Origin of the sequence: Enterobacter cloacae complex sp. P38RS, from assembly GCF_014930775.1 — a bacterium.
Classification (GTDB): Bacteria; Pseudomonadota; Gammaproteobacteria; order Enterobacterales; family Enterobacteriaceae; genus Enterobacter; species Enterobacter bugandensis.
On record NZ_JADBRS010000013.1, the window covers coordinates 115,344 to 170,507 of the forward strand.

55 protein-coding genes (1 of these 55 cut by a window edge) are annotated in these 55,164 nt (G+C 56.1%); 33 read left to right on the plus strand and 22 right to left on the minus strand.

From position 1 onward, the window contains the following. The 4 genes from feoB to greB all read right to left on the minus strand — a co-directional run. A protein-coding gene (gene feoB / locus IM303_RS15540; protein ID WP_193360072.1) for a Fe(2+) transporter permease subunit FeoB crosses the window boundary here: on the minus strand, nucleotides 1-2,067 show its 5' portion. 252 nt of this gene lie to the left of the window's left edge; only the first 2,067 of its 2,319 coding nucleotides appear in the window; the start codon lies at nucleotides 2,065-2,067; its stop codon lies off the left edge, out of view. A gap of 30 nt (nucleotides 2,068-2,097) precedes the next feature. Next, a complete protein-coding gene (feoA, locus tag IM303_RS15545) occupies nucleotides 2,098-2,325 on the minus strand; it encodes a ferrous iron transporter A (RefSeq protein ID WP_193360073.1) in 228 nt (75 codons plus the stop codon). Between the two features lie 290 nt (nucleotides 2,326-2,615). Then, a complete protein-coding gene (locus IM303_RS15550; RefSeq protein WP_193360074.1) occupies nucleotides 2,616-4,946 on the minus strand; it encodes a Tex family protein in 2,331 nt (776 codons plus the stop codon). Between the two features lie 86 nt (nucleotides 4,947-5,032). Continuing rightward, nucleotides 5,033-5,506, minus strand: coding sequence for a transcription elongation factor GreB (gene greB, locus IM303_RS15555; RefSeq protein ID WP_014885539.1), 474 nt, complete (start codon nucleotides 5,504-5,506; stop codon nucleotides 5,033-5,035). A gap of 228 nt (nucleotides 5,507-5,734) precedes the next feature. Here greB and ompR point away from each other — a divergent pair, with 228 nt between their 5' ends. Continuing rightward, nucleotides 5,735-6,454 (plus strand): two-component system response regulator OmpR, encoded by a 720-nt coding sequence (gene ompR / locus IM303_RS15560; protein ID WP_001157751.1) that lies wholly within the window; start codon nucleotides 5,735-5,737, stop codon nucleotides 6,452-6,454. Beyond that, nucleotides 6,451-7,797 (plus strand): two-component system sensor histidine kinase EnvZ, encoded by a 1,347-nt coding sequence (gene envZ, locus IM303_RS15565; protein ID WP_028014672.1) that lies wholly within the window; start codon nucleotides 6,451-6,453, stop codon nucleotides 7,795-7,797. The genes ompR and envZ overlap by 4 nt, the downstream gene beginning before the upstream one ends. A gap of 90 nt (nucleotides 7,798-7,887) precedes the next feature. Here the strand turns inward: envZ and pckA are convergent, their stop codons facing one another. The 5 genes from pckA to IM303_RS15590 form a co-directional block, all read right to left on the minus strand. After that, on the minus strand, nucleotides 7,888-9,507 hold the full coding sequence (pckA, locus tag IM303_RS15570; RefSeq protein ID WP_045259359.1) for a phosphoenolpyruvate carboxykinase (ATP): 1,620 nt from the start codon (nucleotides 9,505-9,507) through the stop codon (nucleotides 7,888-7,890). Between the two features lie 356 nt (nucleotides 9,508-9,863). Next, entirely contained in the window at nucleotides 9,864-10,748 is an 885-nt protein-coding gene (gene hslO / locus IM303_RS15575; RefSeq protein WP_161495995.1) for an Hsp33 family molecular chaperone HslO, read from the minus strand. An 18-nt stretch (nucleotides 10,749-10,766) separates the two neighbouring features. Further along, entirely contained in the window at nucleotides 10,767-11,168 is a 402-nt protein-coding gene (gene hslR / locus IM303_RS15580) for a ribosome-associated heat shock protein Hsp15 (RefSeq protein ID WP_028014669.1), read from the minus strand. Continuing rightward, complete coding sequence (yrfG, locus tag IM303_RS15585) at nucleotides 11,165-11,848, minus strand: GMP/IMP nucleotidase (protein WP_028014668.1); 684 nt, start codon at nucleotides 11,846-11,848, stop codon at nucleotides 11,165-11,167. Before yrfG ends, hslR begins: the two co-directional genes overlap by 4 nt. Nucleotides 11,849-11,915: 67 nt before the next feature. Further along, complete coding sequence (locus IM303_RS15590; protein ID WP_028014667.1) at nucleotides 11,916-14,051, minus strand: intracellular growth attenuator family protein; 2,136 nt, start codon at nucleotides 14,049-14,051, stop codon at nucleotides 11,916-11,918. 322 nt (nucleotides 14,052-14,373) lie between these two features. On the opposite strand from IM303_RS15590, the gene nudE reads away from it, so the two are divergent. Then, on the plus strand, nucleotides 14,374-14,934 hold the full coding sequence (nudE, locus tag IM303_RS15595) for an ADP compounds hydrolase NudE (RefSeq protein ID WP_048998977.1): 561 nt from the start codon (nucleotides 14,374-14,376) through the stop codon (nucleotides 14,932-14,934). Between the two features lie 79 nt (nucleotides 14,935-15,013). Here the strand turns inward: nudE and mrcA are convergent, their stop codons facing one another. After that, on the minus strand, nucleotides 15,014-17,566 hold the full coding sequence (gene mrcA, locus IM303_RS15600; protein ID WP_028014665.1) for a peptidoglycan glycosyltransferase/peptidoglycan DD-transpeptidase MrcA: 2,553 nt from the start codon (nucleotides 17,564-17,566) through the stop codon (nucleotides 15,014-15,016). Between the two features lie 120 nt (nucleotides 17,567-17,686). Between mrcA and IM303_RS15605 the strand changes: the two genes are divergently transcribed. The 12 genes from IM303_RS15605 (at nucleotide 17,687) to trpS (ending at nucleotide 27,655) form a co-directional block, all read left to right on the plus strand. Then, nucleotides 17,687-18,463, plus strand: a complete 777-nt coding sequence (locus tag IM303_RS15605) for a hypothetical protein (protein ID WP_048998976.1) — start codon at nucleotides 17,687-17,689, stop codon at nucleotides 18,461-18,463. Continuing rightward, the gene (locus tag IM303_RS15610; protein WP_048998975.1) at nucleotides 18,460-18,954 is read left to right on the plus strand and encodes a PilN domain-containing protein; all 495 of its coding nucleotides are present in this window, start codon (nucleotides 18,460-18,462) and stop codon (nucleotides 18,952-18,954) included. The genes IM303_RS15605 and IM303_RS15610 overlap by 4 nt, the downstream gene beginning before the upstream one ends. A 3-nt stretch (nucleotides 18,955-18,957) precedes the next feature. Continuing rightward, nucleotides 18,958-19,413, plus strand: coding sequence for a hypothetical protein (locus tag IM303_RS15615; protein WP_048998974.1), 456 nt, complete (start codon nucleotides 18,958-18,960; stop codon nucleotides 19,411-19,413). After that, the gene (locus tag IM303_RS15620; RefSeq protein ID WP_048998973.1) at nucleotides 19,403-19,807 is read left to right on the plus strand and encodes a HofP DNA utilization family protein; all 405 of its coding nucleotides are present in this window, start codon (nucleotides 19,403-19,405) and stop codon (nucleotides 19,805-19,807) included. Before IM303_RS15615 ends, IM303_RS15620 begins: the two co-directional genes overlap by 11 nt. Then, entirely contained in the window at nucleotides 19,719-20,957 is a 1,239-nt protein-coding gene (gene hofQ / locus IM303_RS15625) for a DNA uptake porin HofQ (protein WP_048998972.1), read from the plus strand. Before IM303_RS15620 ends, hofQ begins: the two co-directional genes overlap by 89 nt. A gap of 286 nt (nucleotides 20,958-21,243) precedes the next feature. Next, on the plus strand, nucleotides 21,244-21,765 hold the full coding sequence (aroK, locus tag IM303_RS15630; protein WP_003861630.1) for a shikimate kinase AroK: 522 nt from the start codon (nucleotides 21,244-21,246) through the stop codon (nucleotides 21,763-21,765). 57 nt (nucleotides 21,766-21,822) lie between these two features. Further along, a complete protein-coding gene (aroB, locus tag IM303_RS15635; protein ID WP_048998971.1) occupies nucleotides 21,823-22,911 on the plus strand; it encodes a 3-dehydroquinate synthase in 1,089 nt (362 codons plus the stop codon). A 92-nt stretch (nucleotides 22,912-23,003) separates the two neighbouring features. After that, nucleotides 23,004-24,305: a cell division protein DamX gene (damX, locus tag IM303_RS15640; RefSeq protein ID WP_193360075.1), complete on the plus strand. Its 1,302-nt coding sequence runs from the start codon at nucleotides 23,004-23,006 to the stop codon at nucleotides 24,303-24,305. 67 nt (nucleotides 24,306-24,372) lie between these two features. Continuing rightward, nucleotides 24,373-25,185, plus strand: a complete 813-nt coding sequence (gene dam, locus IM303_RS15645) for an adenine-specific DNA-methyltransferase (protein ID WP_028014659.1) — start codon at nucleotides 24,373-24,375, stop codon at nucleotides 25,183-25,185. A gap of 41 nt (nucleotides 25,186-25,226) precedes the next feature. Then, on the plus strand, nucleotides 25,227-25,904 hold the full coding sequence (gene rpe / locus IM303_RS15650; protein ID WP_023333698.1) for a ribulose-phosphate 3-epimerase: 678 nt from the start codon (nucleotides 25,227-25,229) through the stop codon (nucleotides 25,902-25,904). Beyond that, nucleotides 25,897-26,658, plus strand: coding sequence for a phosphoglycolate phosphatase (gene gph, locus IM303_RS15655; RefSeq protein ID WP_100171216.1), 762 nt, complete (start codon nucleotides 25,897-25,899; stop codon nucleotides 26,656-26,658). Before rpe ends, gph begins: the two co-directional genes overlap by 8 nt. Then, the gene (gene trpS / locus IM303_RS15660; protein ID WP_028014657.1) at nucleotides 26,651-27,655 is read left to right on the plus strand and encodes a tryptophan--tRNA ligase; all 1,005 of its coding nucleotides are present in this window, start codon (nucleotides 26,651-26,653) and stop codon (nucleotides 27,653-27,655) included. The genes gph and trpS overlap by 8 nt, the downstream gene beginning before the upstream one ends. 72 nt (nucleotides 27,656-27,727) lie before the next feature. Here the strand turns inward: trpS and IM303_RS15665 are convergent, their stop codons facing one another. The 5 genes from IM303_RS15665 to tsgA form a co-directional block, all read right to left on the minus strand. Next, on the minus strand, nucleotides 27,728-27,898 hold the full coding sequence (locus IM303_RS15665) for a YhfL family protein (RefSeq protein WP_100171217.1): 171 nt from the start codon (nucleotides 27,896-27,898) through the stop codon (nucleotides 27,728-27,730). Nucleotides 27,899-28,042: 144 nt separating this feature from the next. Next, nucleotides 28,043-29,416, minus strand: coding sequence for a siroheme synthase CysG (cysG, locus tag IM303_RS15670; RefSeq protein WP_100171218.1), 1,374 nt, complete (start codon nucleotides 29,414-29,416; stop codon nucleotides 28,043-28,045). A gap of 135 nt (nucleotides 29,417-29,551) precedes the next feature. Further along, complete coding sequence (gene nirD / locus IM303_RS15675) at nucleotides 29,552-29,878, minus strand: nitrite reductase small subunit NirD (RefSeq protein ID WP_100171219.1); 327 nt, start codon at nucleotides 29,876-29,878, stop codon at nucleotides 29,552-29,554. Further along, complete coding sequence (gene nirB, locus IM303_RS15680; protein WP_041911927.1) at nucleotides 29,875-32,418, minus strand: nitrite reductase large subunit NirB; 2,544 nt, start codon at nucleotides 32,416-32,418, stop codon at nucleotides 29,875-29,877. Before nirB ends, nirD begins: the two co-directional genes overlap by 4 nt. A gap of 259 nt (nucleotides 32,419-32,677) precedes the next feature. Continuing rightward, nucleotides 32,678-33,862, minus strand: a complete 1,185-nt coding sequence (tsgA, locus tag IM303_RS15685) for an MFS transporter TsgA (protein WP_045259345.1) — start codon at nucleotides 33,860-33,862, stop codon at nucleotides 32,678-32,680. A gap of 278 nt (nucleotides 33,863-34,140) precedes the next feature. Between tsgA and ppiA the strand changes: the two genes are divergently transcribed. From ppiA to IM303_RS15705, 4 genes are all read left to right on the plus strand, one after another. Then, nucleotides 34,141-34,713 carry a peptidylprolyl isomerase A gene (gene ppiA, locus IM303_RS15690; RefSeq protein ID WP_032644556.1) on the plus strand — a complete coding sequence of 191 codons (573 nt, stop codon included), beginning with the start codon at nucleotides 34,141-34,143 and terminating at the stop codon, nucleotides 34,711-34,713. A 107-nt stretch (nucleotides 34,714-34,820) separates the two neighbouring features. Then, nucleotides 34,821-35,405: a putative adenosine monophosphate-protein transferase Fic gene (locus IM303_RS15695; RefSeq protein ID WP_028014650.1), complete on the plus strand. Its 585-nt coding sequence runs from the start codon at nucleotides 34,821-34,823 to the stop codon at nucleotides 35,403-35,405. A 30-nt stretch (nucleotides 35,406-35,435) separates the two neighbouring features. Continuing rightward, nucleotides 35,436-35,999, plus strand: coding sequence for an aminodeoxychorismate synthase component 2 (pabA, locus tag IM303_RS15700; RefSeq protein WP_048998968.1), 564 nt, complete (start codon nucleotides 35,436-35,438; stop codon nucleotides 35,997-35,999). Between the two features lie 86 nt (nucleotides 36,000-36,085). Further along, nucleotides 36,086-37,306: an aspartate aminotransferase family protein gene (locus IM303_RS15705; RefSeq protein ID WP_192831205.1), complete on the plus strand. Its 1,221-nt coding sequence runs from the start codon at nucleotides 36,086-36,088 to the stop codon at nucleotides 37,304-37,306. On the opposite strand, the gene IM303_RS15710 is transcribed toward IM303_RS15705, so the two are convergent. Next, complete coding sequence (locus IM303_RS15710) at nucleotides 37,303-39,390, minus strand: YccS/YhfK family putative transporter (RefSeq protein WP_045630318.1); 2,088 nt, start codon at nucleotides 39,388-39,390, stop codon at nucleotides 37,303-37,305. The two genes, IM303_RS15705 and IM303_RS15710, sit on opposite strands and share 4 nt — an antisense overlap. Nucleotides 39,391-39,447: 57 nt before the next feature. After that, nucleotides 39,448-40,080 carry a cAMP-activated global transcriptional regulator CRP gene (gene crp, locus IM303_RS15715; protein ID WP_000242758.1) on the minus strand — a complete coding sequence of 211 codons (633 nt, stop codon included), beginning with the start codon at nucleotides 40,078-40,080 and terminating at the stop codon, nucleotides 39,448-39,450. Nucleotides 40,081-40,391: 311 nt separating this feature from the next. On the opposite strand from crp, the gene IM303_RS15720 reads away from it, so the two are divergent. Further along, nucleotides 40,392-40,796 (plus strand): OsmC family protein, encoded by a 405-nt coding sequence (locus IM303_RS15720; protein ID WP_008503018.1) that lies wholly within the window; start codon nucleotides 40,392-40,394, stop codon nucleotides 40,794-40,796. Nucleotides 40,797-40,862: 66 nt separating this feature from the next. Here IM303_RS15720 and IM303_RS15725 read toward each other — a convergent pair whose 3' ends face one another. The 4 genes from IM303_RS15725 to IM303_RS15740 all read right to left on the minus strand — a co-directional run bounded on the left by IM303_RS15725 (nucleotide 40,863) and on the right by IM303_RS15740 (nucleotide 45,016). Continuing rightward, the gene (locus IM303_RS15725; protein WP_028014646.1) at nucleotides 40,863-41,732 is read right to left on the minus strand and encodes a phosphoribulokinase; all 870 of its coding nucleotides are present in this window, start codon (nucleotides 41,730-41,732) and stop codon (nucleotides 40,863-40,865) included. 30 nt (nucleotides 41,733-41,762) lie between these two features. Next, nucleotides 41,763-41,981 (minus strand): YheU family protein, encoded by a 219-nt coding sequence (locus IM303_RS15730; RefSeq protein WP_013099053.1) that lies wholly within the window; start codon nucleotides 41,979-41,981, stop codon nucleotides 41,763-41,765. Beyond that, the gene (locus tag IM303_RS15735; protein ID WP_048998964.1) at nucleotides 41,978-43,000 is read right to left on the minus strand and encodes a hydrolase; all 1,023 of its coding nucleotides are present in this window, start codon (nucleotides 42,998-43,000) and stop codon (nucleotides 41,978-41,980) included. Before IM303_RS15735 ends, IM303_RS15730 begins: the two co-directional genes overlap by 4 nt. Nucleotides 43,001-43,111: 111 nt before the next feature. Continuing rightward, complete coding sequence (locus tag IM303_RS15740; protein WP_048998963.1) at nucleotides 43,112-45,016, minus strand: ABC transporter ATP-binding protein; 1,905 nt, start codon at nucleotides 45,014-45,016, stop codon at nucleotides 43,112-43,114. Nucleotides 45,017-45,148: 132 nt separating this feature from the next. On the opposite strand from IM303_RS15740, the gene kefG reads away from it, so the two are divergent. From kefG to slyD, 4 genes are all read left to right on the plus strand, one after another. Further along, nucleotides 45,149-45,700, plus strand: a complete 552-nt coding sequence (kefG, locus tag IM303_RS15745) for a glutathione-regulated potassium-efflux system ancillary protein KefG (protein ID WP_048998961.1) — start codon at nucleotides 45,149-45,151, stop codon at nucleotides 45,698-45,700. Next, nucleotides 45,700-47,505 (plus strand): glutathione-regulated potassium-efflux system protein KefB, encoded by a 1,806-nt coding sequence (kefB, locus tag IM303_RS15750; RefSeq protein ID WP_048998960.1) that lies wholly within the window; start codon nucleotides 45,700-45,702, stop codon nucleotides 47,503-47,505. Before kefG ends, kefB begins: the two co-directional genes overlap by 1 nt. A 13-nt stretch (nucleotides 47,506-47,518) precedes the next feature. Next, nucleotides 47,519-47,719: a YheV family putative zinc ribbon protein gene (locus IM303_RS15755; protein ID WP_003861689.1), complete on the plus strand. Its 201-nt coding sequence runs from the start codon at nucleotides 47,519-47,521 to the stop codon at nucleotides 47,717-47,719. 94 nt (nucleotides 47,720-47,813) lie between these two features. After that, complete coding sequence (gene slyD / locus IM303_RS15760) at nucleotides 47,814-48,404, plus strand: peptidylprolyl isomerase (protein ID WP_003861691.1); 591 nt, start codon at nucleotides 47,814-47,816, stop codon at nucleotides 48,402-48,404. Nucleotides 48,405-48,455: 51 nt separating this feature from the next. Here the strand turns inward: slyD and IM303_RS15765 are convergent, their stop codons facing one another. Then, the gene (locus tag IM303_RS15765) at nucleotides 48,456-48,674 is read right to left on the minus strand and encodes a protein SlyX (RefSeq protein ID WP_028014642.1); all 219 of its coding nucleotides are present in this window, start codon (nucleotides 48,672-48,674) and stop codon (nucleotides 48,456-48,458) included. 238 nt (nucleotides 48,675-48,912) lie between these two features. On the opposite strand from IM303_RS15765, the gene fkpA reads away from it, so the two are divergent. The 9 genes from fkpA to IM303_RS15810 form a co-directional block, all read left to right on the plus strand. Then, complete coding sequence (fkpA, locus tag IM303_RS15770; protein WP_023331457.1) at nucleotides 48,913-49,734, plus strand: FKBP-type peptidyl-prolyl cis-trans isomerase; 822 nt, start codon at nucleotides 48,913-48,915, stop codon at nucleotides 49,732-49,734. Nucleotides 49,735-49,899: 165 nt separating this feature from the next. After that, nucleotides 49,900-50,622: a transcriptional regulator gene (locus IM303_RS15775; protein ID WP_014885489.1), complete on the plus strand. Its 723-nt coding sequence runs from the start codon at nucleotides 49,900-49,902 to the stop codon at nucleotides 50,620-50,622. Then, entirely contained in the window at nucleotides 50,622-51,008 is a 387-nt protein-coding gene (gene tusD, locus IM303_RS15780; protein ID WP_048998959.1) for a sulfurtransferase complex subunit TusD, read from the plus strand. Before IM303_RS15775 ends, tusD begins: the two co-directional genes overlap by 1 nt. Next, complete coding sequence (gene tusC, locus IM303_RS15785) at nucleotides 51,008-51,367, plus strand: sulfurtransferase complex subunit TusC (RefSeq protein ID WP_045630323.1); 360 nt, start codon at nucleotides 51,008-51,010, stop codon at nucleotides 51,365-51,367. The genes tusD and tusC overlap by 1 nt, the downstream gene beginning before the upstream one ends. Before the next feature lie 7 nt (nucleotides 51,368-51,374). Beyond that, nucleotides 51,375-51,662, plus strand: coding sequence for a sulfurtransferase complex subunit TusB (gene tusB, locus IM303_RS15790; RefSeq protein ID WP_041911943.1), 288 nt, complete (start codon nucleotides 51,375-51,377; stop codon nucleotides 51,660-51,662). A 124-nt stretch (nucleotides 51,663-51,786) separates the two neighbouring features. Beyond that, nucleotides 51,787-52,161 carry a 30S ribosomal protein S12 gene (rpsL, locus tag IM303_RS15795; RefSeq protein ID WP_000246815.1) on the plus strand — a complete coding sequence of 125 codons (375 nt, stop codon included), beginning with the start codon at nucleotides 51,787-51,789 and terminating at the stop codon, nucleotides 52,159-52,161. 96 nt (nucleotides 52,162-52,257) lie between these two features. Beyond that, the gene (gene rpsG / locus IM303_RS15800; RefSeq protein WP_003861706.1) at nucleotides 52,258-52,728 is read left to right on the plus strand and encodes a 30S ribosomal protein S7; all 471 of its coding nucleotides are present in this window, start codon (nucleotides 52,258-52,260) and stop codon (nucleotides 52,726-52,728) included. Nucleotides 52,729-52,824: 96 nt separating this feature from the next. Next, nucleotides 52,825-54,939, plus strand: coding sequence for an elongation factor G (gene fusA, locus IM303_RS15805; protein ID WP_028014637.1), 2,115 nt, complete (start codon nucleotides 52,825-52,827; stop codon nucleotides 54,937-54,939). A gap of 69 nt (nucleotides 54,940-55,008) precedes the next feature. Next, the coding region (locus IM303_RS15810; protein WP_227537769.1) for a GTP-binding protein at nucleotides 55,009-55,164 on the plus strand (156 nt) is incomplete at its 3' end.

Here is a 55,164-nt window from a genome sequence, read left to right on the forward strand (position 1 = left end):
GCTGGACTCACGGGCAATCGCCCCCATCACCGAGATGCACGGAATATAGAGCAGAACGAAGATCAGGTAGCTGTAGGCTGCGGACGCGCTGCCAAACTTCTCGCCCATCACGCCCATGGCACCGGTCGCCATTTCGCCGTCGCCTTTGCTGGCCTCAATCGGGTTAGCCAGCACGCTCAGGCTGAAGGTATCTTTCAGGCTCTGCCAGGTCTCCTCTACGGCACCCAGCAGTTCGTCACCGAGGTGAAACTCCGCCGGGTTAAATTCCTGCTCCTGAATGTTCTCTGCGGTGTAGAGCGTGTTCAGGGTCCCGACGACCACCTCTTTCGCCATCGCACCGGTGAACAGGCCCACGGTCGCCTGCCAGTTATCATCCTGTACGCCAATCGGTTTGAAGACTGGCGTGATGACGCGGCTGACGGAGGCGAGGGCAGAGTCGTTGATGTTATCTGCCGCCTGACCGGTGAGGGTGAAGCTGTTCAGCGCGCTCAGGAAAATACTGACAATAACAATCACCTTACCGGCGCGCAGCACAAAGCCTTTCAGGCGCTGCCAGGTCTGGATCGCCAGGCTTTTCAGATGCGGGACGTGATAGACCGGAAGCTCCATTACAAACGGTGACGCTTCACCGCGCATGATGGTGTGCTTGAGCATTAAGCCGGTCAGGATCGCCATCACGATGCCCAGCACGTACAGCGAGAAGACCGCCAGCGCGCCCTGCTGGCCAAAGAAGGCTGCCGCGAAGACGGCAAAGATTGCCAGACGCGCGCCGCAGGACATAAACGGCGCCATCATAATGGTCATCAGGCGTTCACGCGGTGCATCCAGGGTGCGCGCGCCCATTACCGACGGCACGTTACAGCCGAAGCCGACGATCAGCGGGACGAAGGACTTGCCCGGCAGGCCCAGCGCCTGCATCAGGCGGTCCATCACGAAGGCGGCGCGCGCCATGTAGCCGGAATCTTCGAGGAACGAGAGGAACAGATACATCATGCCGATCTGCGGTACCAGCGGCAGAACGGTGTTGATACCGCCGCCAATCCCCTGGGCAAGGAAGATGGTCAGCCATTCCGGGAAGTGCAGGGTGTAACCTACCCACTGAATACCGTGTACGAAGACCGCGACAGAACCGGCGTCAAAAATCGGCTGCAGCGCGCCACCGATGTTAATCGCGAGCAGGAACATCACGTACATCACCAGCAGGAAGATGGGTAAGCCGAGGAAGCGGTTGAGCACAATCTTATCCACCGCCGCCGTGAAGCGGCTGGGCTCTGCGGTAAGGGCGTTGCTGACCACGTCGCAAATTGACGCAATGGCCTGATAACGCGCATCGGCGATGTGCAGCGCCGGGTCGTCCAGCTCGTCGCTGAGACGGGCGAGGGCCACGTCCAGCTTATCCGCCGCGTGTCCGGCATAGGCGCGGCTGTAGATATCCCCTTCCAGCATCTGCAGGCCGAGCCACAGGCGCTGTTTTGCAGGCATGCTGCTGTCCATCTCCTGCGCCAGCCGTTCGGCTTCGCGCAGCAGCGGCTGGGCGTAGTGCACCAGCTCAACGTCGCGGTTTCCCGCGTGGCGGTCAATCGCCAGCTTCAGGGCGTCGATACCGCGAGCGCGGGTCGAGACCAGCGGAACCACCGGACAGCCCAGGCGCGCGGAGAGCGCATCGACGTCGATGCGCAGCTTTTGTTTTTCCGCAATGTCGAGCATGTTGAGCGCCACGATGCAGGGGATCCCCAGCTCCAGCAGCTGTAGCGTCAGGTAAAGGTTTCGCTCGAGGTTCGAAGCGTCGACCACGTTGATCAGCAGATCCGCGTCGCCGCCAAGAATGTAGTGGCAGGCAATTTGCTCATCGAGCGAAGTCTGGGATGAAATCGTGGTTAAGGAGTAGGTGCCGGGAAGGTCAACCAGGGTGACCTGATTGTCCGTTGTCGTGAACTGGCCTTCTTTACGTTCAACCGTTACGCCTGCCCAATTTCCCACGCGCTGGCGCGCGCCGGTTAACTGATTAAATAAGGTTGTCTTGCCGGAATTAGGATTGCCAATTAAGCCAATAGTTAATTTTTTCATTGTATTAGACCCACCGAAACCGCTGGCTTGTTAACGGGATAAAGATTCAACTTCAATTAATGCGAGGTCTTTTTTGCGCAGAACCAGATTTACGCGCCGGGTTTCGATATGAACAGGATCGCCCAACGGCGCCACACGCACGACCTGGAAGGATGAGCCGGGCAGCATGCCAAGTGACAGCAGCTTCTGTCGATAGGCCGGGCTAATTTCGCGGGTAAAACCGGTAATTTTCCATGCAGTGTCTGGAGTGAATTGCATAATGCCTGATTCCACGAGAGGTTAAATAATCTACACTGCGATGATAATGAGAATAGTTTTTATCAGCAATAATAAAAATGTGACGGGATGTTGTTAATCGTATTAATTTGCGGTCTGATTGACCTTGCTCAATATTTGCAGAATTACCCGGGAAGGAATAAAAAGCGTATTTGTTAATGGAGTGATAAATAGCGGTTTAAATATGGGTGTGCAATCGGTTTCATATATTTCGAGAGGATTTTATTCCCCTCTCCCTTTTGGGGAGAGGGTTAGGGTGAGGAGGGGTTACCTTAGCGTTTCTTACCCATCGCCGCCGCCAGCGCGTCCATCATCGCGCTGTTGCCCGCAGGCAGCGCGTCACGCCCGCGCGGTTTTGTGGCTTTCGTGGCCGGACGCTGCTGCTCGCGGCCTCCGCCGTTGCCGCCACGGCGCGCGCTGGTGTCGCCCGGCTGCTCATCCAGACGCATGGTCAGGGCGATACGCTTGCGCTGCAGATCCACCTCCAGCACTTTCACCTTCACGATGTCGCCCGCTTTGACCACGGTGTGCGGGTCTTCAACGAACTTGTCGGCAAGGGAAGAGATATGCACCAGACCGTCCTGGTGCACGCCGATATCCACAAACGCGCCGAAGTTGGTGACGTTGGTCACCGCGCCTTCCAGCACCATGCCCGGCAGGAGATCGTTCATGGTCTCGATGCCGTCAGCAAAGGTCGCCGTTTTGAACTCAGGACGCGGATCGCGGCCCGGTTTTTCCAGCTCTTTGATAATGTCGGTAACGGTTGGTACACCAAATTTGTCGTCGGTGAAATCAACGGCTTTCAGGTTACGCAGAGCGCTGCTGTCGCCCATGAGATCCTTCAGCGCCTGCTGGGTGGCGGCCAGGATGCGTTCCACAACTGGATACGCTTCCGGGTGAACGGTAGAGGCATCCAGCGGGTTATCGCCGTGGTTGATGCGCAGGAAGCCCGCGCACTGCTCAAACGCTTTCGGCCCAAGACGGCTCACTTTAAGCAGCTGCTGACGGTTCTGGAACTGGCCATTCTCATCGCGCCAGGCGACGATGTTCTGCGCCATCATGCGGGTTAACCCCGCCACGCGGGTCAGCAGGGGAACGGAGGCGGTGTTCAGGTCCACGCCGACGGCGTTTACGCAGTCTTCCACGACCGCGTCCAGCTTGCGCGCCAGCTGCGTCTGGCTCACGTCGTGCTGATACTGGCCCACGCCGATGGATTTCGGATCGATCTTCACCAGCTCCGCCAGCGGATCCTGCAGACGACGGGCGATGGAGACCGCGCCGCGCAGGGAAACGTCCAGGTCAGGGAATTCCTGCGCCGCCAGCTCAGAGGCGGAATAGACCGATGCGCCCGCTTCGCTGACGATCACTTTCTGTGCCGTCACTTTCGGGAACTGCTTTTGCACGTCGAGGTAGAAACGCTCGGTTTCGCGTGATGCGGTGCCGTTGCCGATAGCGACCAGCTCGACGTTGTATTTTTCGCACAGCGCCGCCACCACGACGGCCGCTTTCGCTGCCTGGCCGGTGTGCGGATAGATGGTGTCGGTAGCGACCAGCTTGCCGGTGCCGTCAACAACGGCGACTTTTACACCGGTACGCAGACCCGGATCGAGCCCCATGGTGGCGCGCAGGCCCGCAGGAGCGGCCATCAGCAGGTCATGCAGGTTACGGGCGAAGACGTTGATCGCTTCGTCTTCCGCTCGCTCGCGCACGGTGCCCATCAGCTCGGTTTCCAGGTGCATCAGCACCTTGATGCGCCAGGTCCAGCTCACCACGCCTTTGCGCCAGCTGTCCGCCGGGGCGTTGTTCAGGCGCAGGCCGAGATGGTCGATGATAATCTGCTCGCAGTGGCTCTCTTTCGGCGGCTCGTCAAACTGCGGGTCGGCGTTCAGGGAGAGCTGGAGCACGCCTTCGTTGCGGCCGCGGAACATCGCCAGCGCGCGGTGAGACGGGGTGGTCGAAATCGGTTCGTGGTGATCGAAGTAGTCGCGGAACTTCGCGCCTTCTTCCTCTTTGCCCGCGACGACGGTAGAGACGATGTGGGCGTTCTTCCACAGGTAATCACGCACTTTGGCCAGCAGGGCGGCGTCTTCCGCGAAGCGCTCCATCAGGATGTAGCGCGCGCCGTCCAGAGCGGCCTTGGTGTCAGCGACACCTTTGTCGGCGTCGACGAATTTTGCCGCTTCGGTTTCCGGGTCGTGAGATGGCTCATTCCACAGCAGCTCTGCCAGCGGCTCAAGGCCCGCCTCAATCGCAATCTGCCCGCGGGTACGGCGCTTCGGTTTGTACGGCAGATAGAGATCTTCGAGTTCGGTTTTGCTCAGGGTGCCGTTAATGGCGCTTTCCAGCTCGCTGGTCAGCTTGCCCTGTTCGCCGATGGATTTGAGGATCGCCTGACGACGTTCTTCCAGCTCGCGCAGATAGCCCAGGCGGGTCTCCAGGTTACGCAGCTGCGTGTCATCCAGACCGCCTGTGACTTCCTTACGATAACGTGCAATAAACGGCACGGTGTTCCCTTCATCAAGCAGGCGAACGGCAGCTTCTACCTGTTCGGCTCTGGCCTGAAGTTCACCCGCAATAATGCGGCAGAGCGAATCTTTCATCATGGCTTTATCATCTTGTGGGTCAAAAATCAGGGGATAGTTATACGGGCTGACACGGCAAAATGCCAGCCGGGGAGGGCGCTCTCGGACTATTTTACGTAGACGATCTCATTGACGTACCAGCTGGCTTCACCGGCTGGGGTCTGAACGACGGCTAAATCGCCCACTTCCTTTTTCAGCAGCGCGCGGGCCATCGGGGAGTCGATAGAAATGTAATCTTTACGACCAAAAATTTCATCGTAACCGACGATGCGAAAACGCAGGGTGTCACCATCGTCGTTTTCAATCTCCACCCACGCGCCGAAGAACACTTTGCCCTCCTGCTGCGGGGAGTAATCGACGATTTTTAGATTCTCAAGACACTTCGTCAGATAGCGTACCCGGCGGTCAATTTCACGCAGCCGCTTCTTGTTGTACTGATAATCAGCATTTTCGCTGCGATCGCCCAGGCTTGCCGCCCAGGTCACCTTTTTGGTTACTTCAGGACGCTCTTCGCGCCACAGGTAATCCATCTCTTTTTTGAGCTTTTCGTACCCTTCGCGGGTGATCAGGGGCGTTTTCATGGTGCTGCCTTTGCTGCCGGTTCTCTGTTTTGCGCACAATACGTACCACACAGTGTAACAGACAGGATTAATAATGATTTATGTGATGAAATGAACAGATAAGCTGCTGTTAAATATGCTTTGTAACAATTTCGACTAGAATTTATACCAGAATTAACTGGTCGAATACGTGCACTTTTTTAGAATACGCTGTTACAAAGACTATCCGAACCTTTGGGAGTACACACAATGCAAGAAAACTACAAAATTCTGGTCGTGGATGACGACATGCGCCTGCGCGCGCTGCTTGAGCGTTATCTGACCGAGCAGGGCTTCCAGGTTCGTAGCGTCGCGAACGCTGAGCAGATGGACCGTCTGCTGACCCGCGAATCTTTCCATCTGATGGTTCTCGACCTGATGCTGCCGGGTGAAGACGGGCTTTCTATCTGCCGCCGTCTGCGCAGCCAGAGCAACCCGATGCCGATCATTATGGTGACGGCGAAGGGCGAAGAAGTTGACCGTATCGTAGGCCTCGAAATCGGCGCCGATGACTACATTCCAAAACCGTTTAACCCGCGCGAGCTGCTGGCGCGTATTCGTGCCGTGCTGCGCCGTCAGGCGAATGAACTGCCGGGCGCACCGTCCCAGGAAGAAGCCGTCATTGCCTTCGGCAAGTTCAAGCTGAACCTCGGCACGCGCGAGATGTTCCGCGAAGATGAGCCAATGCCGCTCACCAGCGGCGAGTTTGCCGTACTGAAAGCGCTGGTCAGCCACCCGCGCGAGCCGCTTTCCCGCGACAAGCTGATGAACCTGGCGCGCGGTCGCGAATACTCCGCAATGGAACGCTCCATCGACGTGCAGATCTCCCGCCTGCGCCGCATGGTGGAAGAAGATCCGGCGCATCCTCGTTATATTCAGACCGTATGGGGTCTGGGCTACGTGTTCGTTCCGGACGGCTCTAAAGCATGAGGCGAATGCGCTTCTCGCCGCGAAGCTCGTTTGCCCGCACCCTCTTACTGATCGTCACCCTGCTGTTCGTCAGCCTGGTGACGACCTACCTGGTGGTGTTGAACTTTGCGATTCTGCCGAGCCTCCAGCAGTTTAATAAGGTCCTGGCCTACGAAGTGCGTATGCTAATGACCGATAAGCTGCAGCTGGAGGACGGTACGCAGCTGGTTGTTCCCCCGGCATTTCGCCGTGAAATCTACCGTGAACTGGGCATTTCGCTTTACTCCAATGAAGCGGCGGAAGATGCTGGCCTGCGCTGGGCGCAGCACTATGAATTCCTCAGCCAGCAGATGGCGCAGCAGCTGGGTGGCCCGACGGAAGTGCGCGTTGAGGTCAACAAAAGCTCGCCCGTCGTCTGGCTGAAAACCTGGCTGTCACCCAACATCTGGGTACGCGTTCCGCTGACTGAAATCCATCAGGGCGATTTCTCGCCGCTGTTCCGCTACACCTTGGCGATTATGCTGCTGGCGATAGGCGGCGCGTGGCTGTTTATCCGTATCCAGAACCGACCGCTGGTCGACCTGGAGCACGCGGCGCTCCAGGTCGGTAAAGGCATTATTCCTCCTCCACTGCGCGAATATGGTGCCTCTGAAGTGCGTTCAGTAACGCGCGCGTTTAACCACATGGCGGCAGGCGTTAAGCAGCTGGCGGATGACCGTACGCTGCTGATGGCCGGCGTCAGTCATGACCTGCGCACCCCGCTAACGCGTATTCGTCTGGCGACGGAGATGATGGGTGAAGAGGACGGTTATCTCGCCGAGTCTATTAACAAGGACATCGAAGAGTGTAACGCCATTATCGAGCAGTTCATCGACTACCTGCGCACTGGTCAGGAGATGCCAATGGAAATGGCCGATCTGAACGCGGTGCTGGGCGAAGTGGTGGCCGCAGAAAGTGGTTATGAGCGTGAAATTGATACTGACCTTCAGGACGGTGAAATTCAGGTTCGTATGCACCCGCTTTCCATTAAGCGTGCGGTGGCCAATATGGTGGTTAACGCGGCGCGCTACGGTAACGGCTGGATTAAGGTTAGCAGCGGGTCTGAACTCAACCGCGCCTGGTTCCAGGTGGAAGACGACGGCCCGGGCATTAAGCCCGAGCAGCGTAAGCATCTGTTCCAGCCATTTGTACGCGGCGATAGCGCGCGCAGCACCAGCGGAACGGGCTTAGGCCTGGCGATTGTGCAGCGTATTGTGGATAACCATAACGGGTTGCTGGAGATTGGTACCAGCGAGCGGGGCGGGTTGAGCATTCGCGCCTGGTTGCCGGTTCCGGTGACGCGAGGGCAGGTGAAAGAGGGATAGTGCGGTCTGATGCCCTCACCCCGGCCCTTTCACACGGGGAGAGGGAGAAAACATTAAAAAAGGCAACTTTCGTTGCCTTTTTGCTTTTACCTACAGCTTCGGACCCGCGCTCACCAGCGCTTCACCTGCCGGGGTATCGGTGTACTTCTCGAAGTTCTCGATAAACAGCTTCGCCAGCGATTCCGCCTTCTCGCGCCACTGTTCCGGCGATCCGTAGGTATTGCGCGGGTCGAGGATACGCGTATCCACACCCGGCAGTTCCGTCGGAATGGCCAGATCGAACATCGGCAGCGTGAAGGTTTCGGCGTTATCCAGAGAACCATCCAGAATGGCGTCGATAATGGCGCGGGTATCTTTGATGGAGATACGCTTGCCGGTACCGTTCCAGCCGGTATTCACCAGGTAGGCCTGCGCGCCGGATGCCTGCATGCGTTTCACCAGCACCTCAGCGTATTGCGTCGGGTGCAGCGAAAGGAATGCCGCGCCGAAGCAGGCGGAGAAGGTTGGGGTTGGCTCCGTGACGCCACGCTCGGTACCCGCCAGCTTGGCGGTAAAGCCAGAGAGGAAGTGGTACTGCGTCTGGCTGGCGGTCAGGCGGGAAACCGGTGGCAGCACGCCGAACGCATCCGCCGTCAGGAAAATCACCTTCGTGGCATGGCCCGCTTTTGACACCGGCTTCACGATGTTGTCGATGTGGTAGATCGGGTAAGAGACGCGGGTGTTTTCGGTTTTAGACGCATCGTCAAAGTCGATAGAGCCGTCGGCACGTACGGTGACGTTTTCCAGCAGCGCGTCGCGGCGGATCGCGTGGAAGATATCCGGCTCGGCCTCTTCAGACAGGCGAATGGTCTTCGCGTAGCAACCGCCTTCGAAGTTAAACACCCCGTCATCGTCCCAGCCGTGTTCGTCATCGCCAATCAGACGGCGTTTTGGATCGGTGGAGAGCGTGGTTTTCCCGGTGCCGGAAAGACCGAAGAACACCGCTACGTCGCCTTTCTCGCCGACGTTCGCCGAGCAGTGCATAGAGGCAATACCGCGCAGCGGCAGCAGGTAGTTCATGACCGAGAACATCCCTTTCTTCATTTCGCCGCCATACCAGGTGCCGCCGATCAGCTGAATACGTTCGGTCAGGTTGAAGGCAATGAAGTTTTCGGAGTTCAGACCCTGCTCTTTCCACTGTGGGTTAGTGCATTTCGCACCGTTCATCACGATGAAGTCAGGTGTGAAGTCCTGCAGCTCTTCGTCGGTCGGACGAATAAACATATTCTTAACGAAATGCGCCTGCCAGGCCACTTCGGTAATGAAACGCACGGAAAGGCGGGTGTCGGCGTTAGCGCCGCAGAAAGCGTCGACAATGAACAGACGCTTACCGGAAAGTTGATGGGTGACGAGCCCTTTCAGATGCTGCCAGGTTTCCGGGGAGAGCGGTTTGTTGTCGTTCTTCCCTTTGCCCTTGTCAGCCCACCACAGCGTATCGCGGGTAGTTTCGTCTCGGACGATATACTTATCTTTCGGCGAACGACCGGTAAAGATACCGGTATCGACGGCGATAGCACCAAGGTTCGTCAACACACCGCGCTCGTATCCTTCCAGTGCTGGATTGAGCTCTTCCTGATACAGCGTATCGTAATCGGGGTTGTAGACCACTTCCTGGACGTCGTGAATACCATAAGCCTTGAGATCTTGCGGGGTTAAACCAGTAACACGCATATCACTGCTCCTTAGCCAATATGTACTGCCTGAAATTGTAGGGTTTTTCTGGGGATGTTAACCGCGACGGGGCTCATAGATTTGTGCATCTGGATAAAACCCTTACTAACGGAAAACGCTGCGACTCCAGTCACAGTGCAGGCGGATTATCGCAGGAATCGCTTTTTGGTTGGGGAAAATGTTCCGAAAAGGTTAAGAGGTGGTGATTTTATCGGAGAGAATGTGAATGTAATCGCATACATGTAAGAAAATTACGTAAGAGTTACATAGGGAAAACGATTCAGCTTTTGGGGGATTTTTGCCCCTCACCCTAACCCTCTCCGCAAAGGGGAAAGGGCAGGGTGAGGGGTAGCGTATTAATGAACCTGCGGATCCGCCGGAGAGGCATTATTGCGGATTTCAGCGATATCCATTGAATTGAACACGTAGTGCGTACCGCAGTAGTCACAGTGCATATCAATTTCGCCGTCTTCAGCCATGATGCTGTCGATCTCTTCATCAGGCAGAGTTTTCAGTGCGCCAGCGCAGCGCTCACGCGAGCAGGTGCACTTAAACTCCACGGACTGCGGATCGTACACGGTCACTTCTTCTTCGTGGTACAGACGCCACAGCACGTCGGTCGCCGACAGGTTGAACAGCTCTTCCGCCTTGATGGTTTCGGTCAGCGTCGCCAGATGCTCAAAGTCATTGGTCTGCGCGTCCTGCGCTGGCAGAACCTGCAGCAGCATGCCGCCCGCAGCAGGCTGGCCGTCCACTTCACCGGTACGGATGAACAGACGCGTCGGCAGCTGTTCGGAGCGCATGAAGTAATCTTCCAGGCAGGCTGCCAGGGTATCGCCTTCCAGACCGACCACGCCCTGATAGCGTTCACCTTCCTCCGGGGAGATGGTGATCACCAGGTAGCCATTGCCCACCAGCGTTTTGAGATCAGCATTTTCAGGAACGTCGCCCTGAACGCGCGCTACGCCGCGCATCTGCTGCTGGTTATTGCCGTTGATCACCGCCAGCGTCATCGGGCCGTCACCCTGCAGCTGCACGGTGATATCACCGGCAAACTTCAGCGTTGCGGTCAGCAGGCTGGTGGCAACCAGCAGTTCGCCCAACAGGGTCTTCACCGGCAGCGGGTAGTTGTGGTTTTCCAGAATCTGTTTCCAGGTTTCGGATACGGTGACCAGCTCGCCGCGCACGGCGAATTGTTCAAACAGATAGCGGTGTAATTGGTCGTGTTGGGCCATTTTCATCTCTCGTGCGGGTGAGGGTTACTCGCTCTCACCGTGTTTAAATTTCATCAGATCGCGGCGCTCTTTTTTATCCGGTCGCCGGTCCGGGTGGGGCATGGTCAGCGCATTCATTTTGCGCGCCAGCGCGGTCTTCTCGCGCTTTTCAACGCTTTCAGCCGTCTCTTCGTAAAGCAGTACGGCTTCCGATGCGGGCCGCCGCTGTTCGGTAATGGCTTTAATCACTACCGTACGTTCGTCGTTGCCCTGGCGCAGCGTTAAGGTGGCGTTCAGCTCAACCAGCTTGCTCGGCTTGCTGCGCTGGCCGTTGTAATGCACTTTACCGCCGTCAACCATTTCACGGGCAAGGGCGCGCGTTTTATAAAAACGGGCTGCCCACAGCCATTTATCCAGTCTTACCCCATCTGAGGGCTTTTCTTTCATGGCGTCTCCTTCACGGTCAGTGAGGGGATCATCTGGCGGTAGTCGTTCAGTCCCGGATGGCGCAGATAGCTTTTTTCAGCCAGGCCAGAGTCAGGATTAGTGACGCCCAGACAGTAGCGAATGCCAAACGTTGCCGCAGAATCCAGAATAGGCTCGCTGTCGTCAATGAACAGCGTGCGCTCCGGCTGCAGGCCGGTCTCTTCCTTCACCGCATGCCACAACCGCTGATCCTCTTTCGGATAACCAAATGTGTGGGTGGAAAGTAATAAATCAAGGTGCGACGCCAGTCCCGTATGCTCCAGCTTCACGGCCAGGTTATGTGGATGCGCGTTAGTCAGCAAAATACGGCGCTTGCCGCTTGCTTTCAGCGCGTCCAGGAAGGGAACCGTATCTTCGCGCAGCACGGCGCGTGGTCCCTGGGCAGTGGTCATGGCACAAATATCCAAACCGAGGCGCTCGCTCCAGTAGTCCAGACAGTACCAGTTTAGCGTATGTTGCACCGCGCTATATTGCGAACGAATGAACGCCTGCGCTTCTGCCGGGGAGATACCCTGCTGCTCACCATAGGTTTCCGGCACCAGCTTTTGCCAGAAATAGTTATCAAAGGCGAGATCGAGCAGCGTGCCGTCCATATCCAGCAGAACGGTGTCGACCTGCTGCCAGTCGATATCAAGATGCATAGGGGGGAACTCCAGCCAGAAGAAACGTGCGCGACAGGGTAGCACATCTTGTCGCGCAACGACGTTATCAGATCAGGCTCTCAGAGGAGGGGATCAGCTTAGGATTGAGGCAATTCTCATAATATTGCTGGATCTCCGCCAGACGCGTGCGGGAGCGCTGGTAGCGGCGCAGGGCCATAAAACCGTTCCAGAAAATGGCGATCAGCATGGCGATCATCAGCAGAGAGGTGCCAATGTAACGCCACAATCCTGCGCTGTCCGGCATCCGGTGCAGGCCGATATGGCGCGTGCCGTTGGCGTCGGTGTAGATGCTTGTGACAATCCCTTCGGCACTGAACGGCGTTTGCATCAGCATCTGCGCCAGACGCTGGAACTGGCTCCACTGCTCCTGGGCCGGGTAGTCATAAAGCGCTACCTGCGGGTAAGGCTGATCGACCAGGTCGCTGCCTTCATCGCTGGCAATCACAAAGCCGCCCGGTGCCGGACTGTTGAGCGCCTGAGCCGCCCGGGTGGTTTCGCGCATCATAAACGGCGATGTCGAGGTGGCGACCAGGTTATCAAGCGATTCCGCGCTGACCGGACGCAGCAGCACGTTGACGCCATCAAGTCGTCCCGCCTCGGCGCGTTTCACCAGCGAGTCCCAGTCTTTACTGTTCCCGAGGTTAACCAGCGCGTTCTTGAGGCGTATGCACTCATCCTGCGAGGAGCATAAGTCCTGGGTTTTCAGGACAATGTCGCCAAAATCATCCAGCAGAATCATGCCTGATTTCTGGATGGCGGAACGCAGCGCGGGGCTGACGCGTGAATCATCGTCCGGTTTCGGGTGCAGCTGGCGGTTGACCGTCTGGGTCAGCGCCGTGGCTTTATTCACCACTTCGGATTCCGGCAGCGGCAGCGGCGGGGCGTCGTTCCAGATAATTTGCGAACAGTCGAACGGCGTGAACGGTGAATTCTGGCGCGTGTTCCACGCCCCCGGGGTATGGATATTACACATTCCGGTGCCTTTCAGGCGCAGCGTATCGCCCACCCGTACACCCGCTTCATCGAGCTGGTTGACGCTGGTCGCCTCGATGGTCTGCGCGCCTTTGATCCACGACAGGGTAAATTTGATGGGCATATCCAGCGGCACGAAAAGCAGCAGCATGATAAACACCAGCCCGGCGCCGGCGGCGATGACCGTGCTGCGGAGCCAGTGCTGAAGCGGGAAATTTTTCACTTCATCATGCAGGGATAAGAAGCGCCCCTGTCGCACAACGTGGCGGTCAAGATAGATATCAATATCGGTTTTCTGCCCTAAATCCTGCGCAATCCACGGTTGCCAGTGGCGCGGGTAGATCAGGTCGATAATCCCGAGTGAGATATTGTTGAGATGCTCCTGATCGTTCTCACCGAACAGGCCCCAGCGCTTTGGCGTGCCGCGCAGGCAGTGGATCTCCCGCAACGAGGTTTTTGCCGGCGGGGCAAAGAGCCCCCACAGCCCGGCCGCAAGAAGCAACACCGCGCCACCCGCCAGCCATGGGACAAAGACGTCCGGCGTCAGCAGGCAGACAAAAAAGAGCAGGAAAGCGGCAACGATCAGGATGGCTTCACGAATACCGTCCGGACGGCTCAGGGCGTACTCTTCATGCGTCTCCTGACGAATATTCAGTAGCTCAATTTGCTCGGTCTCTTCACCACGAATAGAGGCCTGCGTTGAACTCGCGCGTTCCAGCGCAAAGCGCGGGGCTTCGTGAAGATAGTCATTCAGGGTATGGCCGTTGAGCGAGATCACCAGCGGCAGCGAATCGGTGTGAATCAGCTCAACGCTGTTTTCGTCGTTGATGTACTGCTCCCAGGACGGAGGCAGATGCACCTCAACCGAATCCAGGTAGTAGCGCCACTTGTTGGGGTCGTCAGTCGTAATGCCGTAGCGCGTGATGGAGCGCGTCACGCAGAGCACGGTGTCACTTTGCGCGTTAAGCTTAAGCGCGACAGGCGCAGTCGTGGCTCCCGTCGGCCCAGGCGTTAACTGAGAACGGTTCAGCGTTTCGAGATAGTTTTCAACTGCATCGCGCTCGTCTTGCGTCAGTTTACGCGTTGTCGCACCCGCGAAGGCATTTAAAAAGGGCAGCCGGTAACGGCGCTGTATGCGTCGCCTGTACAGCCACCCTGCAATCAATGCGCTGACCAGCATAGCAGCGAGAACAATCAAAATGGTGCTCATGCTTTCCCCATCTTACTTATCTTACAGGTGTAGTCAGTAGCACCTTTACATTGAATGAGAGTCTGTGGCTGGCTATCTGCAAGTATGGAGTCGAACTTGAGCATTCTAAAGCGCATCCCAGTGACCGGTGATGATAGCAAAGCCTGTCATGGCGCGATATCAGCAAATTCCTGGAAACATTTCAACCTCTTGACATTTGTTTTGAATTGAGGATTGATCCCTGCTACGTTGCATAAATGTAAATAAAGAACAATTGACATTGCCGAAACCGTGCGGCATATCGCACAATAACGTCAGTTCACACTGCTAAGACCCCATCAAGATGAGCAAACCACTACAAAAACCCACCATTCTGCACGTTGAAACTGTCGCCAAATCGCGCCTGTTTAACGTCGAGAGTGTGGATCTGGAGTTCAGCAACGGTGTGCGTCGTGTTTATGAGCGTATGCGCCCCTCTTCGCGCGAAGCGGTGATGATTGTCCCTATCGTCGACGATCATCTGATTTTGATCCGTGAATACGCCGTGGGGACGGAATCTTACGAGCTTGGGTTCTCGAAAGGGCTCATCGATCCGGGTGAAACGGTCTTTGAAGCAGCAAACCGCGAGCTGAAAGAAGAGGTGGGTTTTGGCGCGAACGAACTGTCGTTCCTGAAAAAGCTGAGCATGGCGCCGTCCTATTTTTCCAGCAAAATGAACATTGTGGTGGCTGAAGATCTCTATCTTGAATCGCTGGAGGGAGATGAACCAGAGCCGCTGCCGCAGGTTCGCTGGCCGCTGGCGCATCTGATGGATCTGCTTGAAGACCCTGACTTTAACGAGGCTCGCAACGTGAGCGCGCTGTTCCTGGTTCGCGAGTGGCTGAAGGGGCAAGGGCGGCTGTAGGCCATAAAAAAGCCGGGTGGCGGCTTCGCCTTACCCGGCCAGCAATTCTTTGCCCGGTTTTTTCCGGGCATTTTTATGCTTAAAACAGCTCGTGCGTCTCGCCGTTATCAATAATCTCTGTACCCACCTCATGCACCGCCTGTGTGGTTGGCTGCGTACCTTCGATGAAATACTCGGCACGGCTATTACCGCCGTTAGCGAGCTGGCCGGTGCTGCGGTCAATATTGACCGTCACCACGCCCGGTGGCGGCGTCAGCGGCTGCTCCGGCACGCCTTCAAGAACGGATTTCATGTAGGCATCCCAGGCCGGCTGCGCGCTTTTGGCGCCGCCTTCGTAGCCGGAAATCTGATCTTTAATCGCGCCGGATGCCGTGGTACGGCCTAAATCACGGCGATGATCGTCGAAACCGATCCAGACTGACGTCACCACACCCGGCCCATAGCCGGAGAACCACGCATCCTTCGAGCTGTTAGTTGTCCCGGTTTTACCGCCGATATCATGGCGCTGCAGATCGCGTCCTGCTCGCCAGCCGGTACCCTGCCAGCCGGGTTCACCGAAGATGTTGGTGTTCAGCGCGCTCTTGATCAGGAACGCCAGCGGCGTGTTGATCACGTGCGGGGCGTACTCCTGCGCGCCGGTTTGCGCCACCAGCGACTGGTTAGCCTGCTCCAGCTGCGGCTGCGGCAAGACGATATTTGGCTGCTCCTGAGAAACGGCAGGGTCTTCCATGTCCTTGTTTTCGAGCACCTCGGATTTCGGCGTGTTGCCGTAAATAACCGGAATATCACACTCAGGGCAGGCAATTTTCGGCTTCGCTTCAAACAGCACGCCGCCCTGGTCGTTCTCGATTTTGCTGATGAAGTACGGGTCAACCAGGAAGCCGCCGTTGGCCATCACCGAGTATCCACGGGCGACCTGAAGCGGCGTAAAGGAGGCTGAGCCCAGCGCCAGCGACTCGGTGCGAACGATGTTCTGAGCCGGGAAGCCGAAGCGCTGCAGGTACTCTGCCGCATAGTCGACGCCCATCGCGCGCATGGCACGCACCATCACCACGTTTTTCGACTGCCCCAGACCCTGGCGAAGACGAATAGGACCGGCATACTCCGCAGGAGAGTTCTTCGGCTGCCAGTCGGAACCGGCACCGGCATCCCAGCGGGAGATCGGCACGTCGTTAAGGATGCTGGCAAGGGTCAGTCCCTTATCCATTGCAGCCGTGTAGAGGAACGGCTTGATGTTGGAACCCACCTGACGCAGCGCCTGGGTGGCGCGGTTAAATTTGCTCTGGTTGAAATCGAACCCGCCGACCAGCGCCATTACCGCCCCGTTCTGTGGGTTGATGGAGACCAGAGCCGAGTTCACATCCGGTACCTGCGCCAGCCACCAGGCATCGCCTGACTTGCGCACCCAAATCTGCTGCCCGGCCTGCACCACGTCGGTCACCTTGCGCGGCGTTGGCCCCTGCAGGGTGTCCGAACGGTATGGACGCGCCCAGCGAATACCGTCCATGCGCAGGGAGACAGACGTGCCGTCCGCCAGCGTCGCAACGGCTTCCTGAGGATCGGCCTGCGTCACTACGGCTGGAAGGAGCGGACCATAGGTTGGCAGCGCTTTCAGCGTGCTGGTGATTTTTTTGCTGTCCCATGCGCTTTCGCCCACTTTCCAGAGCACGTTCGACGGTCCGCGATAGCCGTGACGCATATCGTAGTCCATCACGTTATTGCGCACCGCGTCCTGAGCCGCCTGCTGCACTTTACGGGTAACGGTGGTGTACACGCGATAGCCATCTTCATAGGCCTTGTCGCCATAACGACTCACCATCTCCTGGCGCACCATTTCGGTCAGATAAGGGGCAGAGAAGGCGATCTCAGGGGCGTGATAATTGGCGTCAATGACGTCGTTACGCGCCTGGTCGTACTCGCTCTGGCTGATATAGCCTTCGCTCAGCATACGTGACAGGACGACGTTACGTCGTGAAGTAGCGCGATCGAGCGAGTAAAGCGGGTTAAACGTGGACGGCGCTTTTGGCAGACCGGCAATGGTTGCCATTTCGCTTAGGGTGAGCTGTTCAACAGGCTTACCGAAGTACACCTGCGCGGCTGCACCCACGCCATAGGCTCGGTAGCCCAGGTAGATTTTATTGAGGTACAGCTCAAGGATCTCGTCCTTGTTCAGCAGCTGCTCAATACGGATCGCCAGGAACACCTCTTTGATCTTACGCGTCAGCGTCTTTTCAGGGCTGAGGAAGAAGTTACGCGCCAGCTGTTGCGTAATGGTGCTCGCCCCCTGGGAGGCGTGACCGGAGAACAACGCAATGCTTGCGGCACGGAAAATCCCGACCGGATCGACACCGTGGTGCTCGTAGAAACGGCTGTCCTCCGTGGCGATAAAAGCTTTCACCATCACGGGGGGAATTTGGTTTAAGGTCAGCGGGATACGACGCTTCTCGCCATACTGCGCCATCAGCTCGCCATCGGCGCTATAGACCTGCATTGGGATCTGGAGACGCACATCGCGGAGCGTGGCGACATCAGGTAGCTGTGGCTCAATATATTTGTACAAACCGTAAATCGAGCCTGCTCCCAGCAGAATGCAACAGACTGCAAGGATGAATAAATACTTTACGAACTTCACCGGAGATTTCCCATTTGGTTTCACTTGGGCAGTTTCTAAACAATCGCGCGGTAGTATAAAGGCAAGCCTGATTCATTGATATAGCCGTCAAGGCGACGGGCGATAAGGAGATCGTGAAGCATGGCTTTCAAAACATGGCAAACGGGCGTTCATATTCAACAGGATAAGGTGCTGATTACGGCACTGGTCCGGGAGAGAGGCGGCTGGTGCTTACGCCGCTGGTGGGCCATTTCTCTGGCCGAAGGCATCATTCGTGACGGCAAAATTTGTCAGCCAGAAGCGCTGGCCGATGCCTTACGCGACTGGCGAAAAGCGCTCCCGCACTACCATCGGGTATTTCTCTCCTTTCCTGCTGCACGGACTCTGCAAAAAACGTTGCCCCGACCGGCTCTTGCATTGCGCGACAGCGAGCAGCTCTCGTGGATGGGGGCGGCGCTTTCGCGCGAACTGGAGATGTCGACAGAGTCCCTCTGTTTCGACTACACCCAGGACACCTTCAGCAATACGTTTCACGTGACTGCCGCACAAAACAAAGAGGTTGAAACGCTTCTTGACCTGGCGAAAACGCTACGTTTGCGGCTGGCGACCATCACCCCGGATGCCAGCGCGCTGACGAACCTGCTGCCTGCGGTAGCGCCGACGCAGTGCGTCGCCTGGCGAGATGCGCACCACTGGCTGTGGGCTATGCGCCATCAGTGGGGGCGTCGTTATACCACTGAAGCAGAAAACGTTACTGAGCTGGCGGCGCTGCTGGCCCTTAACCAGAATGACATCGCGTTCTTTGATGCCGAACGGTCCCCATGGGAAACGCTGCAGCGCTGGCATGCGCCTCTTCCCGAATGCGGGGCTGACTATACCGTCGCGCTGGCGCTGGCCATGAGCGAGGTGCCTGAATGAACGTGACCAACCTCCTGCCCTGGCGTCAGCAGCGGCGCGCGCGATGCCTGCGTTTCTGGGGCGGCGTATTTGTCGGCGCACTGCTGCTCATGCTGATGGCCGTTTTTAGCATAAGGATGAATCATCTGGTAACGCTGCGCGCGCTGCAGGCTCAACTGGCGGGTACGCAGTCCGTGCAGCGTGGTCTTGTGTCTCGCCAGCGACCCACCGCAGAGGTGCAGAACCCTGCGGGCACGCCGCCGCGCCGCGCATGGCAACCGGTGCTGGAGTCACTTTCTGAGACCATGCCTGCGCAGGTATGGTTGACAGAGCTGCGTTATCAGCCTCCTGCTCTGATGTTGATCGGATATGCCACTACCCTGCAGGCGCTTTCTGCCTTGCGTAATGGGCTGGAGCACATAGACGGCTTTACGCCCGGTTCTGAGGGGGAACTCCGGCAGGATAGCCAGGGGCGCTGGATGTTCACTCTGCACCTGAAAAGCGAGGGGTAATGCGTGGAGACCTTGCTAGAACGCTGGTGTGAAAGTCGTCCCTGGTGTCGGCTGGTCTGCGGGGGGCTGGGTATTCTCCTGATGGGCCTGACAGCATGGGGTGTAGTGCTCCGACCAGCAGAGAGGCAGTGTGCGGATCAGCGGCAGCAGTTGAGCCAGGCGGCGCGGACTAATGCGTCGCTGTGGCCCACCGCCAGTCAGGTGCCGTTTAGCCCGCAAACCCGGACGGCACTGGAGATAAAGCCCTTTTCACCGCTCGATTTTCAGGGGGAGGGTACAAGGCTCCTTCACTGGAAGCCGTTGCAAAACGGCGGTGAACTGGCGCTGGAGGCGGAGTGGCAGGCGATCCCGCCTCTTTTTTCCCGGCTGGCGCAGCGGGATGTGCGGGTCGCTGCTTTTACGCTTGCGCCACAAAGTACGGCGTTACGCCTGAAGCTGGAGCTGGAACATGCGAAATAGCGCGAGATACCTGCTGGTTTGCTCGACGCTGCTGTTGACCGGCATGCGCGATCCGTTTCGCCCGCCGGACGACCCTTGTGCCACAGCCGAACTGGCACAGTGGCACTACCGCGGAATGGTGGGAGGGCAGCAGCGCGTTGGTATTTTGCTGGATGGGCAACGGCGCTGGCATCGTCTGAAAGAGCACGATCGTTTCCCGGCGGGCTGGCGGATAACGGCCATCAATGAAACGGAACTGGTTGTTGATGTGGGTGACACATGCGATCCCGAAGAATGGGCGTGGCAACGAGAAGGAAAGGATAAAAATGAAGTTAAGGATAGTGCTGTTGCTGCTGGCGTTCAGCCGCCCGCTGTGGGCAGTCGCGCCAAAGCCGGTCACGCTGGTGGTGGATGACGTGCCGGTGGTTCAGGTGCTACAGGCGCTGGTTGCGCAGGAGAACCGTAATCTGGTGGTATCGCCGGATGTCGGCGGCACGCTCTCGCTTAACCTGACGCGCGTTCCCTGGCGGCAGGCGTTACAGACGGTAGTCACCAGCGCCGGACTCGTTTTACGAGAGGAGAGCGGTATTTATTATGTCCATACCGCAGCCTGGCAGCGTGAACAGCGGGAACGTTTAGAGCAGGAGCGAGCGCGTCGACAGCTTGATGCTCCGCTGGTCTCGCACAGCATCCCATTTTCTTATGCGGATGCCGGAGAACTGCAAAAAGCGGCTGAAAAGCTCCTGAGCCCAAAGGGGAGTTTATCTGTCGACAAACGCACCAACCGTCTACTGGTCAGGGATAGCCAGGTGGTACTGGAGGCGCTGCAGCAGTGGGCGGCTCAGATGGATATTCCCGTCGAGCAGGTCGAACTGGCAGCGCACATTGTCACCATTAACGAAAAAAGCCTGCGGGAGTTGGGGGTGAAGTGGAATCTTGCCGAGGCCACTGAGGCGGGCAAGGTTGGACAGCTCACGACGCTTGGCAGCGATCTTTCCGTGGCCAGTGCTACCACGCATGCGGGGTTTAATATCGGGCGAATTAACGGCAGGCTGCTGGATCTGGAGCTCTCTGCGCTGGAGCAAAAACAGCAGGTCGATATCATTGCCAGCCCGCGGCTGCTGGCCTCGCACATGCAACCGGCCAGCATTAAGCAGGGGAGTGAGATCCCGTATCAGGTTTCAAGCGGTGAAAGCGGGGCGACCTCGGTGGAGTTCAAAGAGGCGGTACTCGGAATGGAGGTCACGCCGGTAGTATTGCCCGGTGGGCGCGTGCGCCTGAAGCTACACATCAGTGAAAACATGCCGGGACAGGTGCTGCAGCAGGCCGATGGCGAAACGCTTGCCATCGATAAACAGGAGATAGAAACCCAGGTGGAGGTAAAAAGTGGAGAAACGCTGGCGCTGGGGGGAATTTTCTCGCAAAAGAACAAAACCGGCAGTGACAGCGTGCCCGGGCTTGGGAGCATCCCCTGGTTGGGACACCTTTTTCGCCATGATGGAAAAGATAATGAGCGGCGTGAGTTAGTGGTGTTTATTACGCCACGTCTGGTCGGTATTCACTAACGGGTAACGATCCCCGCAATGATTTTGCATTCAGTTTGTTGCAGATGTTTGACGTGGGGCATGAATTAGCATACAAGGAGTACCGATTTGAGTTGGACTTACGTCTTATTACCTTATGCGTCCGGCGCGGTGATTTAATCAGTTGCCAAACAAGCCGGAGTATTGAGATAATTTTTAGTCTGACTCTCGCTCTATTGCATATGAGGTTTCAGTTCATGTCCTGCTACGCCGGGTGTCTGCGAAGCGGGGATTACCATTAACGAATAGTCTTAGTAGTACCGATAAAATGGCAGAGAAACGCAATATCTTTCTGGTTGGGCCTATGGGTGCCGGCAAAAGCACTATTGGGCGTCAGTTAGCTCAACAACTCAATATGGAATTTTACGATTCTGATCAAGAGATTGAGAAACGAACCGGAGCTGATGTGGGCTGGGTTTTCGATGTAGAAGGCGAAGAAGGTTTCCGTGACCGAGAAGAAAAAGTGATCAACGAACTCACGGAAAAACAGGGCATCGTACTGGCAACAGGCGGCGGCTCTGTGAAATCTCGCGAAACCCGCAACCGTCTCTCCGCCCGTGGCGTAGTGGTCTATCTTGAGACGACCATTGAGAAACAGCTGGCACGTACGCAGCGCGATAAAAAGCGCCCGCTGCTGCAGGTTGAAACGCCACCACGCGAAGTTCTGGAAGCGTTGGCCGACGAACGCAATCCGCTGTATGAAGAGATTGCCGATGTGACCATTCGTACTGACGATCAGAGCGCTAAAGTGGTTGCAAACCAGATTATTCATATGCTGGAAAGCAACTGATTCTGGCTTTATATACACTCGCCTGCGGGTAAAAGCATTAAAGGTGGATGTCGCGTCATGGAGAGGATTACAGTTACTCTCGGGGAACGTAGTTACCCTATCACCATCGCGGCTGGTTTGTTTAACGACCCAGCTTCCTTTTTACCACTAAAAGCGGGTGATCAGGCGATGCTGGTCACCAATGAGACGCTGGCTCCGCTTTATCTCGACCGAGTGCGCCACCTGCTTGAGCAGGCAGGCGTAAAAGTCGACAATGTGATTCTGCCCGATGGCGAGCAGTATAAAAGCCTGACGGTACTCGATACCGTCTTTACCGCATTGCTGCAAAAACCGCACGGTCGCGATACAACACTGCTTGCCCTGGGCGGCGGTGTTGTGGGCGATCTGACCGGCTTTGCGGCCGCAAGCTATCAGCGTGGCGTCCGTTTTATTCAAATCCCGACCACGTTGCTGTCTCAGGTCGACTCCTCTGTCGGTGGCAAAACGGCAGTCAACCATCCCCTCGGCAAAAACATGATTGGCGCGTTCTACCAGCCTGCGTCGGTGGTGGTGGATCTCGACTGCCTGAAAACCCTGCCGAAACGCGAGCTGGCCTCTGGCCTGGCTGAAGTGATTAAATACGGCATTATTCTGGATGGCGAGTTCTTTAACTGGCTTGAAGAGAATATGGATGCGCTGCTGCGCCTGGATGAGGCGAAACTGGCATACTGCATTCGTCGTTGTTGTGAGCTGAAAGCAGAAGTTGTCGCGGCAGACGAGCGTGAAACCGGCTTACGTGCTTTACTGAATCTTGGGCATACGTTTGGCCACGCCATTGAAGCCGAAATGGGTTACGGCAACTGGCTGCACGGTGAAGCCGTCGCGGCTGGCATGGTCATGGCAGCCCGCACCTCTGAACGTCTTGGGCAGTTTAAACCGGAAGAGACGGCACGTATCATTGCGCTACTTGAACGTGCAGGTTTGCCGGTAACCGGGCCGCAGGAGATGTCGGCGCAGGCGTATTTACCCCACATGATGCGCGATAAAAAAGTATTGGCAGGTGAGATGCGTCTTGTACTCCCGCTTGCAATAGGGAAGAGTGAAGTGCGCGGCGGAGTGTCGCACGATGTCGTTCTTGGCGCCATTGCTGATTGCCAGCAGGCGTAACAACTAGAAAGGTCAGGCCACTGTTATCGGTGGTCGTTTAGCTTCAGGCGAAATGCAAAGACGTAGGCATAAGCCTTTGAGTGGGGTGTTAAATGGATGAATTCAAACCAGAAGACGAGCTGAAACCCGATCCCAGCGATCGTCGTACTGGTCGTTCTCGTCAATCTTCAGAACGTGATAACGAGCCGCAGATCAACTTTGACGATGTTGATCTGGATGCAGACGATCGTCGCCCTTCGCGCAGCCGCAACGCGCGTGATGAGCGAGAAGAAGAGGATTATGAGTCCGAAGAAGATTCAATGGACGAACAGCCTGTAGAGCGTCGCCCGCGTAAACGAAAAAAAGCCGCTGCGCAGAAACCGGCCTCCCGTCAGTACATCATGATGGGACTTGGCGTTCTGGTGCTTGTGCTGCTGATTGTTGGCATTGGCTCCGCGCTGAAAGCACCGTCCACCAACTCAACCGAACAAACCGCCTCCGCAGAGAAGAGCATCAACCTCTCCGGTAATGATGCGACGGATCAGGCGAATGGTGCACAGCCAGCGCCGGGCACCACTTCCGCTGAGCAGACTGCCAGCAACACAACGATGCCGCAGGATGTTTCTCTGCCGCCCGTTTCATCAACGCCTGCTCAGGGCCAGGCACCTGTCACGCCCGAAGGCCAGCAGCGTGTTGAAGTTCAGGGAGACCTGAACAATGCGCTGATGCAGCCGCAAAACCAGCAGCAGGTTGATAACGTTGTGGTTAACTCTACGCTGCCAACTGAACCTGCAACCGTCGCGCCGATCCACGGTGCTACCGCGCAGCCGCAGACGGCAGCAACGGAAACTAAACCGCGCCAGACGCAAACTGCGACGCGTCCTGAACGTAAGCAGGCGGTCATTGAGCCGAAGCGTGAAACCAAGCCTCAGGCCGTGGTAAAAGCGCCTGAAGTGAAAGCCGCACCGGCACAGCCGAAACGCACTGAAACGGCTGCCGTGAGCGAGCCGGCCAAAGCGCCAGTCACGCAGACTGCGCCGAAAGCGACGGCAACCACAACGGCACCTGCTGCCACCGCTGCTCCTGCCGCAACGGCGACGGCTTCCAGTGCTGCAGCAGGTAAAACAGCTGGCAACGTCGGTTCGCTGAAATCTGCACCGTCCAGCAACTACACGCTGCAGTTGAGCAGTTCGTCTAACTATGACAACCTCAACGGCTGGGCGAAGAAATCGAATCTGAAAAACTACGTGGTTTATCAGACAACCCGTAACGGACAGCCGTGGTACGTGCTGGTGAGCGGTGTGTATGCTTCTAAAGATGAAGCGAAGCGCGCCGTGGCGACACTGCCAGCAGACGTTCAGGCGAAAAACCCGTGGGCGAAGCCGATTCATCAGGTGCAGGCCGATCTGAAGTAATGTTTAAAGCGCAGGATGCTGTCGGAGCTTTCTCCACAGCCGGAGAAGGTGTAATCAGTTAGTCAGCATGAAAAAAAATCGCGCTTTTCTGAAATGGGCAGGGGGGAAATACCCCCTGCTCGATGATATTAAAAAGCACCTGCCAAAAGGCGAGTGTCTTATCGAGCCCTTCGTGGGTGCGGGATCGGTGTTCCTGAACACCGATTTTTCTCGTTATATCCTGGCGGATATCAACAGCGACCTTATCAGCCTCTATAACATCGTTAAGCTGCGTACCGATGAGTATGTGGAAGAGGCGCGCAAGCTGTTTACGCCAGAGAACAACAGCCCTGACGTCTACTATCAGTTCCGCACGGAATTTAATCAGAGCCAGGATCCGTTCCGCCGCGCGCTGCTGTTCCTTTACCTCAACCGTCATGGTTACAACGGCCTGTGCCGGTATAATCTGCGCGGCGAATTTAACGTGCCGTTTGGTCGTTATAAGCGCCCGTACTTCCCGCAGGACGAGCTGTATCATTTTGCGAAGAAAGCGCAGAATGCAGAGTTCCACTGCCTCTCCTATGAAGAGTGCATGGAACTGGCAGGCGTAAACTCGGTGGTTTACTGCGATCCGCCTTATGCGCCGCTGTCTGCGACGGCGAACTTCACCGCCTACCACACCAATAGCTTCAGCCCGGCCGAACAGGCCCGCCTGGCGGAGATGGCGGAAAAACTGGTCAGCAAAAGAATTCCGGTGTTAATTTCAAATCACGATACCCCTGATACGCGCGAATGGTACAAAGCCGCGAAGCATTTTCAGGTTAAGGTGCGGCGTAGCATTAGCAGCAACGGCGGCACACGTAAAAAGGTGGACGAACTCCTGGCTCTTTATCGCCCCTGAGCCGTTTTGCCCGCCGGTAAACACATTTCAAGGAGATGCGGATGAAACAGTTTTTGATTGCCCCCTCAATTCTGTCGGCCGATTTTGCCCGCCTGGGTGAAGACACGGCGGAAGCGCTCGCAGCTGGCGCAGATGTCGTCCATTTCGACGTTATGGATAACCACTACGTTCCCAATCTGACCATCGGTCCGATGGTGCTCAAGGCCCTGCGTAACTACGGCATTACCGCACCGATCGACGTTCACCTGATGGTGAAGCCTGTCGACCGCATCGTGCCTGACTTCGCCGCAGCGGGCGCCAGCATTATCACTTTCCATCCGGAAGCCTCCGAGCACGTTGACCGCACGCTGCAGCTGATCAAAGAGAACGGCTGTAAGGCGGGGCTGGTGTTTAACCCGGCAACACCGTTGAGCTATCTCGATTACGTGATGGACAAGCTGGACGTGATTTTGCTGATGTCCGTTAACCCGGGCTTTGGCGGCCAGTCGTTCATCCCTCACACGCTGGATAAGCTGCGCGAAGTGCGCCGTCGCATTGACGAGTCTGGCTATGATATTCGTCTGGAAGTGGACGGCGGTGTGAAAGTGAATAATATTGGCGAAATTGCGGCAGCGGGCGCGGATATGTTCGTTGCAGGTTCGGCAATTTTCGACCAACCGGATTACAAAAAAGTCATTGATGAAATGCGCCGCGAGCTGGCGAAGGTAAGTCATGGATAAATTGCAGGCAATTCGGGGTGTGGCATTCGACCTCGACGGCACGCTGGTGGACAGCGCGCCGGGCTTAACGAGCGCCGTCGATCAGGCGCTGTATGCACTGGAACTGCCCGTTGCGGGCGAAGATCGTGTGATTACGTGGATTGGCAACGGTGCCGATGTCCTGATGGAGCGCGCGCTGACGTGGGCTCGTCAGGAACGCGCGTCGCAGCGTTCCGCGCAGGGGAAACCAAGCGTCGATCACGCCGATATCCCTCAGGATGAGCAGCTGCGTATTCTGCGCAAGCTGTTCGATCGCTTCTACGAAGAGGCCGTCGAGGAGGGGAGCTTCCTTTTCCCGGACGTCCAGGAAACCCTGAGCGCGCTGCACGCAAAAGGCATCCCGCTGGGACTGGTGACCAACAAGCCGACGCCGTTTGTTGCGCCGCTGCTGGAAACGCTCAATATCGCGAAATATTTCTCCGTGATTGTAGGCGGGGATGACGTGCAGAACAAAAAGCCGCATCCGGAGCCGCTGTTGCTGGTGGCAGGAAAATTATCCTTAACGCCTGCGGAGCTGCTCTTTGTCGGGGATTCGCGTAATGATATTCTGGCTGCCCGAGCGGCGGGGTGTCCTTCCGTCGGTTTAACCTATGGCTACAACTACGGTGAGGCCATTACGCTGAGTGAGCCGGATGTTGTGTTCGACCACTTCAAAGATTTGTTGCCCGCACTCGGGCTTTCGCACAGTGAACATCAGGAATTGAATAATGACTAAGCCCATCGTTTTTAGTGGCGCACAGCCTTCAGGTGAATTGACCATTGGTAACTACATGGGTGCGTTGCGTCAGTGGGTCAGCATGCAGGATGACTACCATTGCATTTACTGCATCGTAGATTTGCATGCTATCACCGCGCGTCAGGATCCTGAGAAGCTGCGCAAAGCCACCCTGGACACCCTGGCCCTCTATCTGGCCTGCGGTATCGATCCTGAAAAGAGCACCATTTTCGTTCAGTCTCACGTGCCGGAGCATGCGCAACTGGGCTGGGCGCTGAACTGCTATACTTATTTCGGCGAGCTGAGCCGCATGACCCAGTTCAAGGATAAGTCTGCCCGCTACTCTGAAAACATCAACGCTGGCCTGTTCGACTATCCGGTGCTGATGGCGGCCGATATCCTGTTGTACCAGACCAACCAGGTGCCGGTGGGTGAAGACCAGAAGCAGCACCTGGAGCTGAGCCGTGATATCGCCCAGCGCTTTAACGCGCTTTACGGCGACGTATTCAAAGTGCCAGAGCCGTTTATTCCGAAATCCGGCGCGCGCGTGATGTCGCTGCTGGAGCCAACCAAGAAGATGTCCAAGTCTGACGATAACCGCAACAACGTTATCGGCCTGCTGGAAGATCCGAAATCGGTGGTGAAAAAGCTCAAGCGCGCGGTCACCGACTCCGACGAGCCGCCTGTGGTGCGCTACGACGTGCAGAACAAAGCGGGCGTCTCCAACCTGCTGGACATTCTCTCCGGCGTGACCGGCCAGAGCATTCCCGAGCTGGAAAAACACTTCGAAGGCAAGATGTACGGCCACCTGAAGGGTGAAGTGGCAGAGGCCGTTTCCGGCATGCTGACCGAGCTGCAGGAGCGCTACAACCGCTACCGTAACGACGAAGCCTTCCTGCAGAAGGTGATGAAAGACGGCGCGGAAAAAGCCAGCGCGCGCGCGTCCGAAACCCTGAAAGCGGTGTACGAGGCGATTGGGTTTGTGGCGAAACCTTAAGCCGCCACCCGACAAATACGGACTCAATAAAAAAACCGGGAAATTCCCGGTTTTTTTACGCCTGAAAAACGCTTACTGCTGTGCCGCCGGGCCGCAACCGCCGATGATCTTCGAAATGGAGATCGCCGGGTGCAGCAGGTAATCGTAGCTGCAGTTATTTTTAGTATTTTGAACGTGACCGGTGCAGGCGGTCAGAGTCGGTAACAGGCCAACCAGAACGGCGGCTTTTGCCAGCTTGAACATACGCATTCCTTGTCTAAAAATCTTAAATTGGATGTAACACGAGGGAATAAATGGAAAAGTTCCATTATGCGGGCGGTATGTTATCGACTGAGGTATGAAGGGAGTAGTCCGCTTAAGGACTACTCGAAGGAGGGAGAATATGCGTTAGTGATTCGAGAACCAGTTCAGCTTATCGCGCAGTTCAACCACGCGACCCACCACAATCAGCGCCGGGCTTTCGACCTGCTGCGCCAGCTCACCGAGCTGCGTCAGCGCGCCATTCACCACGCGCTGCTTGATTGACGTCCCGTTTTCCACCAGCGCAACGGGCATATCAGCCTCCATGCCGTGTTCCAGCAGTTTCGCCTGGATAGTGGCGGCCTGGTTCAGCCCCATGTAGAACACCAGCGTCTGCTTTTCAGCGGCCAGGTTATGCCAGTCCAGCTCGCTGCCGGTTTTCAGGTGGCCCGTGACCAGACGCACGCTTTGAGCGTAGTCGCGATGGGTCAACGGAATGCCTGAGTAGGCTGAACAGCCGGACGCCGCCGTTATGCCCGGCACCACGGAGAACGGAATGCTTGCATTGCACAGGGTTTCCAGCTCCTCGCCGCCGCGGCCAAAGATAAACGGATCGCCGCCCTTGAGGCGCACCACTCGTTTTCCCTTTTGCGCTTCACGCAGCAGGATCTGATTAATCTCCTCCTGCGGCACGCAGTGGTAGCCTGCCCGTTTACCGACGAAGACGCGGTCGGCGTCGCGGCGCACCAGGTTCATGATGTCATCGGAGACCAGGCGGTCATACACCACGATATCCGCCTGCTGGATCTGCTGGAGCCCTTTCAGGGTCAGTAAACCCGCATCTCCCGGACCAGCCCCGACCAGCACCACTTCACCACGGTGATCCAGTGGCTCGCTCAGCAACTGCTCGGTCGTCTCTTCAACCGCTTTCGCGTCCTGATTCGCCAGCGACTGCGCCAGCCTGTCGTTAACGAAAAATTTCTCCCAGAAGCGACGACGCTCACCCACGGTTGAGAAGGTTTGCTTCACGCGGGAGCGAAGCTGCCCGGCGTAGTGGGCTATCTGGCCGAGATGCTGCGGCAAAATAGCTTCCAGTTTTTCCCGCAGCAGGCGGGCAAGTACGGGCGAGCGGCCGCCGGAAGACACCGCGATCATCAGCGGTGAACGGTCGATAATCGACGGCATGATAAAGCTGGCCTCTTTCGGCGCATCCACCACGTTGCAGAAGATCCGGCGCGCTTCGCAGGCGTCGCTGACGCGCTGGTTCACTTCATCGTCATCCGTCGCGGCAATCGTCAGCCAGCAGGTATCCAGCAGGGACTCATCAAACTCCCCCTGCACCAGCGTGAGCATCCCTTCCTGAGCCCAGACGTCAAACTGCGGAGCGAAGGTGAGGGCATTGACGGTCAGTCGGGCTCCAGCATCCAGCAACAGGCGCGCTTTACGTTCAGCCACATCGCCGCCGCCTACAAGCAGGCAGTCGCGATGGCGTAATTGACAGAAAATCGGCAGGTGGTCCACGACGTTACCTCACAGCATTCAAGGAGGGGGTAAGAATTGACGTCAGGATAACAGCAGGAATCGTACAGAACATACGGTTTTTCCTGCCGTTACCCATAAGGGGTCATAAGCCTTTCCTATTGGAAAAGCGGAGGGTTACGCTTTGAGCTGCACCCTGCCGTCCTTCACGCGGGCGTCGTAGTGCTTCACGGAGAAGCTTTCATCTTCCATGCAGTGCCCGTCGGTTAAGCGGAAACGCTGCTTTTTCAGCGGGCTGGCGACCCACAGCTCACCCTGGTGTTCAGCAATCAGACCGCGGGAGAGCACGCTGGCCTCAAAGAACGGATCGATATTGCTGATGGCAAAGACCTGTTCATCGTGGCGAGGGCGGAAAATAGCTACCTGCTCGTTACCCAGCAAAGCACAGACGCCGGTTGCTGGCAGAATGTCGTTAATGTTGCAGATGTTTACCCACTGGCTCATGCGTTTTCCTCCACCAGCATCACCGGAATGCGTTCATACGGGGTTGCAGGACGATGCTGTTCGCGCTCCGGCACCACCTGCACGTTCGGGTCGCGCTGGGTGCTGTTGATAAAGTGTTTGAAACGCGTCTGCGCCGCCGGGGTGTTGACGGTTTCGGTCCACTCGCAGATCACCGCCTCGCGCAGGCGAGCCATCTCGGACTCAAGCTGTTCGTTCAGACCCAGCTTGTCATCAATGATGACCGACTTCAGGTAGTCGATACCGCCTTCGAGATTATCCAGCCAGGACGCGGTACGGGTCAGCTTATCGGCGGTACGAATGTAGAACATCATGAAGCGGTCGAGATACTTGATCAGCGTGTCGCGATCGAGATCCGCCGCCAGCAGGTCCGCGTGGCGTGGTTTCATCCCGCCATTGCCGCACACGTACAGGTTCCAGCCTTTCTCGGTGGCGATGATCCCTACGTCTTTACCCTGCGCTTCCGCACATTCACGGGTACAGCCGGAGACGCCGAACTTCATTTTGTGCGGGGTACGGATGCCTTTGTAGCGGTTTTCCAGCTCGACGCCGAATCCCACGCTGTCGCCCACGCCGTAGCGGCACCAGGTGCTGCCCACGCAGGTTTTCGCCATACGCAGCGCTTTGGCATACGCGTGACCGGTTTCGAAGCCCGCTTCAATCAACTGACGCCAGATTTCCGGCAGATCATCCTTCTGCGCGCCAAACAGGCCGATACGCTGGGAACCGGTGATTTTGGTGTACAGATTAAACTCACGGGCGATACGGCCCACGGCGACCAGCCCTTCTGGGGTGATTTCGCCACCGGCGGAACGCGGAATGACGGAGTAAGTACCGTCTTTCTGGATGTTCGCCAGGAAGTTATCGTTGGTGTCCTGCAGCGGCGTGTGTTCTGGTTTGAGCACGTACTCATTCCAGCAGGACGCCAGCAGGGAGCCGACGGTCGGTTTACACACTTCACAACCGTAACCCTGGCCGTGTTTCTCCAGCAGTTCGTCGAAGGACTTGATGCCTTCCACGCGGATCAGATGGTACAGCTCCTGGCGAGAGTAAGCGAAGTGCTCGCACAGGTTGTTGTTCACTTCGATGCCCTGTTTCGCCAGTTCAGCGTTCAGCACCTGAGTCACCAGTGGAATACAGCCGCCGCAGCCGGTACCGGCTTTGGTTTCGGCCTTCAGCGCCGCAACGGTGTGGCAGCCTTTGTTGATGGCGGAGATCAGCATGCCTTTGGTGACGTCGAAGCAGGAGCAAATCTGCGCGCTGTCCGGCAGTTTATCCACGCCGATAGAGGGTTTACCGCTGGAGGCGTGCGCCGGCAGGATCAGCGCGTCCGGGTTTTCCGGCAGCTCAATGGCGTTCAGCACCAGCTGGAGCAGGTTACCGAAGTCGCTGGTATCGCCCACCAGCACCGCACCGAGCAGGGTTTTGTTGTCCTGGCTGACGATAAGGCGTTTGTAGACCTCTTTGCTTTCGTCCAGATAGACATAGCTGCGGGAGTTCGGGGTGCGGCCATGCGCATCGCCGATACCGCCTACGTCCACGCCCAGCAGCTTCAGCTTGGCGCTCATGTCTGCGCCGGTGAAGGCGTTTTCGCTGCCGAGGATATGGTCCACGGCGACCTGCGCCATTTTGTATCCTGGTGCCACCAGACCGTATACCCGGTTATTCCAGCTGGCGCACTCGCCAATGGCGTAGATATCCGGATCGGAGGTCTGGCAGGTATCGTTAATCATGATCCCGCCGCGCTGGGCTACGGCCAGGCCGCACTGCGTGGCGAGCTTGTCGCGCGGACGAATACCGGTGGAGAAGACGATGAAGTCCACTTCCAGCTCGCTGCCGTCGGCAAAGCGCATGGTTTTACGCGCCTCTGTGCCTTCCTGCACGATCTCTTTGGTGTTCTTGCTGGTGTGAACCTTCACACCCATGCTTTCGATTTTACGACGCAGCTGGTCGCCACCCATGTGGTCCAGCTGTTCCGCCATCAGCATCGGGGCAAATTCGATAACGTGGGTTTCAACGCCGAGGTTTTTCAGCGCGCCTGCCGCTTCCAGGCCCAGCAGGCCACCGCCAACAACCGCACCGCGTTTGCTTCGACGAGCGCAGGATTCAATGGCGTTGAGGTCTTCAATGGTACGGTAAACGAAGCAATCCTGGGTTTCCGACCCTTTAATCGGCGGGATCCACGGATACGAGCCAGTCGCCATGATCAGCTTATCGTAAAAAACCGTACGCCCGGCGCTGGAGTGGATCACTTTCTCCTGACGGTTGATGGTGATAGCGCGTTCGCCCACCAGCACTTTTACGCCATGCTTCTCGTAGAAACCTTCGCGCACCAGAGAGAGCTCTTCGGCGGTATGGTGAGAGAAGTAGGAAGACAAGTGCACACGGTCGTACGCCTTGCGGGGTTCTTCACAGAACACGGTAATATCGAACTGGTCAGCATCGGCTTTATCGAGAAGATCCTCAATAAAGCGGTGGCCGACCATGCCGTTACCGATGATAGCGAGTCTGACTTTGCTCATTTTTGCCTCGATTTCTTTTCTATTACTGCCTACCTTAACGATTCAGCAGGGGCACTTATTGATGCAAATCAAATACGCCTTCACCTACCCCTTAGTGGGTATATCTATGATTTGTCAGGTTTTTTATAAGTAACGGATATTGTTTGATTTTTGTGCTTGCTTGTTTTTCGCACAAATTTGAGGGGTTTTTTACGAATCGGCAGTCAGAGCGTGTAAGCAGGGTAAAACCCCTTTGCAGAACGCAAAGGGATTTTGACGATTAGTGGGTAGCCGTTGCCGTATTGTGCTGGCGGTGACGGGTCACGAAGCCCAGAATGAAACACATGATAAACACCACGGCATACAGACCGTTAGCGGTGTGCAGCGCGGCCAGCGGGCCGCTGTGCGCCACAATCGGGCCCGTGACCACGAAGGTCAGCATGGTGCCGATGGTGCCGCAGGTCAGCACGAAGTTCACCAGCTTTGGCGAAGCCACTTTGGTCTGCAGGGAGCCCAGGGTGATGATTGAGGTGTAAATAGCGCTGGAGAAGAAGCCCAGGGTCAGGATGAACCATGGCATATGCTCCGGGGCACCGTTGATGAACAGATACATCAGCACGGTCGCCAGACCCGCCAGGACGGTCAGAATACGTTGCAGGTCGAAGAAGCGCAGGATGAAGCTAAAGGCCCACATGCCGAACATGTAAGACATCCAGAAATCGCTCACCAGTTTGCCCGCATCGTTCAGGCTCATGCCCAGACCTTTGGCGTATTCAGGTACCCACGAGATAAAGCCCAACTGACCGAGGATGTAGCACAGGGCGGCAATGGAGAGGAACAGCACGCCGATACCCCATTTTTCCTTCGCCACCGGCTCTGAGGTGGTCTGCGCTTTTTTGCCCAGCACCGGGAAGTCACAGCCGAAGGTCAGAATGAAGATCGCGACATAGACCAGACCGATACAGGCGTATACCCAGTACCATTCAATGCTGCGCGCGAGCAGATACGCGGCGACCATCGGGAAAATCATCCCGGCCATGCTGAAGAAGGAGTCGGTAAACAGCAGGCGCGCGCCGCGCTGGCGGCCTTCATACATGTGCGTAATAAGGAACGTACCGATCGACATCGTGATCCCGCTGACAAGGCCCAGCACGAACATGGCGGCGGAGAACAGGGCGATGCTGTGGCTCAACATCAGGCCCGCCACGGCGGCAACCATCAGCACGAAGCCGAAGCGCAGCTGGGTTTTCAGCGGGACGATTTCCATCAGCCAGGCATTCAGGAAGATTGAGATCAGGATCCCCGCGTTGAGGAAGGTGAAGGTGTTACTCATGCTGGAAACGGGCAGCTGGAAGTAGTCTGCGATATTTCCCATCACCATCCCGGTGACGATCACCAACGCGCCGGTCAGGGCGTAGGAGAAGAAGCTTATCCATGTGAGCTTGATGCGATTGCTGTTAGTCATGTCTGGCCTGTTCAGAAAAAGAAAAGCGCCGGGAGGGCGCTGAGAGCGGGCAGATTTTAGTCGCTAAAGTGATCTATTCCTATCTTTTAAGGGAAATGAATATGCCATTGCAGGTTTTAGTGTGATCTAAGTCACACTAAATGGCGGTATAACCAATCGTTTGCGCAGTAATAATTGTTTCAATTTCGTAAAATTAGGTAAAAGACTGGTCTGGGTTCATACTGCTCTTTAGAATCAAGCCATTCGCTTTTTATACTGCGCTTTGTTAAGGAATTCTCATGCTCAAATCAACACTGGCGGCTGTCGCAGCTGTGTTTGCTCTTTCTGCCGTTTCCCCTGCTGCGCTGGCAGCCAAAGGGGACCCTCACGTTCTGCTGACCACCTCTGCCGGGAACATTGAGCTGGAACTAAATAGCCAGAAAGCTCCGGTTTCTGTGAAAAACTTCCTCGACTATGTGAACAGTGGTTTCTATAACAACACCACCTTCCACCGCGTGATCCCTGGCTTCATGATTCAGGGCGGCGGCTTCAACGAGCAGATGCAGCAGAAACAGCCTAACCCACCCATCAAAAACGAAGCGGACAACGGCCTGCTGAACAAGCGCGGCACCATCTCCATGGCGCGCACGGCGGATAAAGACAGCGCCACCAGCCAGTTCTTCCTCAACGTGGCGGATAACGCTTTCCTCGACCACGGCCAGCGCGACTTCGGCTATGCGGTCTTCGGTAAAATTGTGAAAGGGATGGACGTGGCGGACAAAATCTCTCAGGTTCAGACCCACGATGTCGGTCCATACCAGAATGTACCGTCTAAGCCAGTGGTGATTCTCTCCGCGAAAGTGCTGCCGTAATCGTTCTCCCACACGGGCATATCCTGCCCGTGTCTTTCAGCCCTCCCTGCGAAAGCGCGTTTTGCTGCTTATACTTGTGGCACACGGACTATTCAGGGAGGCGTTAAGTGAAAAAACTCACCGATAAGCAAAAATCCCGTCTCTGGGAGCAACAGCGTAACGTCAATTTTCAGGCCAGTTGTCTCCTTGAAAAAGGTAATGGTCCTTCAGAGCCCGGCATTGAGACGCTGGAGCTTGGGCCCTCAGCGCCCGGGCTACCGCATCTGTGCCTCATTCATCGCCATCTGTATCACAGAGAGATGAAGCAGGCAGGCGAATTCCGTACCGACGATATTTTTAAGGGTGACATTCCCTTCTGCCATTTTGAGTACATCGAGACGATGGGTAACGAACTGATGGCAGCGCTGGAAAGTGATAAGTATCTTGTGGGTCTTGAAAAAGCGGCGTTTGTTGAAAAAGTGAGCCATTACTACTGTGAAATCAACATGCTGCATCCCTTTATGCGCGGTAATGGCATTGCTCAGCGCGTCTTCTTTGAGCAGCTGGCCATCCACGCGAATTACGCGCTGGACTGGCGGGATATTGATCCCGAGCAGTGGGTGGCGGCGAACCGAAGCGGGGCCACGGGCGATTTGACCGCGCTGAGCGCTATCTTTGCCAAAGTAGTGAGCGAAGCGCGGGAATCTGAGTAAAATAGGGCGGCATTTTTTTCGGGAGCCGCCATGATTCTGCTGATTGATAACTACGATTCCTTCACCTGGAACCTTTACCAGTATTTTTGTGAACTGGGTGCAGAGGTGGTTGTCCGCCGCAACGACGAACTCAGCCTGTCTGATATTGAGACGCTGGCTCCGCAGAAAATTGTCATTTCGCCGGGGCCGTGTACGCCGTCGGAATCGGGCATTTCTCTGGACGTTATTCACCACTATGCCGGCAGGCTGCCGATCCTTGGCGTCTGTCTCGGTCATCAGGCGATTGCCCAGGTATTTGGGGCTACCATCGTCCGTGCCGCGAAAGTGATGCACGGCAAAACCTCGCCGGTCACCCACACCGGCACGGGCGTATTCACAGGGCTGAATAACCCGCTAACCGTGACGCGCTACCATTCGCTGGTGATTGACCCACCGACGCTGCCCGACTGCTTTGACGTGACCGCCTGGAGCGATACGCAGGAGATCATGGGGATTCACCACCGCGAGTGGGATCTTGAAGGCGTCCAGTTCCACCCTGAAAGTATCCTCAGCGAGCAGGGGCACGCACTGCTGGCAAATTTCCTCAATCGCTGAATATCTGTTGCCTTGTTGTGAGTTTTTATGCATATTTTGTGATTATATTTTCACAATGAATGTGACATAAAATGGATGGGCATGACATGGCAACTGAACAACCAGCAATTACTCGCGCGACATTCGATGAAGTGATTCTGCCGATTTATGCACCGGCTGAGTTTATCCCGGTGAAGGGGAAAGGCAGCCGCGTCTGGGATCAGCAGGGCAAAGAGTATGTGGATTTCGCGGGCGGTATTGCGGTCACGGCGCTGGGCCACTGCCATCCTGCGCTGGTGGACGCGCTGAAAACCCAGGGCGAAACCCTGTGGCACACCAGCAACGTGTTCACCAACGAACCTGCGCTGCGCCTGGGCCGCAAGATCATTGATGCCACGTTTGCCGAGCGCGTGCTGTTTATGAACTCCGGCACCGAGGCCAACGAAACCGCCTTTAAGCTGGCGCGCTACTACGCCACCACGCGCCACAGCCCGTACAAAACTAAAATCATCGCCTTCCATAACGCCTTCCACGGACGCTCTTTCTTTACCGTCTCCGTTGGCGGCCAGCCGAAGTATTCCGACGGCTTTGGTCCGAAACCAGCCGACATTATCCACGTGCCGTTTAACGATCTGCACGCGGTGAAAGCGGTGATGGACGACCACACCTGCGCGGTGGTGGTGGAGCCGATTCAGGGCGAAGGCGGCGTGACCGCGGCAACCCCGGAATTCCTGAAAGGGCTGCGCGAACTGTGCGACGAACATCAGGCGCTACTGGTGTTTGATGAAGTGCAGTGCGGGATGGGGCGTACCGGAGAGCTGTTTGCCTACATGCACTACGGCGTCACGCCGGATATTCTGACCAGCGCCAAAGCGCTCGGCGGCGGTTTTCCGGTGAGTGCGGTACTGACGACGCAGGAGATTGCCTCTGCGTTCCACGTCGGGTCTCACGGCTCGACCTACGGCGGTAACCCGCTGGCGAGCGCCGTGGCGGGTGCCGCGTTCGACATCATCAACACGCCAGAGGTGCTGAACGGCGTTAGCGCGAAGCGCGAGCTGTTTGTGCAGCATCTCCAGCAGATTAACAATAAGTACGACGTCTTCAGCGAGATCCGCGGCATGGGGCTGCTGATTGGTGCGGAGCTTAAGCCGCAGTACAAAGGCCGCGCGCGCGATTTCCTGCACGCAGCCGCCCACGAAGGGGTGATGGTGCTAAATGCCGGGCCTGACGTGATGCGCTTTGCGCCTTCGCTGGTGGTGGAAGAGAAAGATATTGACGACGGGTTAACCCGCTTTGCCGCGGCGGTCGAGAAGATCGTAAAAGACTAATACTCGGTTCGCTTTAACCGCCGCGTTAACCAAATGCCGTGATGCGGGCGCTGACGCCATGCCACCGACGAAATGGTGTGCATGGTGTTCAGATGTCCCAGCACGCGCTGCAAATGCTGCTCCAGGGTGCTCATCGGCCCGTGGGTCAGCGTCTCCGGTGCCTCCAGAATGTTCGAATCCCCCGACTCACCCGGCGCGTCATACTCCAGACGCTGCTGACACCGCTGCAACGCAATTTCACACGACTGCAAATAGCGCTGCGCCAGATCCGGCGTCAGCATGGTGTGCTCGCGCGCCAGCGTGGTCATGGCATTGATGTGCTCAACGATAAACTGGCTGTGCGTGACCCACAGCTTCATATCGGCAAGATAGTGTGAGTTAAAGCCCGGCTCCTGCATCGCCTGGTTGAGCGAGTTAAACAGGGCGTTGTGCGCCTGGTTGACCTTCATCCGCTGATACGCCAGCGGGGAGGGCTGCGGATCGTCGCTCAGGATCAGACGAATGGCCTGCTGATCAGCCTCCAGCGCGTCGTGGGCGTTCTGCCTCAGCAGCCCGCTCTGCCACTGCGGCCACAGCCAGACCATGCCGCCAAAGGCAATCAGGCAGCCGATCAGGGTATCAATCAGCCTGGCGACAATAAACTGTTCGCCGTTAAGCGTCAGCAGCTGAAGGGTATATACCGCCGTCACCGTAAAGCCCACCATCGCCCAGCCGTAGTTTTTGCGAATGATTAGATAGCTTACCAGGGTGATCGCCAGCATGCCCGCCAGGGTATAGCCCTCGGGCACGTGAAAATGCAGCGTCACGCCCGCAATAATCAGCCCCGCCATCGTGCCGCCTGCCCGGTGCAGAATGCGCACCCGCGTGGCGCCATAGCCGTTCTGGGTAACAAACAGCACGGTCATTAAGATCCAGTACGGTTTCGGCAGGTGGAGCGCCATGCCCATCAGGCTGGCGATACTGAGCATGACGCTAATCCTTGCAGCGTTGCGCAGAGCGGAAGATTTCAGAGACAGGTAGCTTCTCAGCGCCGGCAGCAGCGGCAGACGTTTCTGTTTATCCGCCATCAGGTCACGGGAATAAAGCGGGCGCTGGGTGCGCAGCACGCGGGCGATGCGGCTGAAGTGCCAGGCGGCAAACTGGCCGACCGGGTTATCCGGGTGCTGACGGGCGATTTTCTCCAGCGCGCCGAGCTGTTTGTCCATGTTAAAGCGCGTGGGGTAGCGGTGGTAGAGAATATCATCGGCCAGCACCCGCAGGCGCGCGGAGACGGTTTGTGCGTTCCAGCGGATCACCGCTTCGGCATGGCTGCGCTCAACCAGCTTTTGCACCTCCTGCGGGTGGTGAAGGCTAACGGAGATATGCTCCTGAAGATCCAGCCCCACCTGGAAGGTGCGCAACAGCCGTTTATATTCGTGGTTCTTGTTGGCGGCGAGCATATGCAGCTGCTGATAGCACTGGCTTATCAGGTCTACCACCTTTTGCTGGCGCGTCAGCAATGGCGGTAAGGATTTTTCCGGATCCGTATGCTGGGTGAGCAGGGTGTATTTGGCTTCACAGTAATCCGCAAGCTGCACGTAGAGCAGGCTCAGAGATTCGCGCAGCGGCTGCTCCCGCCACAGCCAGAACCAGAACCAGTTAAACAGCCCGTACCACAGCGTGCCGAGGGCGTAGATCAGCAGCGGCTCCCACACGGGCATATTACCGGCGAGGCTCAGGGTGAAGATGGCCGCAATGAGTGACGCGGGAAGCAGCCGGGCATGGAGCGAGCTGATTTCGGCGGTGACGCCGAGGGTCATCGCCAGCACGGTCAGGATCAGCGGCAGGGGAATATCACGAGCCAGCAGAAGCTGCACCGCGAGGCTACAGCCAGCAAACAGCGAGCCGCCAATTATCAGACGTTTGAAAAAGCGTTTATGGGGCGTGTCCAGACCGGCAATGTTGCAGCAGGCGGGGACGAGAGAAAACAGCAGGCCCTGCTGAAGATGTCCCAGGATCAGGCCCACGGCCACGGGAAGACACAGCACCAGCGTTTGTCGTAGTGCGTAGTTAACTTCCGGGTGATAGATCAGCCTGCGCCACATGGGGAATAGAGACAAAAACGGCGTGACACCTCGCGATGGCACGCCGTTTAGGCAGGATTAACGGGTTCCGTAAACCACGATGGTTTTACCGTGGGCGGAGATCAGGTTTTGATCTTCCAGCATTTTCAGAATACGGCCCACCGTTTCGCGGGAGCAACCGACGATCTGACCGATTTCCTGACGGGTAATTTTAATTTGCATGCCGTCCGGGTGGGTCATCGCGTCTGGCTGTTTCGCCAGGTTCAGCAGAGTCTGCGCAATGCGGCCAGTCACGTCCAGGAAGGCGAGGTTACCCACTTTCTCTGACGTCACCTGCAGACGGCGCGCCATCTGGGAAGAAAGACGCATCAGGATGTCAGGGTTTACCTGAATCAACTGACGGAATTTCTTATAAGAAATTTCAGCCACTTCACATGCTGTCTTTGCACGAACCCAGGCGCTACGTTCCTGGCCTTCTTCAAACAGGCCCAGTTCACCGATAAAATCGCCCTGGTTCAGATAGGAAAGGATCATCTCTTTGCCTTCCTCATCTTTGATCAGCACTGCCACCGAGCCTTTGACGATGTAATACAACGTTTCCGCTTTTTCACCCTGGTGAATCAGCGTGCTCTTCGATGGGTACTTATGAATGTGGCAATGAGACAAGAACCATTCGAGAGTCGGGTCTGTTTGCGGTTTGCCAAGCACCATGCGCTGTTATCCTCTGTTATAAGCTGTCACCAGAGTCATCAGATGCATCCGGACTCTGGGGTTGCAATCGAATTCTTACCCATACCCTGGGAAGTCGGCTGTCGTAACGTTTCGCAGCCAGTAAAGTTTGATGTCCTCTGCATACATGTGTAACGTCAATGTATTACTGTAGCATCCTGAGTGTTTTAGCATAGCTTTCGCCGCGTGTCTCCTGGTGTCTCGCTTCAGCATGATGCAGGTCGCCTTCCATTGCGAGAAATGTAACGCACGCGTAATCTGTCACCAAAAATGCAACGTTGGAGTTAATGAATATGCAAGCGCGCGTGAAGTGGGTTGAAGGTTTAACGTTCCTGGGCGAGTCCGCATCAGGACACCAAATTTTGATGGATGGTAACTCCGGCGATAAAGCGCCAAGCCCAATGGAAATGGTGCTGATGGCGGCAGGCGGATGCAGCGCGATTGACGTGGTGTCGATTCTGCAAAAAGGCCGTCATGACGTGACGGATTGCGAGGTTAAACTCACCTCAGAACGTCGCGAAGAGGCGCCACGTCTGTTCACCCACATTAATCTGCACTTTGTCGTCACCGGGAAAGAACTGAAAGACGCGGCGGTCTCACGTGCGGTGGATCTCTCTGCGGAGAAATACTGCTCTGTGGCGTTAATGCTGGAGAAAGCGGTAAAAATCACCCATTCGTATGAAGTGATCGAGGCCTAATTATTGGGGCATCGTGCGTGTTGATGCCCTCACCCTAACCCTCTCCCACGGGGAGAGGGAACATGTTCACGCGATCTGCTTCCCTTCCATCAGTCGCTCCACCAGCGGCGTCATGATCAGCTCCATTGCCAGCCCCATTTTTCCACCGGGAACCACTAACGTATTCATGTGGGAAATAAACGAGCCCTGCAGCATCGCCAGCAGCCAGGGGTAATCAATGCCTTCAAGATTGCGGAAGTGGATCACCACAAAGCTCTCATCCAACGACGGGATGCTTTTCGCCGCGAACGGATTGGAAGTGTCCACCGTCGGCACGCGCTGGAAGTTAATGTGCGTGCGGGAGAACTGCGGCGTGAGATAGTTGATGTAATCTTCCATGGAGCGCACCACCGAGTCCATTACCGCCTCGCGCGAATGGCCGCGCTCGCTCATGTCGCGCGTCAGCTTCTGGATCCACTCCAGGTTAACGATCGGCACCACCCCGACCAGCAGATCCACATGGCGCGCCACGTCGTGCTGAGGTGTGACAACGCCGCCGTGCAATCCTTCATAAAACAGCACGTCGGTGGGTTCCGGCAGCGGTTGCCAGGGGGTAAAGGTGCCCGGCACCTGATTCCAGGGTACGGCTTCGTCGTAGGTGTGCAGATACTTACGGGACTGCCCGGTACCGCTCTGACCGTATTCGCGGAAGGTTTGCTCCAGCAGGCCGAAATCATTGGCTTCCGGGCCAAAGTAGCTGATGTGTTTACCCAGATCGCGTGCCTTGCGGATCGCCATGTCCATCTCAGGCCGCGTATAGCGGTGAAAGCTGTCGCCTTCGACCTCCGCCGAACGGAGATTCAGCTGGGCGAAAATCTTGCGAAAAGCGAGGCTGGTGGTGGTGGTTCCCGCACCACTCGACCCCGTAACGGCAATAATGGGATGTCTGGCAGACATAGCAACTCCCTGACGGAAAAGGTTGGAAGATCAGCCGTGAAACGCGTTGCGGGGCATGATATTGACCGTCTCATGCAGTTCTGACCACACCAGCACCACGTCGCCGCTTTTCAGCTGGCGTTTTACATCGTTGACCTTTTGCTCAAGCGAACGCTCATGTTCACCATAATCGGTGCCTTCGCGTAATACAAAGCTTTCAATCAGATTATCGAGCGTTTCGGGAGCCAGATCCTGCCAGGGAATGATCATTTTGCACCATCCAGATAAGGAGTCAGCCAGTCAGGAATGCGCGCTTCCAGCCACATTTTCGGCCTGCGCAGCGTGCCGCCGATGAACCCCACGTGGCCACCATGTTCGGTCAGCTGGTAGTGAACGTTGTCAGGCAGGAATTCCTGCGCGGGAATAGAGTGATGATCCATGAACGGGTCATCTTTGGCGTGAATGATCAGCGTCGGCTGCGTGATTTTGCTGAGCAGCGGCATGGCGCTGCACTGTCGGTAATAGTCGATAGCATCGGCGAAGCCGTGAATTTTGGCGGTGATCAGATCGTCGAATTCGCGGATGCAGCGAACCTTTTTCAGCTGGCGCAGGCTTACCGGCAGGGTATCCGGATAGGCCTTCAGCTTTCGCGCCGCGTTGGCTTTCAGCAGGTTGAGCAGATAGCGCTGATAGACGCGAGAAAAGCCTTTTTCCATGTGGTAGCTGCACTGCTCCAGCATAAACGGTGCGGAGACAATCACTGCCGCATTCAGCGGTACGCTTTCGCCCTCTTTGGCCAGCAGACAGGCGAGCATATTACCGCCCAGCGAGTAGCCCACGGCGGCCGTTGGCGCGGCGCCATAATTTTCCCGCAGCCAGTGCAGAAACCACGTGCCATCTTCGGTTTCACCCGAGTGATAAATGCGTTTCTGACGATTCGGCTCGCCGCTACAGCCGCGAAAATGCATCACCACGCCGAGCCAGCCGCGCGCTTTGGCGGCCTCAATTAACCCATGCGCATACGGACTGTGCAGGCTGCCTTCTAAACCGTGAAAAACCACCAGACGCGGCTTATGAAGAGCCTGTTCCGGCGCTTCGCTCCAGGCGAGATCCAGAAAATCACCGTCCGGCAGATCGAGCCGTTGCCAGTGCGGAGTGAACTGGACCTTGCGGCGGATCAGCCGCGGCAGCATGGTCTGCAAATGGCAGTTGGTCACGCCGCGCATGGGCACGAACTCGGTGCTGTCTTCGGCTGTAATGTCGAAGTCTGATGGAATGATTTGGGTCATAAGGACGATGCTGATTCTTGTCAGAAATTCACTATACCTTCCGAATTGTACCCCGTTTAGCCTGGATTTCCGAACCAGAGATAGATTCCGTTCGCACAACGGGGTAAAAATTCAGTCTGCCTGCAGCATCGCTTCCAGCTGTTCCTGCGCGTCCAGCCATGCCATTTCGCACTCTTCGAGGCTGGATTTAGCTTTCGCCTGCGTTTGTAGACAATCCGTTAGCTCCGCTTTACGGCTCTGATCGTACAGGTCGCTGTCGCCCAGCTTCTCTTCGACGGCGGCAAGGATGGCGTTGAGCTTTTCCATCTCTTTTTCAAGACGGGCAATCTCTTTACGCAGCGGCTGGGTCTGGGTGCGCAGTTCCGCTTCGCGGCGCTTCTGGTCTTTACGCGACTGTGCGCTGTTGACGTTGTCTTTCGCTGACTCTTCCGGCTGGTTTTCCTGCTTTTGTACGTCCGTCAGCCACTGCTGGTAGTCTTCAAGATCGCCGTCGAACGGTTCGACTTTGCCGCCGTGTACCAGGTAGAGATCGTCGGTGGTGGAGCGGATCAGGTGGCGATCGTGCGACACGACAACCAGTGCGCCTTCGAACTCAATCAGCGCTTCGGTCAGCGCCTGACGCATGTCGAGATCCAGGTGGTTGGTCGGTTCATCGAGCAGCAGCAGGTTGGGTTTCTGCCAGACGATCAGCGCCAGCACCAGACGGGCTTTTTCGCCGCCCGAGAAACGCTCGGTGTTTTCGGTCACCTTATCGCCCTGGAAGCCGAAGCCGCCGAGGTAGTCGCGCAGCTTCTGCTCCATTTCCTGCGGCGCAAGACGCGCCAGATGCTGAATCGGGGATTCATCCGCGCGTAAAAATTCCAGCTGATGCTGGGCGAAATAGCCAAGCTTAATGCCCTTCGCCAGGCCGATTTCACCGCTGGTTGGGTTAAGCTCGCCCGCGAGCAGCTTAATTAATGTTGATTTACCGGCGCCGTTGCGCCCCAGCAGGCCAATGCGCGAACCCGGCACCAGGTTAAGCTTGATAGAGTCGAGGATGATGCGATCCCCATAACCCGCGCTGACCTTTTCCATCTTCAGAAGCGGGTTCGGCAGGCTTTCCGGCGCGCGGAAGCTGAAGTGGAACGGGTTATCCACGTGTGCCGGGGCAATCATCTCCATGCGTTCCAGCATCTTGATGCGGCTCTGGGCCTGCTTGGCTTTTGACGCTTTAGCTTTGAAGCGATCCACGAAGCTCTGCAGATGCGCCACGCGCTGCTGTTGGCTTTCATACATCGACTGCTGCTGAGCAAGGCGCGTCGCGCGCTGGCGCTCGAAGGAGCTGTAGTTGCCGGTGTACTCGAACATGGTTTGCTGTTCGATATGAATGATTTTATCCACCACCGGGTCGAGGAAGTCGCGGTCGTGGGAGATGAGAATCAGAGTGCCCTGATAGCTCTTGAGCCACTTCTCCAGCCAAATAACCGCATCGAGATCGAGGTGGTTGGTCGGTTCATCGAGCAGGAGCAGGTCTGAGCGGCAGATCAGCGCCTGCGCCAGGTTGAGGCGCATGCGCCAGCCGCCGGAGAAGTCGCTTACCGGGCGTTCAAGCTGTTCATTGCTAAAGCCCAGGCCGTGCAGCAGGCTGGAGGCGCGGGAGCGAATGGTCCACGCGTCGATGGCGTCCAGCTTGCCGTGAACGGTAGCGATGGCGTGACCGTCGTTGCGCTCGTTGGCCGCGTTGAGTTCCGCTTCGAGCTTACGGTACTCGCGATCTCCGTCGATAACATAGTCGAGCGCCGGTTCGCTCAGGGCAGGCGTCTCCTGGTTTACCCACGCGAGCTGCCAGTTCCCCGGGAAGGTAAAGTTACCACCATCCGCGCTAATCTCGTTTTTCAGCAGCGCCAGCAGGGTGGATTTACCGCAGCCGTTTTTGCCGACCAGACCCACTTTCTGGCCCGGGTTGATGGTAGCAGTGGCGTTATCCAGCAGGACGCGCACGCCGCGACGAATTTGTAACGAGGAGAAAACAATCATAGAAGCGCCGTATGTTCCGACTATGTTAATTTGTCATTATGATAATGTAAGGTGTGGGCCATTTTCCCCACCGGGCCGCCATGGTAGCCCAAAACGACAACAATACACAAAAACAGAACCGGGAGGGGAGTGATGTCTCAGACAGCGAAAGTGCTGCTGCTGTATGCCCATCCGGAATCTCAGGACTCGGTGGCGAACCGGGTGCTGCTTAAGCCGGCCACACAGCTCAGTAACGTCACGGTGCACGATCTCTACGCGCACTATCCTGATTTCTTTATCGATATTCCTTACGAGCAGGAACTGCTGCGTCAGCACGACGTGATTGTGTTCCAGCATCCGCTTTATACCTACAGCTGTCCGGCGCTGCTGAAAGAGTGGCTGGACCGCGTGCTGAGCCGGGGCTTTTCCAGCGGGGTGGGGGGCAACCAGCTGGCGGGAAAGTACTGGCGCAGTGTGATCACCACCGGTGAACCCGAAAGCGCTTACCGTCACGACGGGCTGAACCGCTACCCCATGAGCGACATCCTGAGGCCGTTCGAGCTGACGGCGGCCATGTGCCGCATGCACTGGATGAGCCCGATTATTGTTTACTGGGCGCGGCGTCAGGACCCGAAATCGCTGGCAAGCCACGCCAGAGCCTACGGTGAATGGCTGGCATCACCTATTCCGGCAGGAGGTCGTTAATGGAAGGATCGAATTTACTCCTCGCCGGGGTGCTGTTTTTATTTGCCGCCGTCGTCGCGGTGCCGCTTGCCGCCCGTATCGGCATCGGGGCGGTGCTGGGGTATTTGCTCGCGGGGATCGCCATTGGCCCATGGGGACTGGGTTTCATCAGCGACGTGGATGAAATTCTCCACTTCTCGGAGCTCGGCGTGGTGTTCCTGATGTTCATCATCGGCCTCGAACTGAACCCCTCGAAGCTGTGGCAGCTTCGACGCTCTATCTTTGGCGTGGGCGCCGCGCAGGTGCTGTTTAGCGCCGCGATTCTGGCTGGCCTGTTAATGCTGACCAACTTTTCCTGGCAGGCGGCGGTGATTGGCGGGATTGGTCTCGCAATGTCGTCGACGGCGATGGCGCTGCAGCTGATGCGCGACAAGGGGATGAACCGCAATGAGGCCGGACAGCTGGGCTTTTCGGTGCTGCTGTTCCAGGATTTAGCGGTGATCCCGGCGCTGGCGCTGGTGCCGCTGCTGGCGGGCTCGGGCGACGATCACTTCGACTGGGCAAAAATTTCTATGAAGGTGCTGGCCTTTGCGGGCATGCTGATTGGCGGACGTTTCCTGTTACGTCCGGTGTTCCGCTTTATTGCCGCCTCGGGCGTGCGCGAGGTGTTTACCGCCGCGACGCTGCTGCTGGTGCTCGGCTCGGCGCTGTTTATGGACGCGCTGGGGCTGTCGATGGCGCTGGGCACCTTTATTGCCGGCGTGCTGCTGGCGGAGAGTGAATATCGGCACGAACTGGAAATTGCCATCGATCCCTTCAAAGGGCTGCTGTTAGGCCTGTTCTTTATTTCGGTGGGAATGGCGCTCAATCTTGGCGTGCTTTATACCCATTTGCTCTGGGTTGCGGTGAGTGTTGCGATCCTGGTGGCGGTGAAAATGCTGGTGCTGTACGTCATGGCACGTATCTACGGGTTGCGCAGTTCTGAACGCATGCAGTTTGCCAGCGTGTTGAGCCAGGGGGGCGAGTTTGCGTTTGTGCTGTTCTCCACCGCCTCCTCCCAGAAGCTGTTTAAAGATGACCAGATGGCGCTGCTGCTGGTGACGGTAACGCTGTCGATGATGACCACGCCTCTGCTGATGAAGATGGTGGATAAACTCCTGTCGCGCCGCCTGAATCCGGCAGACGATGAAGATGAAGCGCCGTGGGTAGAAGACGATAAGCCGCAGGTGATCGTCGTGGGCTTCGGCCGCTTCGGGCAGGTGATTGGCCGCCTGTTGATGGCGAACAAAATGCGCATTACGGTGCTGGAGCGCGATATCAGCGCGGTCAACCTGATGCGCAAATATGGCTACAAGGTCTATTACGGCGATGCCACTCAGCTTGAGCTTCTGCGCTCGGCCGGGGCAGAAGCGGCAGAGTCCATCGTGATTACCTGTAACGACCCGGAAGACACGATGAAGCTGGTGGATCTTTGCCAGCAGCATTTCCCGCACCTGAATATTCTGGCGCGTGCCCGGGGGCGTGTTGAAGCTCACGAATTGTTGCAGGCAGGTGTGAAACACTTCTCCCGTGAGACGTTCTCCAGTGCGCTGGAGCTGGGGCGCAAGGCGCTGATCTCGCTTGGCATGCATCCTCACCAGGCGCAGCGCGCCCAGATGCACTTCCGCCGGCTGGATATGCGCATGCTGCGCGAATTAATGCCGGTACATAGCGATACGGCGCAGATCTCCCGCGTGCGGGAAGCGCGTCGCGAGCTGGAGGAGATTTTTCAGCGAGAGATGCAACAGGAACGACGCCAGCTCGACGGCTGGGATGAATTTGAATAAAAGGTAACGAAAGATGGCTGTACGTAAACGCTTTATCGCGGGTGCAAAGTGCCCGTCTTGCCAGGCTCAAGATACGCTGGCCATGTGGCGCGAAAATAATATTGATATAGTTGAGTGCGTTAAGTGCGGTCACCAGATGCGTGAGGCGGACAAAGAAGCACGCGATCACGTTCGCAAAGAAGAGCAAGTGATCGGCATTTTTCATCCAGACTAGCGATATGCTCTGAGTTTTTTTAAGCTTAAGGGTACACGGGTGCAGATTTCCGCTACAATCTGCGCCAGCAATTTTCCCACGCTCAGGAGATATCATGAAAGTAGCAAAAGACCTGGTGGTCAGCCTGGCCTATCAGGTACGTACAGAAGACGGTGTGTTGGTTGATGAGTCTCCGGTGAGTGCGCCGCTGGACTACCTGCATGGTCACGGTTCCCTGATTTCCGGCCTGGAAACTGCGCTGGAAGGTCATGAAGTTGGCGATAAATTCGACGTTGCTGTAGGCGCGAACGACGCTTACGGTCAGTATGACGACAACCTGGTTCAGCGCGTTCCTAAAGACGTGTTCATGGGCGTTGACGAGCTGCAGGTTGGCATGCGCTTCCTGGCTGAAACTGACCAGGGTCCGGTTCCTGTTGAAATCACTGAAGTTGAAGACGACCACGTCGTGGTTGACGGCAACCACATGCTGGCTGGCCAGAACCTGAAGTTCAACGTAGAAGTTGTTGCGATCCGTGAAGCGACCGAAGAAGAGCTGGCCCATGGCCACGTTCACGGTGCGCATGGTCACGACCATGATCACGATCACGGCCACGACGGCTGCTGCGGTGGTCACGGCCACGACCATGGTCATGACCACGGCCACGGTAAAGGTGGTTGCGGCAACGGCGGCTGCGGTTGCCACTAATTCCGTCATGCGGAAAATAAAAAAGCGGGATAATCCCGCTTTTTTTACGCCTCAATAATGAGGTGGTGGCGTCTCTTCCGACTGAGAGGCAATATTTGACGGCTGCGTCGCCTTCAGCTTTTCCGTCAGCAGGCGCATATGATCCCGCAGTTTCGCCATTTCGAGTTCGTGCGCGGTCACGGTCTGGTTAAGCTCTTCGATGGTGATGTCCTGAAAAGCCAGGCGGCTTTCCAGCTCAGCCATTCTCGCTTCTATCATTGTGTCCTTCATCATTCACCTCGTTTATATCTGATACGCCATATTGGCCCAGCGGCGGCGCAGTTTAACTGAGTTTATCCTTAAGTGCAGTCTCTATCCCGTTGGCAAGAAACTTATTTAAACAAAAATAGTCTGAAAAGTGGCGAGAATTGGAAGTGTCTGTCTGTAGATTTCTTCCGCAACGTTTTATAGTACGTCACTCATTTACGTTTAACGCTGGGGTGAGAGTCCCCAGGCCCTGGAGATATGGATGAAATCACTGTTTAAAGTAACGCTGCTGGCGACGACGATGGCTGTTGCACTGAACGCGCCGCTGTCATTCGCTGCTGATACTGCTGCGAAGCCTGCTGCCACTGCAGACAGCAAAGCGGCGTTCAAAAATGACGACCAGAAATCCGCCTACGCACTGGGCGCATCTCTGGGCCGCTACATGGAAAACTCTCTGAAAGAACAAGAGAAACTGGGCATCAAACTGGACAAAGCCCAGCTGATCGCGGGTGTTCAGGACGCCTTTGCTGATAAGAGCAAACTGTCTGACCAGGAAATCGAACAGACTCTGCAGGCGTTCGAAGCGCGCGTGAAGGGTGCCGCTCAGACCAAGATGGAAGCGGACGCTAAAGACAACGAAGCGAAAGGCAAAGCCTACCGCGACACCTTTGCTAAAGAGAAGGGTGTGAAAACCTCTTCTACTGGTCTGGTGTACAAAGTTGAGAAAGAAGGTACCGGTGATGCGCCTAAAGACAGCGACACCGTTGTGGTGAACTACAAAGGTACGCTGATCGACGGTAAAGAGTTCGACAACTCTTACACCCGTGGTGAACCTCTTTCCTTCCGTCTTGACGGTGTGATCCCAGGCTGGACTGAAGGCCTGAAAAACATCAAAAAAGGCGGCAAAATCAAGCTGGTTATCCCACCGGATCTGGCCTATGGCAAAACTGGCGTTCCGGGTATCCCGGCTAACTCCACGCTGGTCTTCGACGTAGAGCTGCTGGACATCAAACCAGCGCCGAAAGCGGATGCGAAACCGGAAGCGCAGGCAGATCAGAAAGCTGCGACAGACGCTAAGAAGTAATGTGATGCAAACCGCCGCCTTTTAAGGCGGCGGTTTTTTATTGTGGGGCAGATATAATTAACACTGGAAAGCGTTAGGCACGCTGTATTAATTTAGTTGTCCGTGTAGATAATGAGCCTGCCCTGAAAACCTAACGACAGGCTCCTGAAAAGGAGTGTTTTTTTCATGTCCAGGTCGCTTTTAACCAACGAAACCAGTGAACTTGATTTGCTGGATCAACGTCCTTTTGACCAGACCGACTTCGATATTCTGAAATCCTATGAAGCGGTAGTGGACGGGTTAGCGATGCTCATTGGTTCCCACTGCGAAATCGTATTGCACTCCCTGCAAGATCTGAAGTGTTCCGCCATCCGCATTGCTAATGGTGAGCATACCGGCCGTAAAATTGGTTCGCCAATTACCGACCTTGCATTGCGTATGTTGCATGACATGACCGGCGCGGACAGCAGCGTCTCAAAATGTTATTTCACCCGCGCCAAAAGCGGCGTGCTGATGAAATCAGAAACCATCGCGATTCGAAATCGCGAGCATCGTGTGATTGGGCTGCTGTGCATCAACATGAACCTTGATGTGCCATTCTCGCAGATCATGAGCACCTTTATTCCGCCAGAAACGCCAGACGTTGGCTCTTCTGTTAACTTTGCCTCCTCCGTTGAAGATCTCGTCACGCAGACGCTTGAGTTCACCATTGAAGAGGTCAATGCTGACCGCAACGTATCGAACAACGCCAAGAATCGCCAGATCGTACTCAATCTCTACGAGAAAGGGATTTTCGACATTAAAGATGCCATCAACCAGGTGGCCGATCGTCTGAACATCTCCAAGCATACGGTTTACCTCTACATCCGTCAGTTCAAAAGCGGCGATTTCGTGGGGCAAGATAAGTAATGCGTTTTGCATTAATGGTGACGGGCCCGGCGTATGGGACTCAACAGGCCAGCAGCGCGCTGCAGTTTGCGCATGCGCTGCTGGCGACCGGACACGAACTGGCGAGCGTCTTCTTCTATCGGGAAGGGGTGTATAACGCGAACCAGTTTACGTCGCCGGCGAGCGACGAGTTTGATCTGGTCCGCGCCTGGCAGGCGTTAAATGAAAAGCAGGGCGTTGAGCTGCATATCTGCGTGGCGGCGGCGCTGCGTCGCGGCGTGACGGATGCAGCCGAAGCCGAGCGCCTGGGATTATCAGGCGCTAACCTGCAGCCTGGTTTTTCGTTGAGTGGTCTGGGCGCATTGGCTCAGGCGGCGTTAACCTGCGACAGATTGGTGCAATTCTGATGAAGCGTGTGGCATTTGTTTTTTCTTCTGCGCCGCACGGCAGCACCTCTGGCCGCGAAGGCCTGGATGCGCTGCTTGCGACATCGGCGTTAACAGAAGATATCGGTGTCTTCTTTCTGGGGGACGGCGTGCTTCAGCTTCTGGCGGGCCAACAGCCGCAGGCCATTCTGGCGCGCGACTACATCGCCACCTTCAAAGTGCTGCCGCTTTACGATATCGAAACCTGCTATGTCTGTGCCGACTCTTTAACGGCGCGCGGTTTAAGCGATAAGACGCCTTTTGTGCTGGATGTGACGACCTTACCTGCCGCAGCACTGCGTGAACAACTATCCCACTACGACACCATTCTGACTTTCTGAGGCTTCCATGCTCCATATTCTCAGCCATTCACCATGGCAATGTGATATCGACACGCTGTTGAGCATGCTGCGCGAAGGTGACGATCTGCTGCTGATTCAGGATGGCGTGCTCGCTGCACTTGAAGGTGGACGTTTCGTTGAAATTCTCACGAATGCCCCCATAACGGTCTCTGCGCTGAAGGACGATCTGGATGCGCGGGGTCTTTCTGGTCAAATTTCAGCCAAAATTGACGTGGTTGGCTATACTGATTTCGTCAATCTTACTGTGACGCACGCCAGTCAAATGAACTGGTGATTTGAGATCGCTGTATATTTCTTGACACCTTTTCGACGTAGCCCTAAAATTTCGCGTCCTCATATTGTATGAGGTCGTTTTATTACGTGTTTACGAAGCAAAAGCTAAAACCAGGAGCTATTTAATGGCAACAGTTAACCAGCTGGTACGCAAACCACGTGCACGCAAAGTTGCAAAAAGCAACGTGCCTGCGCTGGAAGCCTGCCCGCAGAAACGTGGCGTATGTACTCGTGTATATACCACCACTCCTAAAAAACCAAACTCCGCACTGCGTAAAGTATGCCGTGTGCGTTTGACTAACGGTTTCGAAGTGACTTCCTACATCGGTGGTGAAGGTCACAACCTGCAGGAGCACTCTGTGATCCTGATCCGTGGCGGTCGTGTTAAAGACCTTCCGGGTGTTCGTTACCACACCGTTCGTGGTGCGCTGGACTGCTCAGGTGTTAAAGACCGTAAGCAGGCTCGCTCCAAGTACGGCGTGAAGCGTCCTAAGGCTTAATGGTTCTCCGTTAAGTAAGGCCAAACTGATTTATCTTAATGTCAAACTAAACTCGTAGAGTTTTGGACAATCCTGAATTAACAACGGAGTATTCCCATGCCACGTCGTCGCGTCATTGGTCAGCGTAAAATTCTTCCAGATCCGAAGTTCGGATCAGAACTGCTGGCAAAATTTGTAAATATCCTGATGGTAGATGGTAAAAAATCTACTGCAGAAGCAATCGTATACAGCGCGCTGGAGACCCTGGCTCAGCGTTCTGGTAAAAATGAACTGGAAGCTTTCGAAGTCGCTCTCGACAACGTTCGCCCAACTGTAGAAGTTAAGTCCCGCCGCGTTGGTGGTTCTACTTATCAGGTTCCAGTTGAAGTTCGTCCGGTTCGTCGTAATGCCCTGGCAATGCGTTGGATCGTTGAAGCTGCTCGTAAACGCGGTGATAAATCCATGGCTCTGCGTCTGGCGAACGAACTTTCTGATGCTGCAGAAAACAAAGGTACTGCAGTTAAGAAACGTGAAGACGTTCACCGTATGGCAGAAGCCAACAAGGCGTTCGCACACTACCGTTGGTAATCCCTTCGGAGTATTAGTCACCAGGCGGGCGCTTCAGAGAAGCTGCCCGCTCTGGGTAACTTAACTGAACGCCTAAAGAAACAAACGAGGAATCAAATGGCTCGTACAACACCCATCGCACGCTACCGTAACATCGGTATCAGTGCGCACATCGACGCCGGTAAGACCACTACTACCGAACGTATTCTGTTCTACACCGGTGTAAACCATAAAATCGGTGAAGTTCATGACGGCGCAGCCACCATGGACTGGATGGAACAGGAGCAGGAGCGTGGTATTACCATCACCTCCGCAGCGACTACTGCATTCTGGTCAGGTATGGCTAAGCAGTACGAACCGCATCGCGTAAACATCATCGACACCCCGGGCCACGTTGACTTCACCATCGAAGTAGAACGTTCCATGCGTGTTCTTGACGGCGCGGTAATGGTTTATTGCGCAGTTGGTGGTGTTCAGCCACAGTCTGAAACCGTATGGCGTCAGGCGAACAAATATAAAGTTCCACGCATCGCGTTCGTTAACAAAATGGACCGTATGGGTGCTAACTTCCTGAAAGTTGTTGGCCAGATCAAAACCCGTCTGGGCGCGAACCCTGTTCCGCTGCAGCTGGCAATTGGTGCTGAAGAAGGCTTCACCGGCGTTATCGACCTGGTGAAAATGAAAGCCATCAACTGGAACGATGCAGACCAGGGCGTTACCTTCGAATACGAAGATATCCCGGCTGAGATGCAGGACCTGGCTGACGAATGGCACCAGAACCTGATCGAATCCGCTGCTGAAGCTTCTGAAGAGCTGATGGAGAAATACCTGGGTGGTGAAGAACTGTCTGAAGAAGAGATCAAAAAAGCTCTGCGTCAGCGCGTTCTGAACAACGAAATCATCCTGGTAACCTGTGGTTCTGCGTTCAAGAACAAAGGTGTTCAGGCGATGCTGGATGCGGTAGTTGACTACCTGCCATCCCCGGTTGACGTTCCTGCGATCAACGGCATCCTGGACGACGGTAAAGATACTCCGGCTGAGCGTCACGCAAGTGATGACGAGCCGTTCTCTGCACTGGCGTTCAAAATTGCTACCGACCCATTCGTGGGTAACCTGACCTTCTTCCGCGTTTACTCTGGTGTGGTTAACTCTGGTGATACCATCCTGAACTCCGTGAAAGCGGCGCGTGAACGTTTTGGCCGTATCGTACAGATGCACGCTAACAAACGTGAAGAGATCAAAGAAGTTCGTGCGGGCGACATCGCTGCAGCTATCGGTCTGAAAGACGTGACCACTGGTGACACCCTGTGTGACCCGGATCACCCGATCATTCTGGAGCGTATGGAATTCCCTGAGCCGGTAATCTCCATCGCGGTTGAACCAAAAACCAAAGCTGACCAGGAAAAAATGGGTCTGGCTCTGGGCCGTCTGGCGAAAGAAGACCCATCATTCCGCGTATGGACTGATGAAGAATCTAACCAGACCATCATCGCTGGTATGGGTGAACTGCACCTGGACATCATCGTTGACCGTATGAAGCGTGAATTCAACGTTGAAGCGAACGTGGGTAAACCTCAGGTTGCTTACCGCGAAGCGATTCGCGCGAAAGTTACCGATGTTGAAGGTAAACACGCTAAGCAGTCTGGTGGTCGCGGTCAGTACGGTCACGTTGTGATCGACATGTACCCACTGGAGCCGGGCTCTAACCCGAAAGGTTACGAGTTCATCAACGACATCAAAGGTGGTGTAATTCCTGGCGAATACATCCCAGCCGTTGATAAAGGCATCCAGGAACAGCTGAAAGCGGGCCCTCTGGCTGGCTATCCGGTTGTTGACATGGGTATCCGTCTGCACTTCGGTTCTTACCACGACGTTGACTCCTCTGAACTGGCGTTTAAACTGGCTGCGTCTATTGCCTTTAAAGAAGGCTTTAAGAAAGCAAAACCAGTTCTGCTTGAGCCAATCATGAAGGTTGAAGTAGAAACTCCTGAAGAGAACACCGGTGACGTTATCGGTGACTTGAGCCGTCGTCGCGGTATGCTGCGTGGTCAGGAATCCGAAGTAACTGGCGTTAAGATCCACGCTGAAGTTCCGCTGTCTGAAATGTTCGGATATGCAACTCAGCTGCGTTCTCTGACCAAAGGTCGTGCATCATACACCATGGAATTCCTGAAGTATGATGATGCGCCTAACAACGTTGCTCAGGCCGTTATTGAAGCCCGTGGTAAGTAATCCACAGGATTAAAACCTAAGTCCCGTGCTCTCTCCAGAGGGGAGAGCACTATAGTAAGGAATATAGCCGTGTCTAAAGAAAAATTTGAACGTACAAAACCGCACGTCAACGTTGGTACTATCGGCCACGTTGACCATGGTAAAACTACCCTGACCGCTGCAATCACTACCGTTCTGGCTAAAACCTACGGTGGTTCTGCTCGTGCATTCGACCAGATCGATAAC

Bases quoted from the DNA above. Each gene is read 5' to 3' on its own strand.
- IM303_RS15620 (WP_048998973.1), top strand. From the start codon at position 19,403: ATGCGAAATAGCGCGAGATACCTGCTGGTTTGCTCGACGCTGCTGTTG.
- IM303_RS15720 (WP_008503018.1), top strand. From the start codon at position 40,392: ATGCAAGCGCGCGTGAAGTGGGTTGAAGGTTTAACGTTCCTGGGCGAG.
- kefG (WP_048998961.1), top strand. From the start codon at position 45,149: ATGTCTCAGACAGCGAAAGTGCTGCTGCTGTATGCCCATCCGGAATCT.
- nirD (WP_100171219.1), bottom strand. From the start codon at position 29,878: ATGAGCCAGTGGGTAAACATCTGCAACATTAACGACATTCTGCCAGCA.
- tusB (WP_041911943.1), top strand. From the start codon at position 51,375: ATGCTCCATATTCTCAGCCATTCACCATGGCAATGTGATATCGACACG.
- tusC (WP_045630323.1), top strand. From the start codon at position 51,008: ATGAAGCGTGTGGCATTTGTTTTTTCTTCTGCGCCGCACGGCAGCACC.
- yrfG (WP_028014668.1), bottom strand. From the start codon at position 11,848: ATGCATCTTGATATCGACTGGCAGCAGGTCGACACCGTTCTGCTGGAT.
- hslO (WP_161495995.1), bottom strand. From the start codon at position 10,748: ATGAAAATGGCCCAACACGACCAATTACACCGCTATCTGTTTGAACAA.
- ompR (WP_001157751.1), top strand. From the start codon at position 5,735: ATGCAAGAAAACTACAAAATTCTGGTCGTGGATGACGACATGCGCCTG.
- slyD (WP_003861691.1), top strand. From the start codon at position 47,814: ATGAAAGTAGCAAAAGACCTGGTGGTCAGCCTGGCCTATCAGGTACGT.
- feoA (WP_193360073.1), bottom strand. From the start codon at position 2,325: ATGCAATTCACTCCAGACACTGCATGGAAAATTACCGGTTTTACCCGC.
- IM303_RS15605 (WP_048998976.1), top strand. From the start codon at position 17,687: ATGGCTTTCAAAACATGGCAAACGGGCGTTCATATTCAACAGGATAAG.
- IM303_RS15730 (WP_013099053.1), bottom strand. From the start codon at position 41,981: ATGATCATTCCCTGGCAGGATCTGGCTCCCGAAACGCTCGATAATCTG.
- IM303_RS15665 (WP_100171217.1), bottom strand. From the start codon at position 27,898: ATGTTCAAGCTGGCAAAAGCCGCCGTTCTGGTTGGCCTGTTACCGACT.
- IM303_RS15705 (WP_192831205.1), top strand. From the start codon at position 36,086: ATGGCAACTGAACAACCAGCAATTACTCGCGCGACATTCGATGAAGTG.
- aroK (WP_003861630.1), top strand. From the start codon at position 21,244: ATGGCAGAGAAACGCAATATCTTTCTGGTTGGGCCTATGGGTGCCGGC.
- gph (WP_100171216.1), top strand. From the start codon at position 25,897: ATGGATAAATTGCAGGCAATTCGGGGTGTGGCATTCGACCTCGACGGC.
- IM303_RS15775 (WP_014885489.1), top strand. From the start codon at position 49,900: ATGTCCAGGTCGCTTTTAACCAACGAAACCAGTGAACTTGATTTGCTG.
- tsgA (WP_045259345.1), bottom strand. From the start codon at position 33,862: ATGACTAACAGCAATCGCATCAAGCTCACATGGATAAGCTTCTTCTCC.
- rpsG (WP_003861706.1), top strand. From the start codon at position 52,258: ATGCCACGTCGTCGCGTCATTGGTCAGCGTAAAATTCTTCCAGATCCG.
- greB (WP_014885539.1), bottom strand. From the start codon at position 5,506: ATGAAAACGCCCCTGATCACCCGCGAAGGGTACGAAAAGCTCAAAAAA.
- fusA (WP_028014637.1), top strand. From the start codon at position 52,825: ATGGCTCGTACAACACCCATCGCACGCTACCGTAACATCGGTATCAGT.
- IM303_RS15590 (WP_028014667.1), bottom strand. From the start codon at position 14,051: ATGAGCACCATTTTGATTGTTCTCGCTGCTATGCTGGTCAGCGCATTG.
- IM303_RS15755 (WP_003861689.1), top strand. From the start codon at position 47,519: ATGGCTGTACGTAAACGCTTTATCGCGGGTGCAAAGTGCCCGTCTTGC.
- trpS (WP_028014657.1), top strand. From the start codon at position 26,651: ATGACTAAGCCCATCGTTTTTAGTGGCGCACAGCCTTCAGGTGAATTG.
- dam (WP_028014659.1), top strand. From the start codon at position 24,373: ATGAAAAAAAATCGCGCTTTTCTGAAATGGGCAGGGGGGAAATACCCC.
- IM303_RS15735 (WP_048998964.1), bottom strand. From the start codon at position 43,000: ATGACCCAAATCATTCCATCAGACTTCGACATTACAGCCGAAGACAGC.
- rpsL (WP_000246815.1), top strand. From the start codon at position 51,787: ATGGCAACAGTTAACCAGCTGGTACGCAAACCACGTGCACGCAAAGTT.
- kefB (WP_048998960.1), top strand. From the start codon at position 45,700: ATGGAAGGATCGAATTTACTCCTCGCCGGGGTGCTGTTTTTATTTGCC.
- ppiA (WP_032644556.1), top strand. From the start codon at position 34,141: ATGCTCAAATCAACACTGGCGGCTGTCGCAGCTGTGTTTGCTCTTTCT.
- crp (WP_000242758.1), bottom strand. From the start codon at position 40,080: ATGGTGCTTGGCAAACCGCAAACAGACCCGACTCTCGAATGGTTCTTG.
- fkpA (WP_023331457.1), top strand. From the start codon at position 48,913: ATGAAATCACTGTTTAAAGTAACGCTGCTGGCGACGACGATGGCTGTT.
- IM303_RS15765 (WP_028014642.1), bottom strand. From the start codon at position 48,674: ATGAAGGACACAATGATAGAAGCGAGAATGGCTGAGCTGGAAAGCCGC.
- damX (WP_193360075.1), top strand. From the start codon at position 23,004: ATGGATGAATTCAAACCAGAAGACGAGCTGAAACCCGATCCCAGCGAT.
- nirB (WP_041911927.1), bottom strand. From the start codon at position 32,418: ATGAGCAAAGTCAGACTCGCTATCATCGGTAACGGCATGGTCGGCCAC.
- envZ (WP_028014672.1), top strand. From the start codon at position 6,451: ATGAGGCGAATGCGCTTCTCGCCGCGAAGCTCGTTTGCCCGCACCCTC.
- pckA (WP_045259359.1), bottom strand. From the start codon at position 9,507: ATGCGTGTTACTGGTTTAACCCCGCAAGATCTCAAGGCTTATGGTATT.
- IM303_RS15740 (WP_048998963.1), bottom strand. From the start codon at position 45,016: ATGATTGTTTTCTCCTCGTTACAAATTCGTCGCGGCGTGCGCGTCCTG.
- IM303_RS15725 (WP_028014646.1), bottom strand. From the start codon at position 41,732: ATGTCTGCCAGACATCCCATTATTGCCGTTACGGGGTCGAGTGGTGCG.
- rpe (WP_023333698.1), top strand. From the start codon at position 25,227: ATGAAACAGTTTTTGATTGCCCCCTCAATTCTGTCGGCCGATTTTGCC.
- hofQ (WP_048998972.1), top strand. From the start codon at position 19,719: ATGAAGTTAAGGATAGTGCTGTTGCTGCTGGCGTTCAGCCGCCCGCTG.
- nudE (WP_048998977.1), top strand. From the start codon at position 14,374: ATGAGCAAACCACTACAAAAACCCACCATTCTGCACGTTGAAACTGTC.
- IM303_RS15610 (WP_048998975.1), top strand. From the start codon at position 18,460: ATGAACGTGACCAACCTCCTGCCCTGGCGTCAGCAGCGGCGCGCGCGA.
- IM303_RS15710 (WP_045630318.1), bottom strand. From the start codon at position 39,390: ATGTGGCGCAGGCTGATCTATCACCCGGAAGTTAACTACGCACTACGA.
- aroB (WP_048998971.1), top strand. From the start codon at position 21,823: ATGGAGAGGATTACAGTTACTCTCGGGGAACGTAGTTACCCTATCACC.
- pabA (WP_048998968.1), top strand. From the start codon at position 35,436: ATGATTCTGCTGATTGATAACTACGATTCCTTCACCTGGAACCTTTAC.
- tusD (WP_048998959.1), top strand. From the start codon at position 50,622: ATGCGTTTTGCATTAATGGTGACGGGCCCGGCGTATGGGACTCAACAG.
- IM303_RS15550 (WP_193360074.1), bottom strand. From the start codon at position 4,946: ATGATGAAAGATTCGCTCTGCCGCATTATTGCGGGTGAACTTCAGGCC.
- hslR (WP_028014669.1), bottom strand. From the start codon at position 11,168: ATGAAAGAAAAGCCCTCAGATGGGGTAAGACTGGATAAATGGCTGTGG.